General features: G+C 35.7%; 39 protein-coding genes and 1 tRNA gene. 28 read left to right on the top strand and 12 right to left on the bottom strand.

The genetic code is table 11. The features are described 5' to 3' along the window. Positions 1–175: 175 nt before the first annotated feature. Positions 176–248: transfer RNA gene (locus ACFFU9_RS09575), tRNA-Phe, on the bottom strand. A gap of 238 nt (positions 249–486) precedes the next feature. Between ACFFU9_RS09575 and ACFFU9_RS09570 the strand changes: the two genes are divergently transcribed. From ACFFU9_RS09570 to ACFFU9_RS09540, 7 genes are all read left to right on the top strand, one after another. After that, the gene (locus ACFFU9_RS09570) at positions 487–1218 is read left to right on the top strand and encodes a type III pantothenate kinase (RefSeq protein WP_379861205.1); all 732 of its coding nucleotides are present in this window, start codon (positions 487–489) and stop codon (positions 1216–1218) included. After that, entirely contained in the window at positions 1215–2525 is a 1311-nt protein-coding gene (gene bamG / locus ACFFU9_RS09565; RefSeq protein WP_379861204.1) for a BamG family beta-barrel-assembly machinery protein, read from the top strand. The genes ACFFU9_RS09570 and bamG overlap by 4 nt, the downstream gene beginning before the upstream one ends. A 21-nt stretch (positions 2526–2546) precedes the next feature. Continuing rightward, complete coding sequence (locus ACFFU9_RS09560) at positions 2547–3923, top strand: hypothetical protein (RefSeq protein ID WP_379861203.1); 1377 nt, start codon at positions 2547–2549, stop codon at positions 3921–3923. Continuing rightward, a complete protein-coding gene (lptC, locus tag ACFFU9_RS09555; RefSeq protein ID WP_379861202.1) occupies positions 3924–4478 on the top strand; it encodes an LPS export ABC transporter periplasmic protein LptC in 555 nt (184 codons plus the stop codon). Between the two features lie 80 nt (positions 4479–4558). Further along, a complete protein-coding gene (locus ACFFU9_RS09550) occupies positions 4559–4753 on the top strand; it encodes a hypothetical protein (protein WP_379861201.1) in 195 nt (64 codons plus the stop codon). After that, positions 4754–6043 carry a hemolysin family protein gene (locus tag ACFFU9_RS09545; RefSeq protein ID WP_379861200.1) on the top strand — a complete coding sequence of 430 codons (1290 nt, stop codon included), beginning with the start codon at positions 4754–4756 and terminating at the stop codon, positions 6041–6043. Positions 6044–6330: 287 nt separating this feature from the next. Beyond that, a complete protein-coding gene (locus ACFFU9_RS09540) occupies positions 6331–8460 on the top strand; it encodes a peptidylprolyl isomerase (protein ID WP_379861199.1) in 2130 nt (709 codons plus the stop codon). A 126-nt stretch (positions 8461–8586) separates the two neighbouring features. Here ACFFU9_RS09540 and ACFFU9_RS09535 read toward each other — a convergent pair whose 3' ends face one another. Together ACFFU9_RS09535 and ACFFU9_RS09530 are read right to left on the bottom strand one after the other, a co-directional pair. Then, a complete protein-coding gene (locus ACFFU9_RS09535; protein ID WP_379861198.1) occupies positions 8587–9513 on the bottom strand; it encodes a GYDIA family GHMP kinase in 927 nt (308 codons plus the stop codon). An 82-nt stretch (positions 9514–9595) separates the two neighbouring features. Next, entirely contained in the window at positions 9596–10930 is a 1335-nt protein-coding gene (locus ACFFU9_RS09530) for a hydroxymethylglutaryl-CoA reductase, degradative (protein WP_379861208.1), read from the bottom strand. 174 nt (positions 10931–11104) lie between these two features. On the opposite strand from ACFFU9_RS09530, the gene ACFFU9_RS09525 reads away from it, so the two are divergent. The 4 genes from ACFFU9_RS09525 to ACFFU9_RS09510 all read left to right on the top strand — a co-directional run bounded on the left by ACFFU9_RS09525 (position 11105) and on the right by ACFFU9_RS09510 (position 17362). Further along, on the top strand, positions 11105–13279 hold the full coding sequence (locus ACFFU9_RS09525; RefSeq protein WP_379861197.1) for a S9 family peptidase: 2175 nt from the start codon (positions 11105–11107) through the stop codon (positions 13277–13279). A 13-nt stretch (positions 13280–13292) separates the two neighbouring features. Further along, positions 13293–14879 carry a peptide MFS transporter gene (locus ACFFU9_RS09520; RefSeq protein WP_379861196.1) on the top strand — a complete coding sequence of 529 codons (1587 nt, stop codon included), beginning with the start codon at positions 13293–13295 and terminating at the stop codon, positions 14877–14879. A 38-nt stretch (positions 14880–14917) separates the two neighbouring features. Beyond that, positions 14918–16705 (top strand): peptide MFS transporter, encoded by a 1788-nt coding sequence (locus ACFFU9_RS09515; protein WP_379861195.1) that lies wholly within the window; start codon positions 14918–14920, stop codon positions 16703–16705. Positions 16706–16813: 108 nt separating this feature from the next. Beyond that, positions 16814–17362: a thioredoxin family protein gene (locus tag ACFFU9_RS09510; protein WP_379861194.1), complete on the top strand. Its 549-nt coding sequence runs from the start codon at positions 16814–16816 to the stop codon at positions 17360–17362. 79 nt (positions 17363–17441) lie between these two features. Here the strand turns inward: ACFFU9_RS09510 and ACFFU9_RS09505 are convergent, their stop codons facing one another. The 5 genes from ACFFU9_RS09505 to surE all read right to left on the bottom strand — a co-directional run bounded on the left by ACFFU9_RS09505 (position 17442) and on the right by surE (position 22372). Further along, on the bottom strand, positions 17442–19481 hold the full coding sequence (locus tag ACFFU9_RS09505; RefSeq protein ID WP_379861193.1) for a ComEC/Rec2 family competence protein: 2040 nt from the start codon (positions 19479–19481) through the stop codon (positions 17442–17444). A gap of 24 nt (positions 19482–19505) precedes the next feature. After that, a complete protein-coding gene (locus tag ACFFU9_RS09500; RefSeq protein WP_379861192.1) occupies positions 19506–20093 on the bottom strand; it encodes a C40 family peptidase in 588 nt (195 codons plus the stop codon). A gap of 7 nt (positions 20094–20100) precedes the next feature. After that, positions 20101–21213: a lipid-A-disaccharide synthase gene (lpxB, locus tag ACFFU9_RS09495; RefSeq protein ID WP_379861191.1), complete on the bottom strand. Its 1113-nt coding sequence runs from the start codon at positions 21211–21213 to the stop codon at positions 20101–20103. A gap of 105 nt (positions 21214–21318) precedes the next feature. After that, positions 21319–21603, bottom strand: coding sequence for a hypothetical protein (locus tag ACFFU9_RS09490; protein ID WP_379861190.1), 285 nt, complete (start codon positions 21601–21603; stop codon positions 21319–21321). Then, positions 21596–22372, bottom strand: coding sequence for a 5'/3'-nucleotidase SurE (surE, locus tag ACFFU9_RS09485; protein ID WP_379861189.1), 777 nt, complete (start codon positions 22370–22372; stop codon positions 21596–21598). Before surE ends, ACFFU9_RS09490 begins: the two co-directional genes overlap by 8 nt. Before the next feature lie 195 nt (positions 22373–22567). On the opposite strand from surE, the gene ACFFU9_RS09480 reads away from it, so the two are divergent. Both ACFFU9_RS09480 and ACFFU9_RS09475 read left to right on the top strand, forming a co-directional pair. Continuing rightward, positions 22568–24703, top strand: a complete 2136-nt coding sequence (locus ACFFU9_RS09480) for a carboxy terminal-processing peptidase (protein WP_379861207.1) — start codon at positions 22568–22570, stop codon at positions 24701–24703. Positions 24704–24711: 8 nt separating this feature from the next. Then, positions 24712–25806: an ABC transporter permease gene (locus tag ACFFU9_RS09475; RefSeq protein ID WP_379861188.1), complete on the top strand. Its 1095-nt coding sequence runs from the start codon at positions 24712–24714 to the stop codon at positions 25804–25806. A 140-nt stretch (positions 25807–25946) separates the two neighbouring features. On the opposite strand, the gene ACFFU9_RS09470 is transcribed toward ACFFU9_RS09475, so the two are convergent. The 3 genes from ACFFU9_RS09470 to ACFFU9_RS09460 form a co-directional block, all read right to left on the bottom strand. Continuing rightward, positions 25947–27062 (bottom strand): DUF2914 domain-containing protein, encoded by a 1116-nt coding sequence (locus tag ACFFU9_RS09470; RefSeq protein WP_379861187.1) that lies wholly within the window; start codon positions 27060–27062, stop codon positions 25947–25949. A gap of 175 nt (positions 27063–27237) precedes the next feature. Then, positions 27238–27849 carry a ribosome biogenesis GTP-binding protein YihA/YsxC gene (yihA, locus tag ACFFU9_RS09465; RefSeq protein ID WP_379861185.1) on the bottom strand — a complete coding sequence of 204 codons (612 nt, stop codon included), beginning with the start codon at positions 27847–27849 and terminating at the stop codon, positions 27238–27240. 119 nt (positions 27850–27968) lie between these two features. Then, positions 27969–28733: an alpha/beta fold hydrolase gene (locus ACFFU9_RS09460; protein ID WP_379861184.1), complete on the bottom strand. Its 765-nt coding sequence runs from the start codon at positions 28731–28733 to the stop codon at positions 27969–27971. A 296-nt stretch (positions 28734–29029) separates the two neighbouring features. Between ACFFU9_RS09460 and mraZ the strand changes: the two genes are divergently transcribed. The 13 genes from mraZ (at position 29030) to ftsZ (ending at position 44936) form a co-directional block, all read left to right on the top strand. Beyond that, complete coding sequence (gene mraZ, locus ACFFU9_RS09455; RefSeq protein ID WP_379861182.1) at positions 29030–29500, top strand: division/cell wall cluster transcriptional repressor MraZ; 471 nt, start codon at positions 29030–29032, stop codon at positions 29498–29500. Beyond that, positions 29487–30383, top strand: a complete 897-nt coding sequence (gene rsmH, locus ACFFU9_RS09450) for a 16S rRNA (cytosine(1402)-N(4))-methyltransferase RsmH (protein WP_379861181.1) — start codon at positions 29487–29489, stop codon at positions 30381–30383. Before mraZ ends, rsmH begins: the two co-directional genes overlap by 14 nt. Positions 30384–30480: 97 nt before the next feature. Then, positions 30481–30795: an FtsL-like putative cell division protein gene (locus ACFFU9_RS09445; protein WP_379861179.1), complete on the top strand. Its 315-nt coding sequence runs from the start codon at positions 30481–30483 to the stop codon at positions 30793–30795. Positions 30796–30858: 63 nt separating this feature from the next. Beyond that, entirely contained in the window at positions 30859–32805 is a 1947-nt protein-coding gene (locus tag ACFFU9_RS09440; RefSeq protein ID WP_379861206.1) for a PASTA domain-containing penicillin-binding protein, read from the top strand. Next, the gene (locus tag ACFFU9_RS09435) at positions 32802–34265 is read left to right on the top strand and encodes a UDP-N-acetylmuramoyl-L-alanyl-D-glutamate--2,6-diaminopimelate ligase (RefSeq protein ID WP_379861178.1); all 1464 of its coding nucleotides are present in this window, start codon (positions 32802–32804) and stop codon (positions 34263–34265) included. The genes ACFFU9_RS09440 and ACFFU9_RS09435 overlap by 4 nt, the downstream gene beginning before the upstream one ends. Positions 34266–34373: 108 nt before the next feature. Continuing rightward, positions 34374–35615 (top strand): phospho-N-acetylmuramoyl-pentapeptide-transferase, encoded by a 1242-nt coding sequence (mraY, locus tag ACFFU9_RS09430; RefSeq protein WP_379861177.1) that lies wholly within the window; start codon positions 34374–34376, stop codon positions 35613–35615. Positions 35616–35715: 100 nt separating this feature from the next. Next, positions 35716–37044: a UDP-N-acetylmuramoyl-L-alanine--D-glutamate ligase gene (gene murD, locus ACFFU9_RS09425; RefSeq protein ID WP_379861176.1), complete on the top strand. Its 1329-nt coding sequence runs from the start codon at positions 35716–35718 to the stop codon at positions 37042–37044. A gap of 43 nt (positions 37045–37087) precedes the next feature. Next, positions 37088–38281 carry an FtsW/RodA/SpoVE family cell cycle protein gene (locus ACFFU9_RS09420; RefSeq protein WP_379861175.1) on the top strand — a complete coding sequence of 398 codons (1194 nt, stop codon included), beginning with the start codon at positions 37088–37090 and terminating at the stop codon, positions 38279–38281. A gap of 24 nt (positions 38282–38305) precedes the next feature. Further along, on the top strand, positions 38306–39391 hold the full coding sequence (murG, locus tag ACFFU9_RS09415) for an undecaprenyldiphospho-muramoylpentapeptide beta-N-acetylglucosaminyltransferase (protein WP_379861174.1): 1086 nt from the start codon (positions 38306–38308) through the stop codon (positions 39389–39391). 90 nt (positions 39392–39481) lie between these two features. Then, positions 39482–40834: a UDP-N-acetylmuramate--L-alanine ligase gene (gene murC / locus ACFFU9_RS09410; RefSeq protein WP_379861173.1), complete on the top strand. Its 1353-nt coding sequence runs from the start codon at positions 39482–39484 to the stop codon at positions 40832–40834. 16 nt (positions 40835–40850) lie between these two features. Further along, a complete protein-coding gene (locus ACFFU9_RS09405) occupies positions 40851–41543 on the top strand; it encodes a cell division protein FtsQ/DivIB (RefSeq protein ID WP_379861172.1) in 693 nt (230 codons plus the stop codon). Between the two features lie 3 nt (positions 41544–41546). Then, positions 41547–42866 carry a cell division protein FtsA gene (gene ftsA, locus ACFFU9_RS09400; protein WP_379861171.1) on the top strand — a complete coding sequence of 440 codons (1320 nt, stop codon included), beginning with the start codon at positions 41547–41549 and terminating at the stop codon, positions 42864–42866. 81 nt (positions 42867–42947) lie between these two features. Further along, entirely contained in the window at positions 42948–44936 is a 1989-nt protein-coding gene (ftsZ, locus tag ACFFU9_RS09395; RefSeq protein WP_379861170.1) for a cell division protein FtsZ, read from the top strand. A 247-nt stretch (positions 44937–45183) separates the two neighbouring features. On the opposite strand, the gene ACFFU9_RS09390 is transcribed toward ftsZ, so the two are convergent. After that, complete coding sequence (locus tag ACFFU9_RS09390) at positions 45184–45603, bottom strand: CBS domain-containing protein (RefSeq protein WP_379861169.1); 420 nt, start codon at positions 45601–45603, stop codon at positions 45184–45186. A 367-nt stretch (positions 45604–45970) separates the two neighbouring features. Between ACFFU9_RS09390 and ACFFU9_RS09385 the strand changes: the two genes are divergently transcribed. Both ACFFU9_RS09385 and ACFFU9_RS09380 read left to right on the top strand, forming a co-directional pair. After that, positions 45971–47017 (top strand): DUF6340 family protein, encoded by a 1047-nt coding sequence (locus ACFFU9_RS09385; RefSeq protein WP_379861168.1) that lies wholly within the window; start codon positions 45971–45973, stop codon positions 47015–47017. 330 nt (positions 47018–47347) lie between these two features. After that, complete coding sequence (locus ACFFU9_RS09380) at positions 47348–47815, top strand: hypothetical protein (RefSeq protein ID WP_379861167.1); 468 nt, start codon at positions 47348–47350, stop codon at positions 47813–47815. Positions 47816–48101: the final 286 nt, after the last annotated feature.

Here is a 48101-nt window from a genome sequence, read left to right as displayed (position 1 = left end):
TTTAGAGCGCAGTTCAGAGGGGTTAGAAACGTAGAGTTCTTCCTATATAGACTTACAACAATTTATGCATAATCTTAAAATCCCACAACTTTATGACTTGATCCGATCCCCCTTCTATTTCTAATTTAAATTATAAAAAAAATCCCGTAAACTATTAAGTTTCGGGATTTTTTCGTGGTACCTCCAGGAATCGAACCAGGGACACAAGGATTTTCAGTCCTTTGCTCTACCAACTGAGCTAAGGTACCTGCTAAATGACAATTTTAATATTTACTTGTTTTTCTAATAACAATCAGAGTAAGCGAATATACCTTGCCAAAGCGATTGCAAAGATATTCATTTTTCTCTTTTGTCAAAATAAAAAATGAAAAATATTTACATTTATTTTTTGCCTTTTTGTTAGTTAGCTTATTATGTTAGCATTATGATAAAAATAAAGATGAATATATCTGATGTTTTTGTAGTTTTACCGCTTTTAATACTTGAATGAACTTAGTAATAGATATTGGGAATTCCTTCGTGAAACTTGCTGTTTTTAGTCAAAATAAGCTTAAGCACAAGGAAATCACTGAATTAGAATATTTTTCAGAAGAAGTGGATGTGTTGTTGCAAACCTATCCGCTAATTAAAAAAGCCATTATAGCATCGGTAGCTAAAATGGACGAAAACACTATTTCCGACTTAGAGAAAAAAGTGCAGGTTTTGGTGTTAAATAGAGAAACTCCTTTGCCCTTTATTAATAAATATAGCACGCCCCATACCTTAGGTATGGATAGGATAGCGCTGGTAAGTGCATCCGTATACCAGTTTCCTCATACCAATAGCCTTGTTATCGATGCTGGAACATGTGTCACCTATGATTTTGTTACGAATACTAACGAATATCTAGGCGGCGCTATTTCCCCAGGAATACAATTGCGCTACAAAGCATTGCATAATTTTACAGCAAATTTGCCGTTACTAGAACAGGAAATACCGAATTCCATTATAGGAAACTCTACAGATTCTGCTATTCATGCGGGAGTGGTTATTGGTATTTTAAAAGAAATAGACGGCGTGATCGAGACCTATAAACAAAAATATTCGGATTTAACAGTTATTTTAACAGGAGGAGATGCTAATTTCTTGTCTAAACAATTAAAAAGTAGCATATTTGCGAACTCTAATTTTCTTTTAGAGGGATTGAACACTATTTTACAATTTAATTCTCACGAATGATAAAAAAAATCGTATTGGTTTTTATTGCACTTTTTGCAATTCAAGGATATGCCCAAGAAGGCACTGCTTCACCTTATTCCTTTTATGGACTTGGAAGTTCTAAGTTTAGAGGTACTGTGGAAAACAGGAGTATGGGTGGGTTAAGTATCTATACAGATAGTATCCATGTCAATTTACGAAACCCGGCATCATACGCCACTCCTAATTTAGCTTATTTTAACAATGAAAGCCGACCGGTGAAATTTTCTGTAGGGGGTAGTTATTCTAGTTCAGATCTGAAAACAGATAATGCCAGCAGCAACGCTTCAACAACCACTTTTGATTATGTGGCGCTTTCAATTCCTATGGGGAAATTTGGATTTGGCTTTGGCATTATGCCCTATACTTCTGTTGGGTATAAGTTGGAAGGAGCCGATAGTGCTGGAAATGCTGCAAATAGATATAGTGGAGAGGGCGGTTTAAATAAGGTTTTTCTAGGATTAGGATATCAAATCTCTGAAGGCTTGAGTGTGGGGATCGATGCGCAATATAATTTTGGAAGTATAAAAAGCAGTTTTAGTGAAACGCTTTACGACGACGACGGGATACCGCTGCAATACCAAACCAGAGAAAAGAACCGTACAGATTTAAGCGGTTTGAATTTTAACTTAGGCCTCTCATATAAAAGAATGATTACTGATAAGTTAGAACTGGTTTCTGGACTTACCTATTCTATAGAAAGTAGATTGTCTGCTGAAAACACTCGATCATTATCTACCATCATTCGAAACTCAAGTACAGGTCAAGAGTCTGTTATAGGGAATATCGATACAGATTTAGAGGCACTAGGTTTAAAAGATACCAATCTTATTCTACCATCCAAAGTTTCTTTTGGTGCGGGTATAGGGCAGCCAAGAAAATGGTTTATAGGAACCGAATATCTCTTTCAAAATACGAGTAATTTAGAAAATGCGATATTGAGCTATAGTAATGGTGCTACTTTTAAAGACGCCTCTACCATCTCTTTAGGAGGGTTTTATATCCCACAATACAATTCTTTTAATAGCTACTTAAAGCGTGTGGTTTATAGGGCTGGGATGTATTTTGAAGATACAGGGTTAAATATAAATAGTGAGCCTATAAAAGAGTTTGGCATATCTTTTGGAGTAGGCTTACCAGTAGGCGATATGTTTTCCAATGCAAACCTTGGTTTTGAAATAGGAAAACGCGGTACTACAAACAGTAATTTAATACAAGAGAATTTTATTAATTTGCAATTAAGTTTGTCATTGAATGACAAATGGTTTGGTAAAAGGAAATATGACTAACAACAGACTAAAATGATTATCATGAAAACAAGAATCACCTTATTAACTTTATTTTTTCTGGCAATAAACGTCAGTTTTGCTCAACAAGAAGAGTGTATGACAAAACTTTCCATATTTCATGAGTATGTAAAGGGGAAAAATTTTGAGGCAGCTTTCGAGCCGTGGAGTGAAGTACGACGCGACTGTCCTAATTTTAATATTGCCATTTATTCCGATGGAGAAAAAATATTAAATGATAAAATTGAAAAAGCAACAGGTGCAGATAAAGCGGCAGCAATAAAAGATTTAATAACATTGTGGGATGAAAGAGCTACTCACTTTCCCGACAAAACCGCAAAAGGCGAATATTTGGCAAAAGGATGTCAATTGATGTATGACAATAAAGCGGAAATGAACATGACCAATGAAGAATTGTTCAAATGTTTTGATGATGCGTTTAAGGCCGATAGAGCTACTTTTACGAATCCAAAAAGCTTATATACCTATTTTTCTTTAATGGTAGATTTGTTTGATGCTGGTAAAAAAACAGATGCAGAATTGTTTGATAAGTATGATGACGTTGTTGAGAAGGTAGAAGAAGAAGTAGAAAATTATTCTGAAAACTTGAATGTTATTATAGAAAAAGAAGCCGCAGGAACCGCTTTAACAAAAACAGAGGATAAGTATAAGCCTTATTACGAAAGCTATTTGAAGGCTTACGACCAAATTTCCAGTGGTATCGACCAAAAACTAGGAGACCGCGCTAATTGTACGAACTTAATACCATTGTACGTTAAAGACTTTGAAAACAATAAAACCAATGCCGTTTGGTTACAACGTGCAGCGGCTAAAATGTCTGAAAAAGAATGTACAGACGATCCTTTATTCTTTAAATTAGTTAATGCTTATCACGATTTAAGCCCGTCTGCAAATTCGGCTTACTATTTAGGAATTTTAAAGGATAAGGAAGGAAAATCAAGAGAAGCTATTGCCTTTTACAAACAAGCAATTGACTTAGAAACAGATGATTTCAAAAAATCGAAACTTACAAATAGAATTGGTTTGAAATTAAAATCTGCGGGGAACTTCTCTGCAGCAAGAAACTACTTTAGAGAGGCTTTAAAATATAACCCTTCAAATGGACGTCCTCATTTATCTATTGCGGGTATGTATGCTTCAAGTGCAAATAGCTGTGGTGATGATGCTTTTAATAAGCGTGCCGTATTCTGGTTAGCTGCAGAAGAAGCTAGAAAAGCGTCGAGAGTAGATCCTACCTTAAGTAGGGATGCCGCTAATACAGCAGAAAACTATTCATCTAAAGCACCTTCTAAAGCCGATATTTTTAGTAAAGGAAATAGTGGTGAAGTTATAAAAATAGGATGTTGGATTGGTGCGAGTGTTACAGTGCCTAGTATCTAAATGAATATTATTTTAAAACATAAAACAGTTTACATAGTCACCCTAATTGCGGTGACTATGTTTTTTTCATGCGATAACAGGCTTAGTGATGTCCAAAAAATGGGGATTTCAGAAAATGAACCTATAGGAGTGGCCGAAAATTTAAACCTTAAACAAATAGATTCAGGTAGGGTAGAAGCCATTCTTATTAGTCCGAAAATGCTGGACTATTCGAATAGGGCTTTTGCTTTTAATGAATTTCCCGAAGGGATCAATCTAGAATTGTTTGAAAAAGGAAAAAAAACAGCCACAATTATTGCCGATTATGCAATGATATATAATAAAACAAACCTTATAGATTTACAAGGTCACGTGATTTTGGCTACAGACACAAAAGACACGTTGTTTGCAGAACAGCTTTTTTTTGATCAAAGCAAACAATGGGTATTTACCAATAGACCAGTAACTTTTAGAACGGGTCTCGATAAAATCAACGGAAACGGTTTTGATTCTGATGCGAAATTTGAAAAAGCTGAAGTGTTAGAAATCAATGGCATTATTACGCTTGATGAATAACAATTGCCTTTCTTATTAAGATAAAGAGAGATAAGCAATCATCGTAATTTTAATTATCTTTGTAGATTAAAGATTATCCTATGAAATTCCAAAAATATTTTCAATACGCGTATTTGATTTTTGCAGTCTTGTTCTTCTATGATGCCATTTCAAAATGGGCACAAACAGGAATAATACCTTACCCATCTTTGTTATTAGGGGCTACGGCTATTTTTATGTTCTTTTTTAGGGGGAAATTCAATAAGAAATTTGACAATAAAGAAGGCTCTAAATAAATGAGTTTTTATGTTATTATTATAGTCGTTTCATTACTGCTTTCAGCCTTTTTCTCGGGTATGGAGATTGCTTATGTGTCTTCTAATAAAATCCATATCGAGATTGAGAAAATGCAAGAAGGGGTTTTGGCAAAAGTACTTTCAAAATTAACAACACGACCCTCAAAGTTTATTGCTACTATGCTTATTGGCAACAATATAGCATTAGTGGTTTACGGGTTTTTTATGGGCGACTTATTGGTAGATGCGTTCCAGAATGTGTTGCCAACATCTTCATCGGTTATCAATTATATGCTAACCGATCTAAGTCTGTTAACCCAAACGATTATTTCAACACTAGTAATTCTTATTACTGCAGAGTTTCTGCCAAAAGTGTTTTTTCAAATTTATTCCAATCGATTACTTAAACTATTGGCCATTCCTGCCTATGTGTTTTACGTGCTGTTTTCTTTTGTTTCAGATTTTATAATATGGATTTCAGATACGGTTTTAAGACGATTTTTTAAAACCGAAGGAGATCAAATACAAATGGCATTTACTAAGGTGGAACTTGGGCACTATATTAGTGAACAAATGGAATCTGTAGAAGCAGACGACGATGTAGATACAGAAATCCAGATTTTCCAGAATGCGCTAGAGTTTTCAGAGGTAAAAGCACGTGATGTTATGGTGCCCAGAACGGAAATTATTGCGGTTGAAAAGCATGATAGCATCAAAAACTTAAATGCACTTTTTACAGAGTCTGGTTGCACTAAAATTCTAGTTTATAAAGATACCATTGACGATATTTTAGGGTATGTGCACTCCTTTGAACTTTTTAAGAAGCCTAAAAATATCGAATCTATAATCTTGCCAGTGGAATACGTTCCAGAAACAGTACTTATTAATGATGTGCTTAGTGTGCTTATAAAAAAACGAAAAAGTATTGCAGTGGTATTAGATGAATATGGCGGTACATCGGGTATTATGACTGTGGAAGATATCGTGGAGGAACTCTTTGGAGAAATTGAAGACGAACACGATACGGTTGTGCTGGTGGAAGAGCAATTAGATGAAAATTTATTTAAATTTTCTGGACGATTGGATGTCGATTATATTAATGAAACCTATAAGCTTAACTTGCCAGAAAGTGAAAATTATGGAACGCTTGGGGGCTTAATTGTAAATACAACAGAGCAGATCCCTTCTCCAGACGAAGTGGTTCTTATTAATAATTTCCAGTTTACCATTTTAGAAGCTACAAACACCAAAATTAATTTAGTGGAATTAAAAATTTTAGATGAGGATTAATCTATAAACTTACAATACGAGTTAAAACACCGTATTTAGTCCTATTGGAGTATTACGATTTTTGATAGCTAAAGTAATAACACAATAATTATCAATATTTTAGTAAGAATACCCGACTGTTAAACACTTCTGCACTTTACTGGACAACAACATATAAGATTCCTTCAAACAAATACAAAATAACCCTTTTATTATTAAATTGAAAATGGTATTTTCGCGGACATTATTTTCACATCGTGAATAGACCAACAAACAGATATTAAAGTTTTAAAAAATTAAAATAACAGATGGCAGTTTTAAATAAAATTAGGCAACGTTCACTTTTTTTGATCTTAATCATAGCATTAGCGTTATTCTCTTTTGTTTTGGCAGATTTATTCAGAAATGGAGATGCCTTAACAGCAAAATCACAAAATATTGTTGCCACGATAAACGGTAAGGATATTACACGTGACGATTTTTTGCAAAAAGTAGAAATAGCACAAAAACAATCTGGACAAAATGCTACCTCTACACAAGTGATGAATCGAGTGTGGGATCAAGAAGTACGTCAAGCTATTATGGAAACTCAATTTGAAAAACTGGGTATTACTGTTGAAAAAGACCAAATGCGCGACCTTTTAAAAACAGCATTGGCTTCTAGTCCTGAGTTTATGAATGAAGCTGGTCTGTTTGATGAAAATAAATTGAATGAATACATCATCAATTTAAAAGAAACATCTCCTGCCGCATATGCTAGTTGGATTGACTATGAAAAATCATTGGCAGCGAATGCCTTACAGCAAAACTATTATAATATGGTTAAAGCTGGACTAACAGGAACCTTGGCAGAAGGTACTTTAGAATATAATTTGGAAAGCAATAAGGTAGACCTTGAATATGTTCAAATTCCTTACACTTCTATAGCAGACAGTACTGTAAAAGTGTCTAATGCAGATGTTAAAAAATATGTTTCTGAAAATAAGAAACAATATAAAGTAGATGCCTCTAGAGATATTAGATATGTGGAATTTAATGAAACGGTGACTGTTGAAGATGAAGCAGCTATAAAAAAATCACTTACCACATTATTGAACGATAGAGAAGAGTACAATAAAGCGCTTAATGCTAATGAAGAGATTGTTGGCTTTAGAAACACCAAAGATGCTGGTGCTTTTGTAAATTCAAACTCAGATCTTAAATTTGATGATAGATTTGTGTTTAAGTCAAACTTACCAAGTGTTGCTGCCGATAGTATTTTTAATTTGAATGTAGGTGGTATGTATGGGCCTTATAAAGATAATGATTATTTTAAAATATCGAAAGTGATTGCCGTTACAACACAGCCAGACTCTGTAAAAGCAAGACATATCTTAATTCCTTTTATTGGATCTCGATCTGCTACAGAGGGAACAACCATGACTAAAGACGCTGCTAAACATGTGGCGGATAGTCTTGTTACATTGTTTAGGTCTAATAAAAGTAAATTTGCAGAGGCCGCTAAAGATCTTTCTGCAGATACAGGAAGTGCAGCAAATGGTGGTGATTTAGGCTATTTTACGGCCGGACAAATGGTTCCTGAATTCAATGACTTTACATTTCAAGGGAAAACTGGAGATGTAGGTGTGGTAGAAACTATTTTCGGATATCACGTTATCGATATCCAAGAACAAAAAAATGCACAAAGGGCTATTAAGGTTGCAACACTGGCTAGAAAAGCAGAGCCTTCAGAAGAAACCATTTCAAAAGTATTTAGAGATGCTTCTAATTTTGAAATCAATATCCATAAGAAAGATTTTGATGAGGTTCTAAAAGAAAGCAACCAGACGGCACGCCCTGTTAATGGGATAAAAATTTTAGATGAAAATATACCTGGCATAGGTAACCAAAGACCTGTAGTACGTTGGGCTTTTGAAGATGGTACTAAAGTAGGTGATGTAAAACGTTTTAATGTATCTGGAGGGTATGCTATTGTTCAATTAGTAGCAAAGCATGAAGCTGGATTAATGGCTGTGGAAGAGGCTAAGGCCACTGCCATACCAGCTATAAGAAAAGCTAAGAAAGCAAAAATTATTAGAGACCGAGTATCTGCTACTACGCTTGAAGATTTAGCAAAAGCTGAAAATACTTCTGTAAAATCGGCTTCTGCTGTAAATATGAAAAACCCTACGCTTTCTGGAGCGGGTAGAGAACCTATGGTTATAGGAACGGCCTTTGCTTTAAAAGCAGGTGAAACCTCAAAACTGGTTGAGGGTAACAATGGTGTTTACATGGTAAAAGTAACAAAAGTAGTGCCAGCTCCTACTTTAGATAATTATCAAGCCTTTGCAAATAGAGTGGAATCACAAAAAGTAAATGTGGTTAATTCTAAACTTTATAACGCTTTAAAAGAAGCTGCAGAGATTGAGGACAATAGAGCTAGATCACAAGTTCAATAGTGTTATATTAAATAGTAGTGTATTAAAAAGCTCCGTTTATTCGGGGCTTTTTTGTTTAATATGGTCTGGTTTTTAAAAAAAGAGGATGTGGGATAGGGGTAAGAAAAGCGCTTAAGTTTTATATGCTTATAAAATCATATCACTATAAGGAAGTACAGTATGAAACCCTCTTTCTTTAAAGTAGGGGATAGGGTTTTCTTCTGATGCGGCTAAAATGAAATCACCGCCCCAAGCTCCAAGACTCTTTATACTGCCATTAAAATCTGGAAACAATAAGGATTTAACCGGGTTTTGTTTCGTCACCTTAGCAATAATGGTTTCATGGGCACTAATAAGAGTTCCAAAGGTTTTTAGGGTTTTGCACGCTATTATTTTAGAGGTAATATCATTAATTTCAGAAATCTCAGATGTTAATGAGCCCTTTTGTTCTTTATAATGAGCAATGCCATCACGGCTATTTTGTTTTTTATCTAAATAAATAAAATACAACTGTGATTGGAATGTTGGATTAAAAGCAACTTCTTTTATATGGGGTTTCCCTTTGTGTAGGGCGTACAAAATAGGGTGGTTTGTTTGTGCGCAGGCAATGTCGTACCCACTGCCTCCAAAAGTTGTTTTTAAAAGCGTAAAAGCATCTGTATTTGTCCATTGGGCCACATTGTTTATTAAAGTTGAAGAAGTGCCTAAGCCCCAGTGTCTGGGAAAATCCAATTGCGTGGTTATCTTAAATCCTTTATCAGAATTTAATATATCAGGATTCAACTTATGTACGGCATGGAGAATTTGAACAAGTCTTTTAGAGATATCCTGGTTCCCATGTTGTTGGGAAGGATTAGAGGCCTGTAACAGCGTCTTTAAATCAAGACCAAATATATTTTCAAACCAAACCAGCCCCTTTTCATCTAAGCTTTTCCATATCAGTTTGGATTCTGGAATACTCTCAATGGTTAAAGATTGTCCGAACGTAGTGGGAAGCGCTAAAGCCTTAGCCCCATCCAGAACAACATATTCGCCTGTAATCAGTAATTTTCCGTTGCTATAGAAATGTTTCAATGCTTGTGTTTATGGGATTCTAATTCCGTTTTTGTTTTTTAAATTTGATGAGGGGGCTATTTTAAGATTAGGGTTAAACCCCTTAATCGTTACCGTTACTCATGACTCGTAATTTTTTAATAGCATCTCCTACCGCATTGTGTGAAACCGTATGGGTTTTAAAGTGTGCAGTTAAGAGCTGTTTTTCTTCATTAGTTGCTTCAAATTGATTTAAGATATTCATTAAATGCATTTTCATGTGCCCTTCTTGAATGCCTGTAGTAGTAAGGGAACGCAATGCCGCAAAGTTTTGAGCCAAACCAGCAACAGCAACAATTTGCATTAATTCTTTGGCTGTAGGCTGCTGTAGTAGTTTTAAAGCCAGTTTCACTAAAGGATGTAAACCTGTTAATCCACCAACAGTACCAAGGGCTAATGGGATTTCCATCCAAAATGTAAAAACACCGTCTTCTACTTTGGCATGCGATAAGCTGCTGTATCGGCCTTCTTTAGAAGCAAAAGCATGAACACCCGCTTCAATAGCTCTAAAATCATTTCCGGTAGCTAAAACAACCGCATCAATACCATTCATAATGCCTTTGTTATGGGTTACGGCACGGTATGGTTCTACCTCGGCAATGTTTACGGCTTGTATAAATTTCGCGGCAAACTCTTCTCCAGAGATGTTTTTATTGTCATTTAAGTCTTCTACTTTACAGCTTACTTCGGCCCGTACCAAACAATCTGGAACGTAATTGGAAAGAATGCTCATAACAATTTGAATGTTTTTTTCCGCTTCAGAAAAATCACTAAAATGCTGTGCTTCTTTTTGGAATGTTTTGGCAAACTGCTCTAAACAAGAATTTATAAAATTGGCGCCCATAGCATCTAAGGTTTCAAAGGCCGCATGGAGTTGGTAGTATCCAGCGATATCTGCTGTTTTGTCTCGTAGTTCGATACTCGTAATACCACCGCCACGTTGCTCCATGTTTTTGGTAATGGGCTTAGCATCTTGAAGTAACTGTGGTTTCACAACATCAAAAAACTTTTGCAATGTTTTTCTTGATCCATGATACATAAAATGAACTTGTCCGATTTTAGTTGTAGATAAGACTTGGGTTTTAAAACCGCCCCTTTTTAACCAAAATTTGGCAGCATTACTGGCTGCTGCTACTACCGAGCTTTCCTCAATAGCCATGGGAATGGTGTGAATCTTTCCGTTTATTAAAAAGTTTGGGGCCACACCAAAAGGGAGATAGAAATTTGAAATGGTGTTTTCTATAAATTCATCATGTAATTGCTGGAGTTTATCATCTTGGTTCCAATACTGCCTTAAGACCCGTAAGGCCTTTTTCGAATTTGAAAAATAAGTTTTGGTTAACCAGTCCATTTTTTCAGACTTTGATAACTTGGAAAAACCAGAAATGGAAACACTCATAAATTTGGATTTTAAAATGGCAAAGATACTATTCTTGTCACGAATATGTAGTTTCTTGTTGTTTTCAACGTCTTTAAATGTTAATAATATTGATTTTTGCATAATTTTTATTAAACTTAGCTTCATTTCGATAAATAAACATTTTTTTTGTAGTAGCGTTTAAAATTTCCTTTAATGAATCGTTTAAAATACTCTTTTTGCATTTGTTTTTTGTTAACAGCAATTGGTACTGCTCAAACTAAAACGATAACTCTTGAAGCTATTTGGGATGGTGTTTTTAGAACAGAAGGTATAGATGTGCTCCATTCTATGGCTAATGGCGAGCAGTATTCTGTTTTAAATTTTGATAGAATTTCTAGAAGTACATCCATAGATATTTATGATTACAAAACCCTGCAGAAAACCGAGACACTTGTAAGTTCTAGAAATCTTAAGAATATGTCTTATTTTTCAGATTATACTTTTAGCGATGATGAGCAAAAGCTAATTTTGGCCACCAATGTAAAGTCTATTTACAGGCATTCTAAAAAGGGTGAATATTACCTTTATAAGGTTAAAGAAAAATCGTTATCCTTAATTTTTGAACGTGATATCCAGGAACCCACATTTTCTCCAGATGGAAATAAAGTGGCTTTTGTATTTGAAAATAACCTGTATATAAAAGATTTAAATACAGCTATAATTACCCAGGTAACATATGATGGTGAGAAAAACAAAATCATCAATGGAGTGACGGACTGGGTTTATGAGGAGGAGTTTTCTTTTGTACGGGCTTTTGATTGGAATACCGAGAGTAATAAAATAGCCTTTATAAAATTTGATGAAACTCTCGTGCCAGAGTTTTCTATGGATGTTTTTGGAGAAACACTTTATCCAACCCAGGAAGTTTTTAAATACCCGAAAGCTGGTGAGGCGAATGCTTTGGTCTCTCTTCATGTCTATGATTTAGAAACCGAAAACACTACAGAAGTTGAAGTAGGCAAAAAATATCAGGATCACTATATACCACGGATTAAATGGACGCATGACCCCCATATTTTGAGTGCGCAGTATATAAATAGGCACCAAAACATATTGGACTTGTGGTTGGTTAATACAGAAACAAATGTATCGCATGTTGCGCTTGTTGAAACGGATAAAGCTTATGTGGAGGTGACAGATAATTTAACGTTTTTAAAGGATAATAGTTTTATATGGACGAGTGAAAAAGATGGATATAACCACATTTACCATTATGATAAGCAAGGTAAACTAATCCGTCAAGTAACAAAAGGAAAGTGGGAGGTCACCGATTTTTATGGATATGATGAAAAAAATCAAACTATTTTTTATCAATCTGTTGAAAACGGTTCCATAAATAGGGATGTGTATGCCATAAAAATAAATGGACGTCATAAAACGAGATTAACAAAACAAGACGGAACGAATCAAGCCGAGTTTAGTTCTAATTTTGCATATTTTATAAATACTTTTTCTAACGCAACAACCCCACCAGAGTACACCTTGAACAATGCTGCCACAGGAAGTGTTCTTAAAAGAATTAGTGGTAATGACGCCCTGTTAAGAAGGCTATCGGAATACCAAATATCTGAAAAAGAATTCGGAACCCTTCATGTAAATGGACACGATTTAAATATGTGGATAATGAAACCAGCAGATTTCGACCCATCAAAGAAATATCCATTATTTATGACACAATATTCGGGACCCGGATCACAATCGGTTTCCAATAGTTGGAACAATACAAATGATTATTGGTATCAGCATCTTGCACAGCAAGGTTATATTGTGGCCTGTGTGGATGGTAGGGGTACAGGCTATAAAGGTGCTGAGTTTAAAAAAGCGACCTATTTGAACCTGGTTAAATATGAAACCATTGATCAAATTGCTGCTGCCAAAGCTTTGGGGGAAAGATCTTATGTAAATGCAGATGCTATTGGCATTTGGGGCTGGAGTTTTGGGGGGCACATGGCGACCAATTGCTTATTAAAAGGCAATGATGTTTTTAAAATGGCAATTGCAGTAGCGCCGGTAACCAGCTGGCGTTTTTACGATACCATTTACACAGAGCGCTACATGCGTACACCTCAAGAAAACCCAAAAGGGTATGATGATAACTCGCCTCTTGAATATCCAGAATTATTAAAAGGAAACTACTTGTTGCTTCATGGCTCTGCTGATGATAATGTGCATGTACAGCATACTATGCGTATGGTTGAAGCATTGATCCAAGCTGATAAACAATTTGATTGGGGCATATATCCAGATAAAAATCACGGTATTTATGGAGGGAACACAAGACTTCATCTTTATAAAAAAATGACAAATTTTATTAAAAAAAATCTATAATAAAAATAAAATTATGAGCCAAGCAAGTGATCCAGAGTTAATTGCGCATCTTGAAAAACAAGGGATTGATAATAGAATGGTAATGGGGCATCCAGCAGGCTTGTTCGTATTGTTTTTTACAGAAATGTGGGAACGTTTCAGCTATTATGGAATGCGCGCCCTATTAACCGTGTTTTTAATCACAGAAATAGGTAAAGGAGGTTGGGAATGGACCAATGCCGATGCGATGCAACTGTATGCTTGGTATACGGGTTTGGTTTATTTAACGCCACTTATTGGAGGCATGATAGCTGATAAATTTACAGGATTTAGAAAAGCTATTTTATTGGGAGCTTTAATCATGACCATAGGCCATGCTTCTATGGCATTCGAAATGATTAGCCCTACTTTCTTTTATGTTGGTTTGGTGTTTATGATTTTAGGGAACGGATTGTTTAAACCCAATATATCTTCTATGGTAGGAAATTTATACCCCGATTCAAGCTCGAAAAAAGATGCGGGATATACGATATTTTATATGGGCATTAATGCCGGGGCATTTTTAGGGATGCTACTGTGCGGTTATATAGGTGAAAAAGTAGGATGGCATTATGGATTCGGATTGGCGGGTGTGTTTATGTTGTTCGGAATGTTACAATTCTATTTCGGACGTAATATTTTTGGAGTAATAGGAGAGAAGCCTAAGAAACAAATCGTAACCGATATAGACGAAATCGCACATGTAACAGAAGAGGTAGAAACTCCTGCCCATATTGTGCGAGATAGATTAATAGTTGTTGGCGTGCTAATGGTGGCGAGTATATTCTTCTTTTTTGCTTTTGAGCAAGCAGGAGGCTCTATGACTGTTTTTGCTAAAAATTATACCCAAAGAGTTTTAGAAGGAAATGCAGGGATAATTTTTAAATGGGTAGATGCTATTTTAACTATTTTCCCAATTGTAATCGTTTCTTGGGTCCTTTACGGTTTAGGAAAGAAAATTTATAAGGACTATCCCTTAACAATTGTCTTTACGGCAGCTTCCTTTGTTATCATTTGGATTTTAGGAGGCTGGAAAGTATATCGAGAATTTAGTCTGGAGCAAACGGAGGTTACGGTCTCTTGGTTTCAAATTCTAAACTCATTTTTTATTATCACACTAGCTTCATCGTTTAGTAAAATGTGGGAGAAGGTATGGAATCCTTCTGGTCCTGTTAAATTTGCCATGGGCTTAGCTTTAGTTGGTGTTGGATTCTTGGTATTATCACTGGGTTCAAGCAGTATACCACAAGGCGCTAAAGAGGCTTCTGTTAGTATGATTTGGTTAATATTGGCTTACTTTTTCCATACTACCGGAGAATTGTGCTTATCTCCAGTCGGGTTGTCGTATGTGTCTAAACTATCGCCTAAGCGATTAGCGGGACTATTGTTTGGACTTTGGTTTACAGCTTCGGCCATAGCGAATTTTATAGCAGGTATGACAGGGTCGTATATTGATCAAATTTCTCAAACGTACTCCATGTCTATCTTTTTCTTGATCATTGCGGCAATACCTATGATTGCAGCCGTAATCTTGTTGATATTGAATCCGAAACTAAAGAAAATGATGCACGGCATTAATTAATGCTTACTAGTAACTAACCAAAATAAATACCAATAAAAATGAATACTGATATTGAAAACCTATTTAAAGATACCGTTCTTGGGCACCCTGTAGGATTGTTTATCCTTTTTTTTACAGAAATGTGGGAGCGTTTTTCTTTCTATGGCATGCGGATCCTTCTTATTTTATTTTTAACCGCACCTTTAGTGAGTGACAACCCTGGCTGGGATTGGCCTCGTGAACACGCACTATCATTAATTGGTACATATGCCTCACTGTTATATTTAACGCCAATTATTGGAGGTTGGATTGCCGATAAATGGACCGGCTACCGTATTGCTGTAGTTATTGGCTGTGTTATTATGACGCTTGGTCACGCAGCTATGGCTCTCGAAACCACAACATCCTTTTATTTAGGTTTAGCATTATTGGTTATTGGTACGGGGTTTTTTAAACCTAATATCACTTCTATCATTTCAGAAATGTATAAAACAAGGGAGTCTAAAAAAGATGGTGCATATACTATTTTCTATATGGGTGTTAATGCAGGAGCCTTTTTTGGAATGATGCTTTGTGGCTATTTAGCAGAAAATTACGGATGGGTATATGGTTTCGGTCTTGCTGGAATTTTTATGTTTTTAGGAATGCTTCAATTTTTATTAGCACATAAGATTTTTGGAAAGGTAGGTGCAGCGCCGTCAAAGAAAATTGATGTGGTTTTGCACGATGGCGAAGATGTTACGGATTCCGATGTTATAAAAGAAGAAGTGGAAGCAGCGTCAAAACTGAATCCTTTTACAGCATTTGATAAAATACTTATAGCGTTATCTTCTGTTGGTGGGCTTTTATACCTATTCAATGACCCCTTAGAGAAGATTGGAGGGAGCAGTATGCTACCTTTTGAAATAATGGGAATGAGTGGGTCGAATGCTGTGGTTCTTACTGCCTTGGCGCTTTTCTTAATTTTGCTAATCATGCGAATTTCTCGCTATATTCCTATTGTTAGGGATCGTTTGGTGGCCGTGTCTGTCTTTGCTTTGTTTACCGTTTTCTTTTTTGCCTTTTTTGAGCAGTCTCTGGGGTCTATGACGCTGTTTGCGAGCGATTATACCAACAGGGATTTAGTGGGAGGTACAGCAACCATTTTTAAGATTGTAGATGGCTTGTTAACTACTATTCCCTTAATAATTATTACCTATGTTATTTTCTTGATTTTCAAAAAAACGTTTGGAAAAATAGGCCTTTCCAATATCATGTTGGCTCTCGCTTTTATTGGGGTATGGGCGTTGGTGATTTATCGTATTTATGACAAATCATTCTCGGATGAATTAAAAGTTGATGCCACTTGGTTCGGAATATTAAACTCTTTCTTTATTATCACACTTGCTCCTCTTTTTTCAAAATGGTGGGAAAGTAAATATAACCCAAGTGCTGCAATGAAATATGCTATTGGATTGGTTTTGCTTGGTTTAGGTTTTGGGATTTTGGCTTATGGTGCATCCGACATACCTTCAGGTGCCAAAACAGCATCGGTAAGCATGATTTTTTTAATACTGGCTTATTTATTTCATACTATGGGCGAGCTTTGTTTATCGCCATTAGGGTTGTCTTACTTAAGTAAGCTCGTGCCAGCGAGAATGATCGGTTTTATGTTTGGAGTATGGTATTTGGCCATTGCTGTTGGTCAAAAAGTAGCAAATACGATGGGGGGCATGATTGATAAAATTTCTGAACAGTACTCCATGGGCACCTTCTTTTTAATATTCACACTAATCCCTATTGCTGTAGGTGTTATATCTATGATTTTAAATCCGGTTCTTAAAAAGCTCATGCACGGCGTAAGATAAGTAGACTTTAAAATGTTAAAAAAGGCTTAAAGATTTTGAATTTGTCCACTTCTTTGTAAGTTCGGAACGAATTTTGGAACTAAACTATTTGATTTTAAAAAAAAACAAATGAAGAAATTTATATTTGTAGCAGCATTTGCGCTAATCTCAACATTTAATGGTATCGCACAAGAGATAAATTGGGTAACTCTTGATGAAGCCATAGCGCTTCAGAAAAAAGCTCCCAAAAAAATCATGATGGACGTTTATACCAATTGGTGTGGTCCTTGTAAAATGTTAGATAGGAACACCTTTCAAAATAAAGATGTGGCGGAGTATGTGAATAAACATTATTATGCTGTAAAGTTTGATGGTGAAGGCAATGAAGTTGTAACTTATCAAGGAAAGACATTTAAAAATCCTAATTATAATCCCGCTAATGCCAATAGACGTAATAGTGCACATCAATTGGCAAGTTATCTACAGGTAAATGCTTATCCAACAATTGTGTTTTTTGATGAAAAAGCAGAAGTGATTACACCGCTTAAAGGATATCAAACTCCAACACAATTAGAATTGTATTTAAAAATGTTTAGAAACGGCGATTATAAAAACATTACAAGTCAGGAGCAGTTTAATGCTTATTACACTAATTTTAAGCCTGAGTTTAAAAGCTAAAAGTACAGATTTAGTTTACAAGGATTAAGTTTAGACATCTTCTTATAAAGCACTTGTCGCTCATTTTAGTTGTCTTTTCTTAGTATTCAATTATAAAAGCACCCTTTTCTCCAGTAGCGTGAAAAGGGTGTTTTCTTTTTTCGCAAATAGTTTTCCAATTTTCGATATAGGACTTGTAATTGCTTCCATCGGCAATAATTTGTTTAGGTTTTAAAGAATCTAATAACCGGTTTAAATTTATTTTTGGAGCGTGTCTTAAAAGAACATAATCTGGCTGGAAGGTGCTTATGTTGTAAACACCTAGACTGTCTACAACCAAAATTTTCTTGTCTTTTAAAATATAGAACGACTGCAAGGGGTCTTCCTTAACGCAATTTATAAAATTCGCAATCGCATAATCTGTAATGGGACTGTTTTTTAGTGCAGAGGTAGCATGCATGTCGGTAGCAACGTTTATGCTTTGATTTGAAACATCAGCTAAAAGACTATATCTGTTTTTGTGAAACACAATAAAGGTATTGTTCGGTGTTTTGAGTTTTGTGAAAATCATGCTAGCCTGGGAAAATAACACAGCAATTAAAAACCATTTTAAGTTTTTGTAATGCGGTTTTTGGATATAACGGACTAAAGCAATACTGAACAAGTAGAACATTAATACGTATAGAAAATTAAAAGGGATGTCTTTAATTAAAAAGCTCTCGTGTTGTGATATCCATCCCACAAAAGTGTTCATGATACTTATAACTTGTCCATATAGGATTACTATTATATCAGGTAAAAGTCCTATAAGTGCTAGAAAAATAACGCCAAGACCACAAGCCAAAACAAGGCCTAAAAAAGGAACAACGACAAGGTTGGAAATAAAGAATAAGCTTGGAAATTGGTGAAAATAATACAAACTAATAGGAAGGATTCCAAATTGAGCCGCCATGGTAACCGCAAAAGTGTCCCAATAGAGTTTAACCAATTTGTTTTTAGGACGCCATAAACGATTAAAATAAGGCACTATACCTACGATGGCGAAAACGGCAGCATAGCTAAGCTGAAATCCCACATCAAATAAAAATAGGGGTTTAAAAAGAAGTAAAATAAAAATAGAAATAGCTAGCGTGTTGTAAATATTGGTAGGACGTTTTAAATTCATGGCAATGGCCACAATACTAAACATGGTAACGGCTCGAGTAATAGAAGGGGATAAGCCTGCTATAATGGCAAAACTCCATAATAAACTTACCAGTACTAAGGTTTTTATAAGATAGCCTTGTTTAAAACGGTCTAGAGGTTTCAATAATAGAGTTAACAACCATAAGATAATACCGATGTGCAATCCTGAGAGCGCCAAGATATGTAATACCCCTGCATTTTTGTAGTTGGTATATATTTGGTCGCTAATATCCTCTCGTTGCCCCAATAAAAGGGCGTTGATAATAGCTAATTCATCGGGTTGAAAGGGATAGGCATTTAGTTTCGTCTGGATGTGAGTGCGAATATTATTTGCTATGCCTTGTAAGGTGTTTGTTTTGTTTTCTAATTTAAATAAGGCATGCTGCTCTAAGCTTAATTGATGGTATATGTAGAGATGTTTTAAGTAGTTCTTATAATCAAATTGATTTGGGTTTAAAGTGGGATGTATAGCATCAAATGTGGTTTTACACTTAAAATAATCATCCACTTTCAATACGTTTTGTATCGTGTCGTTTTTAAGATTCAAGAGTAGTTTTCCTGTGGTTTTAACCCCGTCCACTTGCAAAACCTCTATGATATATTTGTCGAAATAGCGGTTGGATTTTAAAACTTCACGAACTCTAAAACTGATGGTTTTTAAGGAGGCTTCTTTAATATTGGTTTGATGGGTGTAATGGTTTGGATTGTTTTTATTGTTGTGTAGTGTAACCGTTAGAATCCCTATACTTACCATGCAAATAAAGGCGACAAAGCCAAACCAAATTGTTTTATTAAATTGGTTTTTGGCTATGTAAAAAAACAGCAATAGAAGACTTAAAGCCCCAAGGGAAATCCCTATAGCTACTGGTACTGTGGTATCTAAAAGATACCCAGCAAGGATGCCTACTATCAGAAAAAAAGTAAGCTTTACAATGGTAAACTGGAGTAACCGCATACCATGGAAAGATATAAAAAAATCTTATAAGATTCTACGTACTTCTGTGAAAGCATTTTTCCAGTATTCTTCATTTAAAGAAGAAATAATAACCCCACTTTGGGTAGTGGAATGGATGAATTTTATAGCGTTGTCTTCAATTGCAACCACTAAGCCTACATGGTTAATATCGTTTCTTCTATTTTGGGTTTTAAAAAACAACAAATCCCCTTTAAGCGTTTCTTTTAAAAGTATCTTTTCGCCTCGTTTAGCCATGTCTCTAGATATTCGGGGAAGAAAAATATCATGCGCTCTAAACGATTCAAAAACTAGACCAGAGCAGTCCATGCCCTCGGGTGTCGTACCGCCCCACTTATATTTTACACCCTCAAATTGTTTGGCATAATTAATAATATCGTACTTAGCATCGCTCATTTTAGGGATACTATTGGGATTTAAAGTTGTGTTTCTAAGCTCATTTCTCTTGGTCCCATGCTCTATGGAAGGTACGTGGATGTCCCGATGTGTTCTTTTGTCTATGATCACTTTTGAATATGTGGTTTTTTTAGAAGTACTACAACTGGCTAATATTAGTGATATAGAAAGAAAAAAAATGACAAGAAATTTTTGCATAAGTATATTATTTTTGAATGGACTGATAGATTAATTTTGCGGTTTTTTCACTAGCGCCTCTTCCGCCTAGGGCTTTTTCTAAATCATAATAATCCAAAAACATTTTTTCACGTCTTTTTGGGCTTAAGATGGCTTCTAACTCTTTTTTTAATGTTCTTTTGTTAAAATTATTTTGGATAAGTTCTGTAACGACTTCTTTATCCATTATAAGATTTACTAACGATATAAACTTTAAAGTTATTATACGTTTTGCAATTTGATATGAAATAGTACTTCCTTTATAACAAACCACCTGCGGGACTTTAAATAGGGCTGTTTCTAAAGTAGCTGTGCCAGAAGTAACTAAAGCAGCTGTGGAAACACTAAGTAAATCGTAAGTTTTATTAGGAATAAATGCAACGTTATGTTGTTTTATAAAAGACTCGTAAAAACTGTAATCTTGACTAGGGGCCCCTGCAATAACAAATTGGTATTCGGGAAAGTTATCAACCACATCCAACATGACAGATAGCATGGTTTTAATTTCCTGTTTTCTGCTACCGGGTAACAAGGCAATAATAGGAGTGTTGTTTAAAAAATATTTTTTTCGAAATACTTCAGGAATCACCTGTTTTCTGTTAGCAATGGCATCAATAAGCGGATGTCCCACGAAATGCACTTTGTAATGGTGTTTTTTGTAAAATGACTCTACAAAAGGCAGAATTACATACATGGCATCAATATCACGCTTTATGGCTTTTACTCGACTGGCTCTAGAGGCCCAGACTTGTGGTGAAATGTAATACTGGGTTCTAAAATGATGTTGCCTTGCCCATTTTGCTATACGAAGGTTAAACCCAGAATTATCAATAAAAATAATAACATCAGGCTTAAAGGTTTGGATATCGGTTTTACAAAAAGTAATATCCTTAAAAATAGAAGAGAGGTTCATGATCACTTCAATAAACCCCATAAAAGCCCGTTCCTTATAATGTTTTACTAGGGTACCACCAACTGCTTGCATCAAATCGCCGCCCCAAAACCTAAACTCGGCATGTGCATCCTGTACCTGCAATGCTTTCATAAGATTAGAGCCATGTAGGTCTCCTGAGGCTTCGCCAGATATGATGTAGTATTTCATAGGCTTTATTGTTTTAGGGGTGACGTTTTTTTATCGATTTGTCATTTAGTGATACTCTTACTGTTTTATCTAAAAAAATACCTGTCTTTTGTTTGGCATGTTTAGTTAGAACATTTTAAAAACAAAAGTAAAAAGAGCTACCAATATAGTAATTAGTAACACACCTCTAGCGCGATAATCCTGTCTTTTTTTAATAAAAACAAAAAAGGCGATTAAATTTAAAACAGCACCTAAACTAATTAATTTCCCTAAAAACCCTTCGTTAGAAGCCGCTTTAATTACGGTAACAAAATCATCGCCGTTCCCCAGTAAGCTTGCCGTAAGAAATAAACCGATACTGTTGGCTATAAGGCCAATAAGCATTCCTGTTAAAATATCTTTTTTAATCATTTAAATTCCAAGTGTTTAGATTTTGGATGCTATGATGTGCCGTTAAATCGAACTGAACAGGTACTACGGCTACGTAATTATGTGCTAAAGCCCATTCATCTGTATCTTCACCATGATCCAAATTTACAAATTTTCCCGATAACCAATAATAATCACGTCCCTGTGGGCTTACGCGTTTGTCGAATTTTTCCTCCCAATTGGCTTTAGCCTGACGGCAAACTTTAATGCCTTTAATCTCTTTTTCAGAAACATTCGGGATGTTTACATTTAACACCACACCATCTGCTAACCCGTGTTTTAAAACATTTTCGGTTATTAGCTTCACATACTTCTTTGAAGCTTCAAAGTTAGCGTTCCAAGAATAATCCAGTAATGAAAAACCAATAGAGGGAATTCCTTCAATACCCGCTTCTAATGCGGCACTCATGGTGCCAGAATATATCACGTTTATAGAAGAGTTGGAGCCGTGGTTAATACCAGAAACACAAATATCCGGTCGTCTATCCAGTACTTCCTTAATGCCTAATTTAACGCAATCTGCTGGTGTGCCAGAACAACTATACTCATTCGTCTTGACTCCATTTTTCGTTAAGCGTTCCACGTAAAGTGTAGCATCTAAAGTAATAGCGTGGCCCATGCCGCTTTGTGGGCTATCGGGAGCTACCACTACCACATCTCCTATGGTATCCATCACGGCTATTAAGGTTCTAATCCCAGGGGCATTTATGCCATCATCGTTGGTCACTAGTATTAGTGGTCTCTTTGTCATAACATTTCTTTATTAAAACCCCGCTAAATTACATAATTTCGTAATGAAACGTTCAATTTGTTTGCTTTAACAAAAATTTAGCCCTGATAGATATGTAATGGCATGGTTTTTTCTCTATTTTAGTAGAAAATTATGCGTTAAATTTTAATTGATACTCATTTTAATAGCCATAATAGATTTAATATGAAAAGAATGATGAAAAGAAATCATATTGTATTACTAATGGTGCTATTGCTAGCATTTGCATCCTGTAGTTTTACGACTAAAACATTTAATGATCCCGATAAAGATAAGCTATTGGTACAAGTAGTCACGTATGTGCTACAACAAGGGCATTTTGATCCTATTACTATGGATGATGCTTTTTCAGAGCAGCTTTTTTCTAATTACTTAGGAAAATTAGACCCTGTAAAACGGTATTTTTATAAATCAGATATCAAAGACTTTGAAAAACATAAAACCGCATTGGACGATCAGCTCAAGTCTTTTGATATTACGTTTTTTAATGTAACTCAAGAGCGGATGCTTCAGCGTATTTCTGAAGCTAAAGCTATTTATAAGGAGGTCTTGGCAACCCCTTTTGATTACTCTAAAGATGAGACTTTTGATACAAACTATGAAAACATAGGTTATGTAAATAATAAAAAGGAAATGAAAGAACGTTGGAGACAACAACTTAAGTTTTCAACCCTAACCAATTACGATGATATTTTTTCTGAAGAAGAAAACAAGAAAAAAAAGGATGCTTCTTATGTTATGAAAACGGAAGCTGTAATTGAAAAAGAAGCCCGGGCGGCCACTTTAAAATCCATTGATATTTATTTTAATGATAGTATCGATGACCTTTCACGTGAAGATTGGTTTGGAGAATTTGTAAACACTATTGTAGAGGCTTATGATCCTCATACTTATTATTTGCCCCCACGTGGTAAAGAGGCTTTTGATATGCGTATGTCTGGAAAGATGGAGGGTATTGGTGCTAGATTACAAAAGCGTATGGATTATATTAAGATAGTGGAGTTGATTTCTGGTGGACCTGCTTGGAGAGGCAAAGAATTGGAAGTGGAAGATGTTATTTTAAAAGTGAAACAAGAACATGAGGAACATCCCGTAAGCATTGTAGGCATGCGTATAGATGATGCTATAAAATATATTAAAGGGCCTAAAGGAACTAAAGTAACCTTAACCGTTAGAAAAGTAGACGGTACAATTCGGGATATTATGATAGTACGTGATATCGTGGAGTTGGAAGAAACCTACGCTAAAGCTTCCATTGTCGAAAAAAACAACACGAAATTTGGAATTATTAATTTACCAGCTTTTTATGTGGACTTTAAAGATTATAAAAATTTGAATGCTGCAGTAGATGTAAAACGGGAGATTGAAAATTTAAAATCAGAAGGCATGGAAGGCCTGGTATTGGATTTACGTAACAATGGTGGTGGTTCGTTACCTGCAGTTGTCGATATGGCAGGTTTATTTATTAAAGAAGGGCCTATTGTACAAGTGCGTTCAACAGGCGAGCCTAAAGAAATATTAAAAGATAGAGATAAGTCTATTACCTGGGAGGGGCCTTTGGTTATTTTAGTAAATGAACTATCAGCTTCTGCTTCAGAAATTATGGCGGCTGCCATGCAAGATTATAAACGTGCCATCGTGATTGGAAGTGAACAGACCTATGGTAAAGGAACGGTTCAAAACGTATTGAACCTGAACAACTTAGTAAGGAATAATACCAATGGCGATTTAGGTGCCTTAGCTTTAACCACTCAAAAATATTACAGAATTAATGGTGGATCTGTACAGCTGGAAGGTGTTAAAAGCGATGTTACTGTACCAGGTAAATTCAGTTTTATAAATGTAGGTGAAAAAGATAAAGACAATCCATTGCCTTGGGATGAGATTACGCCTGCTATTTATGAAACTTGGGGAGATTATTTCGATTATACTAGCACAGTAAACAAGAGTAAGGCGCGTATGCAAAATAATGCTCAATTAAAGTTGATAGAGGAAAACGCAAAATGGGTAAAAGCCAAAATCGATGAAACTATTGTAAGTTTAAATTACAATACTTATAAAACGGAAATGGCTTTAAGTGAAGAGGAGTCTAAGCAATTTGACCTTATTTCAGATTATAAAACAAACTTAACTTTTAACTCTTTAAATTATGAGAAGAGTAAGTTTGCTCAGGATACCACAGATTTAAAAGAAAAACGAGCGTATTGGCATGAAAGCTTAAGTAAAGATGTTTATGTGGAAGAGGCATTAAACGTACTTGCTGATATGAAAGTGTCTTACAACGTAAAAAAGTTGGCAACCATTAAAAATTAGATATATAAATGGGTAATTTAACAGGCTCATTAAAACAATTAGCGCTTCAAAAGTTTAAAAAAAACTTTTGGGGCGTTTTTAGTTTATGCTTTATTGTATTTATAGGATTTGTTTCTGTGTTTGCCTATGTTTTTGCACCCGACAACTCGCAATTTGCCAATCAGATGCATTTGACTATTCATTCTAAGGCTCCAGGTTTTACGGTAAATATGCTTACTGTTCCTTCTGGTTTTAAAATACAGCAAAATCGTTTTGATAAATTGTTTTTTGGAGATAAAAATAGCGATTCCGAAATTCCTATAACAGATTATCACATAAAGAACAATCAGTTAATTTATAAAGAATATGCCTCAGATGGGTTGGAGGGAGTTGTGAAAACTATAGATTTAACACAGTTTCACAATGTGCCCATTGCAAACTATATAAAAGAAAAGACATTTCTTTTTGGTACAGATAAATATGGCCGCGATTTATTGAGCCGGGTGTTGGTTGGGGCCCGAATTTCTTTCTTTATTGGTTTTGTGGCGGTTTTTATTTCTTTGGTTATCGGAATTTTTATGGGTAGTATGGCAGGGTATTTTGGAGGTAAAATTGATGTTGCTATTATGTGGATTATTAATGTTACTTGGTCTATTCCTACCTTATTGTTAGTTATTGCTATTACTTTGGCCTTGGGTAAGGGTTTTTGGCAAGTGTTTCTTGCTGTGGGGCTTACCATGTGGGTTGAGGTAGCAAGAGTGGTGCGCGGGCAAATAATAAGTGCAAAGGAAATGCAATACGTAACCGCTGCCCGAGCTTTGGGCTATACTCATTATAGAATTATTGTTAACCATATTTTGCCTAATATCATGGCGCCAGTTATCGTTATCTCGGCAGCTAATTTTGCCGCCGCTATTTTAGTGGAAAGTGGTTTGAGTTTTTTGGGTATTGGTGCGCAACCCCCCATGGCCAGCTGGGGTGCTATGATTAAGGACCATTACAATTACATTATTTTAGGAAAACCCTATTTAGCCCTTATACCTGGATTTTGTATTATGAGTCTGGTTATGGCCTTTATGTTGATTGGTAATGCACTTCGGGATGCCTTGGATGTAAAAGGATAAATGATTTAGTAAGTGCTTTTAAACTGGGTTCCATTATATCCAAGGTCTCTTTATCATGATTGATGGGGCTAAGTGGTTTTTAATTTATGTTCCTGGGTATGAGCTTTGTTATGAAGGATACTTTTTTAAAGACTCCTTTTCTAAAATGTTTTTTCTACAAGTTCTATCGGTTCAAAAGTAGCATTGGTTATAATTTCAAAATCGATAACACCAATAACCAGTTCTTCTTCGGTAATGACTTCAACTTTCCATAAGCCTTCTTTTATATTTTGTTTGAAGGTGTAACCACGGTATCCATGATCTCTTCCTCCGGTAATGTGATACCCTATGTCTTCAACAATTTCCCACTCGTCGGTATGGTGGTTATACCATTTCCAACGATGAAATATGGCTTTTTTTATATCCGTTGGTGCAAATATGGATGTAAAAATATAAACACTTTCATTAGGATTATAAATAAACTCCAGCTTGTGTTCGCGCCAAAATATATGGCGCTTATCTTTTTGATAAGTAACCGTATAGGTGTTGTTCTCTACTTTAATATCATGTGCAGCAATACCGGTCTCTAGTGCAAAAGGAACTGGTGGAATAAGATTGAAATAATAGAACAAATTAATTACTGTATATATGGTAAGGATTATTCCAATTATTTTTCCAATATGTACTTCTGCCCGTGTACTAGGGCTTATATTATAGATTACAATAATTAACAATAAGGTTAAGCACAAACTAATTAAACCTGAAAAAATAAAAACATTTGTATTCATCGTTTTGATGAGTACCGGAATGATAAAAGTGAAAAAAGTAAAGCTTATAAAAAAGTAGACACTAAATTGTAGGTACTTATTGGAGATTCTTTTTTTAAGAAATTCATTAGCAAAAAGGAGGGTAACAAGAATGATAAAAAATGATATCGTTTTAGAAAGCGATACGCTTCTGGAAAAGTAAATTACAAATGCACTGGAGAGTCCGCCAAAAAAAAACTGAATAGCAAGAGGGAAATAGGCCTCAAATCTTTCTAAAAACGTGTTTTTCCATTGGCCATCGTCGGCTAAATTGTAAAGATAAAGAGTGAGCGTTAATAAGGACATGTGGGAGCACAGAACGATAGTGTCGTATAGCCTATCAATACGTCCAAGTGTTAATGTGTCAAAAATAAATCCACCGATAAAGAATACAAGAGGGGCGTGCTTTTTATGCTTTTGTATATGCTTTTGAAAAGGGCTTTTTTTTAATTTGACCAGTATTTTTTTCATATAAATTAAGAAGCATTATCCGTATTAAGAATAAAGACGAAACATGTTACCCCTTTGTCAAACAGCGTTGTTGGTAATCCTAAGTTAATGTAGCTTAAGTTATGTAACCGATACAAAATTAATCGTGAACGTGTTCAAAAGGTTTTTTTAAATTAAAAGAAGGGTTTTGTGACCCTCAATGAGAGTCCAAATCCATATTTTCTGTTAAGGTGTCAATATATGTTAAAACCTCTTCTTGTCCGATGCCATTGGAGGAAGATGTAATAAAATAATTGGGCATATCTTCCCAGCTTTCCAATAGAATGGTTTTGTAGTCGGCCACGTGGCGCTCAATAGCTTTAGGTTTAAGCTTGTCTGCTTTCGTAAAAATGATAGAAAAAGGAATTCCATTTTCGCCTAGCCATTGCATAAATTCTAAATCTATGGGCTGCGGATCATGCCTAATATCTACTAAAACAAAGGCGGTAACCAATTGTTCTCGCGACTTAAAATATTGAGTAATAAAGCTTTGAAATGTTTTTTTTGAGCTTTTAGAAACTCTTGCATACCCATAGCCAGGTAAGTCGACAAGGTGCCAGTTTTTATTGATTAAAAAGTGATTAATCAATTGGGTTTTTCCGGGACGTCCAGAGGTTTTTGCTAAACTTTTACGATCCGTTAGCATATTGATGAGTGATGATTTACCTACGTTACTTCTGCCAATAAACGCATATTCGGGCAACCTGCTTTTTGGACATTTTTCAACGTCAGAATTACTCATTACAAATTCGGCGGATTTAATCTTCATATGTTGTTATTTCTGAGTAGTGAGAATCTCACAACCTTAACAGGTGTATTTAGACCTGTAATTGGCCAAGGTTTAAGAGTGTAACTTGTTTTAAATACCTCTTAGTATATGTGAAAAAACTATAATTTCTTTTTTTCTAACCAAGAAGCCATAATCTTATTGAATTCGGAGGGGTGCTCCATCATAGCTGCGTGTCCACATTTGTCAATCCAATAGAGTTCAGAGTCTGGAATTAAACTATGAAATTCCTCGGCAACCTCTGGTGGGGTTACTTTATCGTTTTTGCCCCAAATAATAAGGGTAGGGATTTCCATTTTAGGTAAATCTTTTGCCATATTGTGTCTAATGGCACTTTTGGCAATGGCAAGTGTTTTTATTAGCTTATTGCGATCATTAACAGTTTCGTAAACCTCATCTACAATGTCTTTGGTTGCTACGGCTGGGTCGTAAAAAACATCTTGTGCTTTCTTTTTAATCACTTCATAATCACTACGTTTAGTGTACCCGCTACCCATGGCGCTCTCGTAAAGGCCAGAGCTGCCAGTAATAATGATGGCTTTAACATGCTCGGGATATAATTTAGTGTGATAAAGTCCTATGTGGCCGCCAAGTGAATTTCCTAATAATATAACGTCTTTAAATCCTTTATATGTTATAAAGTCATTTAAGTATTTAGCAAAACTTTTAACATTGGTTTTAAGTAACGACATGGTGTAGATAGGAAGCTCAGGAATGATAACTTGATAGCCTTTTTTGCTAAAGAACTCTATTACAGCGTCAAAATTACTTAATCCGCCCATAAGTCCATGTAATACCACAATTGGCGTGCCTTCTCCCGCTTCAATATAGCTGTAGTTTTCTTCTTTTTTTAATCGATGCGCCATTAATTAGTTCGTGAGTTCATTGAAAACAAATATAGGTATTTCATTCATATTTCTTCTATTTTAATTAAGTGATGGTGAAAAATGTTTTCAAGTTTTTAGTAATAAGCTGTGGATTTATGAGGGAATTGTTTTTAACGTATTGTTTGTCAGTATGTAAAAGGGATAAGAGGTTTTAATAACGGAATAAAATAGGTTTTAATCGAAAAATTATTAACAAAGTGTAGTAAAGTGGTAAAATGTGGTAAATTTTTCGATATCTTTGAAACTTAATGACTAAATATGTTAAGTAGCCGATTTTGAACACGTTAATAGGGACATATGATTGTAAAGTTGATGCCAAAGGTAGGCTTATGCTTCCTTCTGGGATAAAAAAACAAATGGACCCTATTTTGGATGCAGGATTTGTTTTACGCCGATCTGTATTTCAGCCCTGTTTGGAATTGTACCCTATGCAAGAGTGGACGCTTTTGATGGAGAAGATGAACAAGTTAAACCGATTCAAGAAAAAAAACAACGATTTTATACGTCGTTTTAGTGCGGGTGCTCGCATTGTAGATGTAGATAAAAATGGCCGTTTGTTGATACCGAAAGACTTGATTGTTTTTGCAGATATATCAAAAGATATTGTGATTTCTCCGGCTATTAATATTATTGAAATCTGGGATAAAACGAAATATGAACAGGCTATTGATGATGCAACTGGTGATTTTGCAGAGTTAGCTGAAGAAGTAATGGGACAAAATGACGACGAGGATGGAATATCATAACCCTGTATTGCTGAAAGAAAGTGTAGACGGACTCAATATCAAAGAAGATGGTGTGTACGTAGATGTGACTTTTGGTGGTGGCGGACATAGTAAAGAGATATTGAAGCACCTTGGTGCGAATGGAAAGTTGTTTGCTTTCGATCAAGATCAAGATGCTTTGGCAAATAGTATTGATGATTCACGTTTTACATTGATTCATGAAAATTTCAGATTTGTAAAGCGGTTTTTAAGATTTTATGGCGTTAAGCAAGTAGACGGTATTCTGGCTGATTTTGGCGTGTCTTCACATCAATTTGATGTGGCAGAAAGAGGCTTTTCTACACGTTTTGAGGCTGATTTGGATATGCGGATGAATCAAAAAAGCCGATTGTCTGCTTATCATGTGGTGAATGATTATGAGGAAGAGCAATTAAAAATGGTGTTTTTACAATATGGTGAGCTAAGAGCGGCACCAGCCATGGCAAAGTTGATTGTAGAGTCTCGAAAAGAGACGCCAATAAAAACGAGCAATCAATTAAAAAAGGTGTTATCTAAATTTTTGCCTCCAAGACATGAAAATAAAGTATTGGCACAAATATATCAAGCCATTCGGATAGAGGTAAATCAAGAGTTGGAGGCTTTGAAGGAGTTTTTGGTGCAAACACCAGAGCTGTTGAGTGTGGGTGGGCGATTAAGCTTTATTTCTTATCATTCACTGGAGGATCGATTGGTAAAGCGTTTTGTAAGAAACGGGTTGTTTGAAGGCGAGCCCGAGCGTGATATGTTTGGGAATTTTGAAGTACCGCTAAAAAAAGTGAATGGATTGATTGTGCCAACTAAAGAAGAAATAAGATTAAACAATAGGGCGAGGAGTGCAAAACTTAGGTTGGCAGAAAAGGTTTAGGTGCAGGGGGTAGCCCATCACGTTTAAAGATTTTTTTTTGATACAGTAATTAGGTAATTAACGCTTCCGTTAGACCGGAAGGTGTTTTGAATGACAGATGGGGAATGTTTATAACATATTAAAAGGAACGTTTTTGGTTAGCGATGATGCTTTCAAAAACTGGCGAGGAATTATTTTTATATCAGTATTGGCCATAATAATGATTGCAAGCTCGCATAGTGCCGATAAAAAAGTGTATCAAATTGCACGAATGGATAATGAAGTTAAGGAGATGCGTTCGGCATTTGTAGAAGGCCGTTCGAAATTGATGCGGTTAAAAATGGAATCGGTGGTTGTTGATAAGATGAAAGAAAAAGGATTGGCGCCCTCGGTAATTCCGCCAAAAAAAATTAAAGTTAAATCCCAAAATTAAAGTTCGATATTGGCTATTAGTGAAAAGAACATATTAAATCGATTGTATTTCGTAGCAGGATGTATGTTCCTCTTCGGGCTTCTGGTATTGGTTAAACTCTTAAATATCCAGTTTGTTCAAGGTGAAAAATACAGGGCTATGGCAAGCGAACGCGTGGTTAAAGATGTTACTATTCCTGCAAACAGGGGTAATGTGTACTCGGTTAATGGAAATTTATTGGCAACCTCTGTACCTAAATACGATATCCGAATTGATGCACTAACGCCTTCTGCAAAAACTTTCGAGGCCAACCTCAAACCATTATGCGATTCACTGTCTAGATATTCGGGTAAATCGTCTGCTTATTATCAAAGAGAACTTAGAAAAGCTAGGGCAAATAAAAACCGATATTATTTACTTGCGAGAAACATTGGATATTCAGATTATATTAGGCTTCGAGATTTTCCATTATTAAACCTAGGGGCGTTTAAAGGTGGTTTAATTGTAAAACAAACTACAAAAAGAGAGCATCCTATGGGTGGTATCGCTCAACGAACTATTGGTTATGAGCGTATTGACGAAGCTGGTAATGTAACTCGTCCAGGATTAGATGGTGCTTATGGGATTCCGTATTTGCGCGGTACAGATGGTAAGCGAAAGAAACAACAGATTGGTAAAGGGCAGTGGAAACCTTTAAACGACGCCAATGAGATTGAACCTAAAGATGGTTTGGATATTTACACGACAATAGATGTTAATATACAAGACATTGCGCACCATGCTTTATTGGAACAGCTGGAGTATTATAAGGCAGACCATGGTTGTGTGGTGGTTATGGAAACTAAAACAGGTGAAGTTAGAGCTATTTCCAATTTAGGAAGAAATAGTAACGGCTATTATTATGAACGCTTGAATTATGCTGTTGGAGAAAGCCATGAGCCAGGGTCTACATTCAAATTAATGACGATGGTGGCAGCGCTTGAAGATAAAGTGATAGATACGAGCGATGTGGTAGATACTGAAAACGGGATTTTAAGTTTTTATGGGAAAAAAGTTAGAGACTCAAAACACGGTGGTTATGGTAAGATTACGCTTGCAAAAGCATTCGAAGTGTCTTCTAATACGGCTATTGTGAAGGCTATCGATCAGGCGTACTCTAAAAACCCGAGAAAATTTGTGGACAGATTGCATGCCATGAATTTAAATCAAAAACTGGATTTACCAATCATAGGAGAGCCTAGTCCCATAATTCCGCATCCCGATAACAAACAACGTTGGAGCGGGATTGCTTTGCAATGGATGGCATATGGTTATGGGGTGTCTTTTACACCCTTACAAACGCTCGCTTTTTATAATGCTATTGCCAATGATGGTGAAATGGTAAAACCTCAATTTTTAAGAGAGGTGAAAGCGTTTGATAAAGTGATTGTGCCTTTTGAGAAAGAGGTTATAAATAAGCAAATATGCTCGAAAGAAACGGTTGCAAAAGTCCAGAAGCTCCTTAAGAATGTTGTGGAGCATGGTACTGGGCGTCGTTTGTATTCCGAGAATTTTTCCATGGCAGGAAAAACGGGAACCACTCAAAAAGATTACTCGCAAAAAGATAAACTGAGTTATATTTCTTCATTTGCTGGCTATTTTCCAGCAGATAATCCTAAATACTCGTGTATAGTGGTTATTCACGAGCCGGATAAAAGTGTGGGGTATTATGGTGCAGATGTGTCGGGGCCTGTGTTTAAAAAAATTGCCCAAAAAATATTCACAGATACACCTATTATTGATGAGGTGAAAAGTCTTGAAGTTAGAAATGCTTCTGTTGAACAAGAGTACGAGGCGTATTATGACATGGCTCAAAATTATAAAACCATTATGCCTAACGTGGTGGGATTGCCTGTAATGGATGCTATGGCTTTATTGGAAAATATGGGACTTAACGTAAAGATAGAAGGTGTGGGGGTTGTTAGAAAGCAATCCATAGCTAAAGGAGAAAAGATAAAGCGAAGTGAAATAGTTGTTTTAAAGAATTCATGAATATATTAAAAGACATACTATATAAGGTTTCGATAACTGCCGTTATTGGAGATACCGGTATGGCTATAAATGCCATTCATTTTGATTCTCGCCACATTGTAGAAAATGATGTGTTTGTTGCTATTAAAGGACATGTGGTAGATGGGCATGATTATATAGAATTGGCTTTGGATAATGGAGCAAAAACTATTGTTTGTGAAACGCTTCCTGTAAATTTAAAATTTGGTGTGACCTATGTAGAGGTGGCGTGTGCGAGCAAGGCTTTAGCATTTATGGCTGCAAATTATTATGGTGTGCCTTCAGAAAATTTAAAACTTGTAGGTGTTACAGGTACGAATGGAAAAACCACTGTTGCCACGCTTTTATATCAATTGTTTAAAAAAGCTGGATTTAAAGTTGGTTTGCTTTCTACCGTAAAAATAATGGTGAATGATGTAGAGCACAAAGCGACGCATACCACTCCAGATTCTATTGCGATAAATAAGTACTTAAGGGCTATGAGCGATGAAGGTGTAGCATTTTGCTTTATGGAAGTAAGCTCGCATGGTATTCATCAAGACAGAATCGAGGGCTTGCATTTTAAGGGTGGTATTTTTACAAATCTGTCCCATGATCATTTGGATTACCACAAAACGTTTGCAGAATATAGAGATGTTAAAAAGCGCTTTTTTGATAAGCTGCCAAAAGATGCTTTCGCATTGGTGAACGTTGACGATAAGAATGGTGCAATTATGCTTCAGAATACTAAGGCTAAGCACTATACCTATGCTTTAAAAAGTTATGCAGACTATAAGGCCCAGATTTTAGAAAATCAATTTGGAGGCTTGTTGTTAAAAGTGAACAATAATGAGGTTTGGACGCGTTTAGTGGGCCACTTCAATGCCTATAATGTTTTGGCTATTTATGCGACTGCAGAATTGTTGGGATTGGAGCAAATAGAGATTCTCCGATTGATTAGCGTGTTGGAAAGTGTGAGTGGCCGATTTCAATATTTTATTTCAGAAAAAAAAATAACAGCTATAGTAGATTATGCACATACGCCTGATGCTTTGCAAAATGTGTTGGAGACCATTAATAGCATACGTACGAAAAATGAATCATTAATAACTGTTGTGGGGTGTGGCGGTGATCGCGATAAAACGAAACGTCCAAAAATGGGGCATATCGCTTCTGTATTAAGTACTCAGGTTATTTTTACGAGTGACAACCCTAGAAGTGAAGTGCCAGAAACCATCATAGAAGCAATAGAGCAAGGGGTTGAGCCTCAAAACTTTAAAAAAACACTTTCTATTGTCGATAGGAGGCAGGCAATTCGTACGGCTTGCCAGTTGGCACAACCTCATGATATTATCCTTATCGCGGGAAAGGGGCATGAAACTTATCAAGAAATTAAAGGAGAACGCTTTGATTTTGATGATTATGCTATCGTGCAAGAGACCTTAAAACAATTGGGAAAATAGATTTGAGTAATGAAAAGTTTAAATAAAAAATAAGAATAAACACCTCCTAAACAAACGCTTCTTTTTGAAGCTCTGGTAATTGTCGGAAAGGAGAACTAATATCAATATATGTTAACTTACTTTTTTGAATATATAGAAAAATTCATTCATGTTCCAGGAGCATCACTTTTTGGGTTTTTAACCTTTAGGGCTGCATTGGCCATGATATTGTCGTTGCTTATTTCTACTATATATGGAAAGCGTATCATCCGTTTTTTACAAAAAAAACAAGTAGGAGAAACCATTAGGGATTTAGGCCTTGAAGGGCAGCAAGAAAAATCGGGAACGCCTACTATGGGTGGGATTATTATCATTTTAGCAACACTTATACCTGTGTTGCTCTTGGCGAAATTGCATAACATATATATTATTTTGTTAATTGTTACAACCCTTTGGATGGGGACAATTGGTTTTTTAGATGATTATATTAAAAAATTCAGAAATGATAAAGAAGGTTTAAAAGGACGCTTCAAAGTGTTGGGGCAGGTAGGACTGGGAATCATAGTGGGTACTACCTTGTTTTTTCATAAAGATGTTACTGTAAAAGAAAAACTGCCCTTAGCACAACAACAAGAACTGTTAGCAGAAAATCCAAAAACAGAAGCGACAAAGTTATTTAAGGACGAGGCTAAATCTACAAAAACCACTATCCCTTTTGTAAAGCAGAATGAATTTGAATATGATAAACTCATTACATGGATTAGTCCAGATTTAGAAAAGTATGCGTGGATCGTTTTTATACTGGCCACTATTTTTATCATTACGGCAGTGTCTAATGGTGCTAATCTTACCGATGGCATAGATGGTTTAGCTGCAGGAACCTCGGCGATTATAGTATTAACCTTAGGTATTTTTGCTTGGGTCTCTGGGAATATTATTTTTTCAGATTACCTCAATATTATGTATATCCCACGGGTGGAAGAAATTACCATTTATATTTCTGCTTTTGTTGGGGCGCTCGTCGGTTTTCTCTGGTATAATACGTATCCGGCCCAAGTATTTATGGGAGATACGGGAAGTTTAACCATTGGGGGCATTATAGCTGTAATTGCTATTGCGGTTCGAAAGGAGTGGTTAATTCCGTTGCTTTGTGGTATTTTTCTAGCAGAAAACTTATCTGTGGTTATGCAAGTGAGTTGGTTTAAATACACAAAAAAAAGATATGGAGAAGGGCGGCGTGTTTTTAAAATGGCGCCTTTGCATCATCATTATCAGAAATCAGGATATCATGAAAGTAAAATCGTAACCCGTTTTTGGATTATAGGAATTTTATTAGCGATTTTAACGATTGTAACTTTAAAAATAAGGTAGGTCGGTTTCTGGATTAGTGTAGTTAAAAGAAGTATTTAAAAAGAAATAAAAGATTTTGGATTAATAAAAAGCCATAATCGTAACCCTAAAATCGTAATTCATGAGGTTAGTCATATTGGGAGGAGGAGAAAGTGGTGTAGGAGCCGCGCTTTTAGGTAAAAATAATGGATACGACGTATTTGTATCCGATAAAGGAAAGATTAAAAAAAAGTATAAAGACGTTCTTATACATAATGGCATTGAATGGGAAGAGGAACAGCATACCGTGTCTAAAATCCTTAATGCAGACCTCGTCATGAAAAGTCCTGGAATTCCAGACAAAACAGTATTAGTAAAGGATATTCGTGAAAAAGGAATTTTAGTGGTGTCTGAAATTGAATTTGCAAGCCAGTTTACCGATGCTCTAATTGTTGGTGTTACAGGAAGTAATGGGAAAACCACTACGGCCAGCTTAACACATCATATTTTAAAACAGGAGTTAGAAGTTGGATTGGCAGGTAATATTGGCGATAGTTTTGCAAAGCAGATTTTAGAGAAAAACTACCCGAATTATGTGCTTGAGATCAGTAGTTTTCAATTAGATGATATTGTAGCGTTTAAGCCTCATATCGCCATAATTACGAATATTACACCGGATCATTTGGATCGCTATGATTATCAATTTCAAAATTATATCGCATCAAAATTTCGAATTGCAGAAAATCAAACACAAGACGATTATTTAATTTATGATGCAGATGATGATGTTATTGCCAATCATCTAAAAAAACACCCCGTTCAATCTACATTATTGCCTTTCTCATTAACAAAAACCATTGAGAATGGCGCGTATATAGATCAACAAAATATAAATATAACAATAGATAATAATAAAATAATTATGCCAACAGCAAACTTAGCATTAGAGGGAAAACACAACGTTAAAAACGCTATGGCGGCCTCTACCGTAGCGCATTTGTTAAAAATAAGAAAACAAACAATTAGAGAGAGTCTTGAGAACTTTCAAGGCGTAGAGCACCGGCTTGAGCATGTTGTGAAAATTAATAAAGTACAGTATATTAATGATTCTAAAGCAACGAATGTAAATGCGACTTATTATGCCTTGGAAAGTATGGACTCACCTACGGTTTGGATAGTTGGCGGACAAGATAAAGGCAATAATTATGAAGAGTTGTTCTCTTTTGTAAATCAAAAAGTGAAAGCTGTGATTTGTTTAGGTGTAGATAATGAGAAGCTTATAAGCACTTTTGGAAATATGGTGGATACGGTTGTAGAAACTGAGTCTATGAGTGAAGCGGTTAAAATAGCTTACAAAATTGCTGAGCCTGGTGATAATGTATTACTGTCTCCAGCGTGTGCGAGTTTTGATTTGTTTGAAAGTTATGAAGATAGAGGACGTCAATTTAAAAACGCTGTTAGAAACCTATAATTGATGAGGGTTTTATAAGATTAAAAAAATAAAATTTAGAGTTGTGCAAATAATATTTAAGAACATAAAAGGGGATCGGTTAATATGGGCCATTGTGGCGCTGTTAGCGATTCTGTCGTTTCTTCCTGTGTACAGTGCTGCAAGTAATTTAGCGTACAAAGGTAGTGATGGGAGTACTTTTGGTTTTTTTATTAAGCATTTTGTGCATTTATTTTTAGGCTTATCTATTATGTATGGCGTACATAAATTGCCATATAGGTACTTTAAGGGGCTTTCATTGGTTATGTTTCCTGTGGTTTTGGTATTGTTGGGCGTGACGATGTTGCAGGGCACTACTATTGATGGTGCAAATGCAAGCAGGTGGATACAAATACCAATTGTGGGGATGTCTTTTCAAACTTCAACTCTGGCATCGGTAGTATTAATGGTGTATATCGCACGGTATATGTCTAAGATGGAAGATAAGGTAATCACTTTTAAAGGGTCTATCTTGCCACTTTGGTTGCCTGTGTTTTTTGTGCTAGCATTAATTTTACCTGCTAATTTTTCAACGGCGGCTATTATGTTTTTAATGGTGTTAATGTTGGTCTTTTTAGGGGGGTATCCATTTAAATATTTAATGGTTATTATAGGTTCTGGTGTTTTGGTGCTGGTGTTGTTTGTGTTAGCGGCTAAAGCTTTTCCAGATGCTATGCCTAACCGTGTAGATACATGGATGAGTAGGGTGGAGAGCTTTTCTGATAATGAGGTAACCGAAGCCGATTACCAGATTGAAAAGGCAAAAATAGCTATAGCCTCAGGAGGGATTCAAGGTATGGGGCCTGGGAAGAGCATGCAAAAGAATTTTTTGCCCCAATCGTCTTCAGATTTTATTTTTGCCATAATAATAGAAGAATATGGATTGATTGGAGGTTTTGTGTTAATGGCCCTGTATATGTGGTTATTATTTAGAATTGTTATTGTAGCCCAAAAATCGGACACAGTATTTGGCAAGCTTTTAGTGTTGGGCGTTGGTTTGCCAATCGTATTTCAGGCGTTAATAAATATGGCCGTAGCGGTCGAGTTATTTCCTGTAACAGGACAAACCTTACCGCTAATTAGTAGTGGTGGTACATCTATTTGGATGACGTGTATGGCATTTGGTATCATATTAAGTGTGAGTGCTAGAAGAGAGGAGATTAAAGAACAAGAAGATATGGAAGATAATCCTTTGGAGATTCTTTCTGAAACTATATAAATCGTGAATCATAAATCTAAAATATTGAAAATTATTCTATCCGGTGGCGGTACTGGCGGGCATATTTATCCTGCAATTGCTATTGCCAACGAATTGAAATTACGTTTTCCAAATGCTGAGTTTTTATTTGTGGGCGCGAAAGATCGTATGGAGATGGAAAAAGTGCCCGAAGCAGGCTATGCTATTAAAGGCTTATGGATTTCCGGGATTCAACGTAAACTATCAACAAGAAACCTATTGTTTCCTTTTAAAGTATTGAGTAGCTTGTGGAATGCTAGGAGAATTATAAAAGCTTTTAAACCAGATATTGCCATTGGAACAGGTGGTTTTGCAAGCGGTCCGTTGCTGCATGTGGCAGCATCAAAAGGAATCCCTAGTTTGATACAGGAGCAAAATTCGTTTGCTGGTATCACTAACAAGTTATTGGCAAAGAAAGTGCAGAAAATATGCGTGGCCTATGATGGTTTAGAGCGTTTTTTTCCGAAGGATAAAATAGTAAAAACAGGAAATCCGGTACGTCAGGATTTATTGAATATTGATACAAAAACCGAAGAAGCTAAAAGGTTTTTCAAATTAAAAAAAGCAAAACCCACGCTTTTGGTTTTAGGAGGAAGCTTAGGGTCTAGACGAATAAACCAACTGATTGAAAAAAAACTTGATTTCTTCGATACCCAAAATGTTCAAATCATTTGGCAATGTGGTAAGCTCTATTATGAGCAATATAAAATTTATAGCAACACAAAAAACGTACAGGTATATGAGTTTTTAAATCACATGGATTTTGCTTATGCTTCCGCCGATATTGTGATATCTAGAGCGGGGGCAGGGTCTGTTTCAGAGCTCTGTATTGTTGGGAAGCCTGTTATCTTTATACCGTCGCCTAATGTGGCAGAAGATCATCAAACTAAAAATGCCATGGCTATTGTAAATAAAGATGCCGCAATGATTATTAAAGAGGAAGATTTGGATGCTGATTTTGAGAACAAGTTTTCGCAATTGATTGCTTCAGCAGAAAAACAAAAACAATTAGGGAACAATATTAAGACTTTAGCTTTGGTGGATGCAACTAAAGATATCGTGGATGAAGTGGAAAAACTTATTAAAAAATAAAGCTGAATTTGTTTATGATTAAAGCGAAGCCAAAAATCATAACGCTAAACAATAAAACGAATAGATTCCTGTGTAAGCGGGAATGGTAAAATGAATTTAAACAACATACATAACGTCTATTTTCTAGGTATCGGAGGCATCGGTATGAGTGCGCTTGCCCGATATTTCCATGCCAATAAAAAGCAGGTGGCAGGTTATGATAGAACACCAACAGAGATTACAGATGGTTTGGAGGCACTGGGTATTGATATCCATTTTGAGGATAAGGTTGAAGCTATTGATGCCACTTTTTTAAATCTAGAAAACACATTAGTCGTATATACGCCTGCTATTCCTAAAGATCATAAGGAGTATCATTATTTTGTCGATCATGGGTTTGCGGTTGTAAAACGCTCCAAAATATTAGGGTTAATTACAGAACATACGTTTTGTTTAGCTGTTGCAGGAACGCATGGTAAAACGACAACAACAAGTATTTTAGGGCATTTAATGTATGAGTGTAATGTGCCCTTAACTGCTTTTTTGGGAGGAGTTTCAGAAAATTATAACTCTAATTTTATTGAAAATGGTACAGAGGTTTCGGTAGTAGAAGCAGATGAGTTCGACCGGTCTTTTTTAACACTTGCTCCAGATATTGCGTGTATAACCTCTATGGATGCCGATCATTTGGATATTTATGGCGATGCATCCGAAGTTGAGAAGTCTTTTGAAGATTTTTCAAAAAAAGTAAAAACAAACGGAACATTATTTGTTAGAAACGGATTGCCTATAAAGGGCACTACATATGGTATAGAAGATAACTCCGATTATGCTGTTCAAAATATAAAAATAGAGCGCGGGGCATATGTGTTTGATGTGAAGACGCCTAAAACCGTGTTGAAAAATTTAAAATTTAATTTGCCAGGAAGGCATAATTTGTCGAATGCATTAGTGGCTTTCGCAATGGCTTTAGAGTATGGGTGTTCTTCTGAACTGCTTGTAAAAGCATTAGCTTCTTACAAAGGGGTGAAAAGGCGCTTTACCTATCATGTTAAAACAGATGCTTTTGTTTTTATTGATGATTATGCACATCATCCTGAAGAAATTAATGCTGTACATCAGGCGGTTAGAGAAATGTATCCTGATAAAGAGGTCTTGGTTATTTTTCAGCCACATCTATTCAGTAGAACGCGTGATTTTATAGATGAATTTGCCAAAAGTTTGTCTCAGTTTAACGAAGTGTTGTTGCTGGATATTTATCCTGCACGGGAATTGCCCATTGCTGGAGTTACATCGCAGTGGCTTTTGGATAAAATCCAAAACAAAAATAAACACGTAGTTAGTAAAAACGATTTACTAACAGCGATACACAATAGTAATGCCCAAATCGTGTTAACTTTGGGGGCGGGTGATATTGGAGAAGAAGTAAAACGAATTAAAAAAGAATTTAGCGGTGCGAATTAACTGGGCATACATAAAAATGATGATCCTACTAGTAGTAGTGGTCTTTCTGTTTGCATTTGCTTCGGGAAAAAATGCCTCTAGAAAAGTAAGTGAAGTTGTTATAAATTTTAAAGGCGACCAGAACCTTTTTATTACCTATGGGACTGTTAGTAAATTGTTAATACAAAATCAAGGTGAGATTAAAAATATGCCTAAAGAAACTTTAGCTTTGAATACATTAGAAAATGCCCTAAAATCTAATCCATTGGTAAAAACAGCGGAGGTATATGTTTCTGTAAATGGGACACTTATAGCCGATGTTGAACAAAAAAGACCTATTGCCAGAATTAGCACAAATGCGTCCTATTATGTAGATGACGAAGGTTATGATATGCCTTTATCGACCAATTATTCCGCTAGAGTGCCATTAGTTACCGGTTACATTGAAAAAAACAATTTAAAAAACGTGTTTACCATAGCTCAAAAAGTAGAGAATGATCCGTTTTTAAAAAAAAATGTAATAGAAATACATCAAAATATAGATAATGTATTGTTTTTAAAATTAAGACAATGTCAATTTTTAGTACAAATTGGAAGTATTGAATCTTTAGACAAGAAAATAAATAACCTAAAAGCGTTCTATCAAAAGAACCTTGAAGATAAAAGATTAAATGATTATAGTAAAGTTAATTTGCAGTTTGATAATCAAGTAGTATGTACCAAAAGATAAACCATGGAGCATAACATAGCAGTAGGATTAGACATAGGAACCACAAAAATTGTGGCTATGATTGGTCGTAAAAACGAATACGGGAAACTTGAGATTTTAGGTATTGGAAAATCTAAAAGTTTAGGTGTTCACCGTGGTGTTGTTAACAATATCACACAAACGATTCAGTCGATACAGCAAGCCATTCAAGAAGCAGAAGCGGCGGCTGATTTAAAAATTGAAGGTGTAACGGTTGGAATAGCCGGACAACATATTCGCAGTTTACAACATAGCGATTATATTACCAGGTCCAATTCGGAGGTGGTCATAGATGATGATGATATTGATAGATTAATTAATCAAGTCCATAAGTTGGTCATGTTGCCTGGTGAGGAAATCATCCATGTGTTACCTCAAGAATATAAAGTAGATGGACAAGCCGAAATAAAAGAGCCTATTGGTATGTATGGTGGCAGGCTTGAAGCTAATTTCCACGTGGTAGTTGGGCAAGTGTCTTCTATTAGGAATGTTGGGCGGTGTATACAAAGTGCTGGTTTAAACTTAGAAGGCATCACTTTAGAGCCTTTGGCCTCTGCCAATGCGGTTTTGAGCCAGGAGGAAAAAGAAGCAGGTGTAGCTTTAATTGATATAGGAGGTGGTACTACAGACTTGGCTATTTTTAGAGATGGTATCATTCGCCATACAGCAGTGATTCCTTTTGGAGGAAACGTAATTACCGAAGATATAAAAGAAGGTTGCTCTATCATTGAAAAGCAAGCCGAGCTACTTAAAATAAAATTTGGCTCTGCATGGCCTGGAGAAAATAAAGACAATGAGATTGTTTCTATTCCCGGGTTGCGTGGTCGTGAACCTAAAGAGATTACCCTCAAAAATCTTTCAAAAATCATACATGCACGTGTGGTAGAGATTGTGGAACAATTGTATGCCGAAATTAAAAATTATGGGCATGAGGAACAAAAGAAAAAACTTATTGCAGGCATTGTTTTAACTGGTGGTGGAGCACAATTAAAGCATTTAAAGCAGTTAGTAGAGTACATAACGGGTATGGATACGCGAATAGGTTTTCCTAACGAACATTTGGCAGGCGATAGTGATGAGGACATAACAAGCCCCTTATATGCAACGGCTGTTGGTTTGGTTTTAGAAGGTTTAAAACGCCAAGAAAGAAAAAAAATCGAACTGCGCCAAGAGGAAGCTATCAAAGAAGCAGAGGAAAAAGAAATCCCGTTAGAAGAAATAAAAGAAAAACCAATAAAAGAAAGACGTTCTTTCTTAGATAAATTAACCGATAGAGTCAAAGATTTTTTAGACAATGCAGAATAAATAGCAGCGTTTAAAGTTTAATATTAACCAACCATTGAATAAACATAAAAGAAAGTACAAAATCCCTGAAAAAAAGAATTTATGAGCAGCAAAAAAGAATTCGAAAGCATCGCATTTGATTTACCTAAAAACCAATCAAATGTTATAAAGGTTGTTGGTGTTGGAGGTGGTGGTAGCAATGCTATCAATCACATGTTCCAACAAGGCATCAAAGGTGTGGATTTTTATATCTGTAACACAGACGCCCAAGCCCTACAAAACAGTGGTGTTCCCAACAAAATTCAGTTAGGCATCGGCCTAACAGAAGGATTGGGCGCTGGAGCAAATCCAGATATAGGAGAGCAATCAGCATTGGAAAGCGGAGAAGATATTTCGCGCATGTTGGATTCAAACACTAAAATGGTTTTTATTACCGCCGGAATGGGCGGTGGTACCGGTACCGGTGCAGCACCTATTATAGGTAAAATGGCTAAAGATTTAGGTATTTTAACAGTAGGTATTGTAACCATGCCGTTCCAGTTTGAAGGCAAAACACGTGTGGAGCAAGCACAACAAGGTATAGATAAGTTAAGAAACGTTGTGGATTCTCTTATCGTTATTAATAACAATAAACTTCGTGAAGTCTACGGAAATTTAGGCTTTAAAGCCGGGTTTTCTAAAGCGGATGAGGTGTTGTCTACCGCCGCGCGTGGTATTGCAGAAGTTATAACACACCACTATACACAGAATATTGATTTACGAGATGCCAAAACGGTATTGAGTAGTAGTGGCACCGCTATTATGGGGTCTGCCATTGCTTCGGGCCAAAACCGTGCACAAGAGGCCATTCGTAAGGCATTGGATTCGCCATTACTTAATGATAATAAAATTACAGGAGCCAAAAACGTATTGCTGCTTATCGTTTCTGGATCGCATGAAATTACCATTGATGAAATTGGGGAAATCAATGATCATATTCAAAACGAAGCGGGACATGGCGCTAACATTATTATGGGTGTTGGTGAAGATGAAACGCTAGAAGAGTCTATTGCTGTAACCATTATAGCAACGGGGTTTAATGTAGAGCAACAAGACGAAATATCGAATACTGAGACTAAAAAAGTAGTACATTCTTTGGAAGAAGATCATGACGTTAAGGTAAAGAAAAAAGACCCAGTGATTATTTCTCCTGCTATTGAATTGGAAAAGAAAAAGGAAGCACCGGTGGTTAAGCATACTTTAGATTTTGATACTGACAACGATACACTCAGTGATTTTGAAAGTAACTTAATCCAGAAACAAACATTTCGAGCTCCGGCAGAGGAAGACTCTGGTTTTGTATCTACCTCAAGAGCTATCAAAAATATAGATGTCGTTTATGAAGATGTAAGCTCAGAATTGGAAGATGAAGACGAAGATTTTATTATAAAACCAGTAACACGGACTTCTACAATTGAAGATGCACCTAATGTAATAGGGGAAGATGAACAAATCACTTTAACTTTTGATTTTCCTATTTCAAATACAACAAGAGAAACGAAGCATAATAACGAAGAAGATGAAAAGCCTAAATCGCACCATCTTGATGCCGATATAAGAAATATTTCGGTTAAGGATCCAGTAGAACTTATAACTGTTACAGAATCGAATGAAAAAGGGGATGTACGTTATGTTCTAGATGATTATGCTGAAGTGGAATCTTCTATTAATAAGAAGCAAGCCCTTGGAAAAAAGGCTTCGTTTGAGCACGTAGAAGAGGATATTGTTTTTGAGAAGAAAACCCTTAGGAAAGAAGAAAAGGATGAGGTCGCTTTTGATGATGTCGATCCTTTACATACGCCTATTTCAGAATTGTTGAAAGAGCGTGCTGCAGAACGCAGGCGTAAAATGAAGGACTTTAATTATAAGTTTAATAATGCTAAAATTGATGATATAGAAAAAGTACCAGCCTATAAACGTCAAGGTGTTAATTTAAATGAAGCCCGGCATTCTTCTGAGAATGATATGTCTAGAACCAGTGTGGGCCTAGATGATAATGACGATGTACAGGTGAGACGTAATAATTCGTTTTTACATGATAATGTAGATTAGGTACTATGTTTTGTATTACATATAAAACTAACCTCATACTGTTTTTTGTACAGTGTCTAAAATGACAAGAGAAGGCTTCTAGTTTTTAAACCTATAAAAATATTAAAAGGATATCACTGAAATTTCAGCGGTATCCTTTTTTTTTATAATATTCACAAGCTATATATTTATGGCTTCCTGTGTTCTCTACATGTATTGTGTCAATTATTATAGTGTTTTAAAAACATAGATTATATTTAAAAGGCCATCAAAATTGTTTTAATAAATATTTAATTAAATCTGTGGTGGTTACAATGCCTACCAATTTATTCTGATGCACAACAGGTAAAGCATGAAACTCTTTTTCTGCTAAGATTTTAGCAACTTTTTTAATAGAGTTTGAAGGCGATACCCAAACCAAGCTGCTTTTCATTACCTGTTCTATGGTAAACATGTTGTACACCATAGCTTCTACATCGTGGTCGTCTATACCAACAGCATCGGCAAAACTTATGCGTAATAAATCCGTATAGCTAAGCATGCCTATAATCGTATCGTTTTCCACAACAGGAATATGTCTTATACGGTGCTGTTTAAATAACTGTTCTGCTTGCGTAAGGCTGTCACCCTTTTTAAGAGTGACAACATTTGCTGTCATTATCGTTGAAATGGGCGCTTTTTCTATCATGGCGTTTGTGGTTTAATTTAGCTGCCCTTAAAATTAGAATTCTAAACCCTTATAAACCATGATAAAAATCATAGAAAAACTTTCTGTCTAGGGCTTGGCCTGTGGTGTATATGTTTTCTGGATTTTGTTAACATACATATCTTGTAGCTTATGATTTGGGTTTGAGCCCTTAAAATACAATCTATTTCGAATCTAGAAAGATCGAAAAATGGAGGGTTATTAGAAAATGATCTAAAATGATGGCTGTTGGTAAAAATAGCTCAAGATAATATTTATATGGATGTAATATATATCTTATATTTGATGGCTCTCGTGTAGGCATTCTATATCATTATATAGCTCTTGAGCCAAATAAAATAAAAGTATCATGAAAAACGTAACCCGTATAGTCTTTTCTTTAGGAATATGTATCGTTTTAAGCGCTTGTAGTGCTACCAGTCAATTGACTATGGGGGTAAAGGAGCCTGCAAAAATCCCGATTTCCTCCCATGTTTCTCGAATAGGTATTATTAACCGCAGTATTCCGGAAGAGGCTAATAAATCACTTGATAAAATTGATAAAATCCTGTCTTTAGAAGGGCTTATGTTGGATCAACTTGGGGCAAATGCCGCTTTAAACGGGCTTAAAGCAGAATTACAACGTAATGGTCGTTTTGCGTCTGTAACACATATTGATAGTTTAGAATCTATTGGAAAAGGATTAGGTGTGTTTCCTGCACAATTGAGTTGGGATGAAATCGATAATATTTGTAAGGCAAACCAAGTGGATGTTATTTTTTCTTTAGAATATTATGATACAAATGCGACAATCCAATATGAACAAAAAATGGTTCCTATTCCAAATCCTTTAGGGATTAAGGCAAATGTTCCTGGCCATAAAATTACAATCCGAACGGCTTTGGTTAATGGTTGGAGGGTATATGACCCTTATACAAAGTATATTTTGGATGAAGCCTCGTATAACGATTATATCGTTTCTGTGGGGGAGGGGATCAATCCCTTTAAGGCTGTGGAGACTATAGCTGGAAGAAAGGAAGCTGTTATTCAGTCTAGCCATAAACTTGGTGCTACATATGGACTTAACGTTAGCGCTTTAACACGACAGGTTACTCGTAAATACTACGTAAAGGGTGGTTCTAATTTTGAAGTCGCTCAACGTAGAGCTCAGACAGGAGATTGGGATGGTGCTTCAGAACTTTGGGCGAAGGAGTTAAATAACCCTAACCCCAAAATCGCTGGCCGAGCGTGTTATAATATGGCCATCATTAACGAAATTAATGGTGATTTAGATACCGCTATGGTGTTTGCAGCAAAATCGTATACAGATTATAAAAATAAAGAGGCTCTGCTGTATATGGATATTTTAAAATATAGGAAAAATCAAGTGCTTCAACTAGACGAAGAGAAATATTAAATCAAACTCATCCATACTGATGTGTTATAATGAAAAGTAGATGTTTTTATACTAGTAACAATGGTGTTGCATTTGTAAATTCAATACTATGTTTTCTGGTTGTGCAGGGGTTACAGAAAGATTAGATTTAATTATTATTTTCTTTATTTAAAACTATAAGAAAGCGTATTATTCATGTAACTGTCCAATAGAACCTGTTTTGTTCTTATCATAATAAAAAGCTATATGTTTATTATTATGAAATAATATAATTTAACATACTATCCAATCGAAAAAAATAACAATTGATAATCCTTTTTGTATATTTCGATTTTTAAAACAAATACGACTATGAAATACTTTAAAATTTTTTCAATACTACTTTTTAGCGCCCTAATTGGCCTATATTCTTGTAAAGAAAAAACCAGTACATCTAAAAAAGAAGCTCAAAAGGAAGTTCAAAAATCACCTGTGCCTACTCTTACTGAGGCTTCACAAAATGCAGAAGGTATTTGGCATTACACCTGTATAAAAGGTTGTGCTGGAGGTGCTGGTTCGGCAAACGTAAGCTGTGTGACTTGTGGGGGCATTATGGTTCATAACCAAGCTTATCATGGTACAGTTAATAACACGCAATCTAATGCTCCTTTTGCTTTTCCTCCCGCCGCTCCTCCTAATGCGTCTGCAGAACCAAGTCAGAATGCCGCTGGAGAATGGCATTATACCTGTGGAAAAGGATGTTCTGGAGGATCAGGAACTGCTGGTAGCTGTGGAACTTGTGGCAATGCTTTGGCGCATAATGTAGCCTACCATCAATAAGGTCTAATGGAGCCAGATGATCATGTTAAGATGTTTTTAGCTTCTGCTAACAGTATGATGTTTTATTTAGTAGGTGTAAAATAACACCTTTGGTAAACCATTATTTCGTAAAAAGCTAATCCATTAGTGTGTAGGTAATGCACAGGTTTAATGGGACTACTGTTTTATAAAGGCACTTTCATAAGTAAGGCTTAATGGATTAATAACAATAAAAAAAAGCAAAGAATTAGGTGGGTTCTTTGCTTTTTTTGATAGTCTTTAAGTTTTTTTTAAAACTCACTCATAA

Source organism: Mariniflexile ostreae, from assembly GCF_042427585.1.
GTDB lineage: Bacteria > Bacteroidota > Bacteroidia > Flavobacteriales > Flavobacteriaceae > Pseudalgibacter > Pseudalgibacter ostreae.
This window is presented reverse-complemented; position numbering and strand designations above follow the sequence as displayed.

Bases quoted from the DNA above. Each gene is read 5' to 3' on its own strand.
- ACFFU9_RS09480 (WP_379861207.1), top strand. From the start codon at position 22,568: ATGAAAAGAAATCATATTGTATTACTAATGGTGCTATTGCTAGCATTT.
- ftsZ (WP_379861170.1), top strand. From the start codon at position 42,948: ATGAGCAGCAAAAAAGAATTCGAAAGCATCGCATTTGATTTACCTAAA.
- ACFFU9_RS09445 (WP_379861179.1), top strand. From the start codon at position 30,481: ATGGGGAATGTTTATAACATATTAAAAGGAACGTTTTTGGTTAGCGAT.
- ACFFU9_RS09515 (WP_379861195.1), top strand. From the start codon at position 14,918: ATGAATACTGATATTGAAAACCTATTTAAAGATACCGTTCTTGGGCAC.
- ACFFU9_RS09440 (WP_379861206.1), top strand. From the start codon at position 30,859: ATGTTCCTCTTCGGGCTTCTGGTATTGGTTAAACTCTTAAATATCCAG.
- bamG (WP_379861204.1), top strand. From the start codon at position 1,215: ATGATAAAAAAAATCGTATTGGTTTTTATTGCACTTTTTGCAATTCAA.
- yihA (WP_379861185.1), bottom strand. From the start codon at position 27,849: ATGAAGATTAAATCCGCCGAATTTGTAATGAGTAATTCTGACGTTGAA.
- ftsA (WP_379861171.1), top strand. From the start codon at position 41,547: ATGGAGCATAACATAGCAGTAGGATTAGACATAGGAACCACAAAAATT.
- ACFFU9_RS09405 (WP_379861172.1), top strand. From the start codon at position 40,851: ATGATGATCCTACTAGTAGTAGTGGTCTTTCTGTTTGCATTTGCTTCG.
- ACFFU9_RS09475 (WP_379861188.1), top strand. From the start codon at position 24,712: ATGGGTAATTTAACAGGCTCATTAAAACAATTAGCGCTTCAAAAGTTT.
- ACFFU9_RS09560 (WP_379861203.1), top strand. From the start codon at position 2,547: ATGAAAACAAGAATCACCTTATTAACTTTATTTTTTCTGGCAATAAAC.
- ACFFU9_RS09435 (WP_379861178.1), top strand. From the start codon at position 32,802: ATGAATATATTAAAAGACATACTATATAAGGTTTCGATAACTGCCGTT.
- rsmH (WP_379861181.1), top strand. From the start codon at position 29,487: ATGGAATATCATAACCCTGTATTGCTGAAAGAAAGTGTAGACGGACTC.
- mraY (WP_379861177.1), top strand. From the start codon at position 34,374: ATGTTAACTTACTTTTTTGAATATATAGAAAAATTCATTCATGTTCCA.
- ACFFU9_RS09460 (WP_379861184.1), bottom strand. From the start codon at position 28,733: ATGGCGCATCGATTAAAAAAAGAAGAAAACTACAGCTATATTGAAGCG.
- ACFFU9_RS09550 (WP_379861201.1), top strand. From the start codon at position 4,559: ATGAAATTCCAAAAATATTTTCAATACGCGTATTTGATTTTTGCAGTC.
- ACFFU9_RS09520 (WP_379861196.1), top strand. From the start codon at position 13,293: ATGAGCCAAGCAAGTGATCCAGAGTTAATTGCGCATCTTGAAAAACAA.
- ACFFU9_RS09525 (WP_379861197.1), top strand. From the start codon at position 11,105: ATGAATCGTTTAAAATACTCTTTTTGCATTTGTTTTTTGTTAACAGCA.
- ACFFU9_RS09545 (WP_379861200.1), top strand. From the start codon at position 4,754: ATGAGTTTTTATGTTATTATTATAGTCGTTTCATTACTGCTTTCAGCC.
- ACFFU9_RS09510 (WP_379861194.1), top strand. From the start codon at position 16,814: ATGAAGAAATTTATATTTGTAGCAGCATTTGCGCTAATCTCAACATTT.
- lptC (WP_379861202.1), top strand. From the start codon at position 3,924: ATGAATATTATTTTAAAACATAAAACAGTTTACATAGTCACCCTAATT.
- ACFFU9_RS09390 (WP_379861169.1), bottom strand. From the start codon at position 45,603: ATGATAGAAAAAGCGCCCATTTCAACGATAATGACAGCAAATGTTGTC.
- ACFFU9_RS09570 (WP_379861205.1), top strand. From the start codon at position 487: ATGAACTTAGTAATAGATATTGGGAATTCCTTCGTGAAACTTGCTGTT.
- murD (WP_379861176.1), top strand. From the start codon at position 35,716: ATGAGGTTAGTCATATTGGGAGGAGGAGAAAGTGGTGTAGGAGCCGCG.
- ACFFU9_RS09470 (WP_379861187.1), bottom strand. From the start codon at position 27,062: ATGAAAAAAATACTGGTCAAATTAAAAAAAAGCCCTTTTCAAAAGCAT.
- ACFFU9_RS09385 (WP_379861168.1), top strand. From the start codon at position 45,971: ATGAAAAACGTAACCCGTATAGTCTTTTCTTTAGGAATATGTATCGTT.
- lpxB (WP_379861191.1), bottom strand. From the start codon at position 21,213: ATGAAATACTACATCATATCTGGCGAAGCCTCAGGAGACCTACATGGC.
- ACFFU9_RS09540 (WP_379861199.1), top strand. From the start codon at position 6,331: ATGGCAGTTTTAAATAAAATTAGGCAACGTTCACTTTTTTTGATCTTA.
- ACFFU9_RS09380 (WP_379861167.1), top strand. From the start codon at position 47,348: ATGAAATACTTTAAAATTTTTTCAATACTACTTTTTAGCGCCCTAATT.
- murC (WP_379861173.1), top strand. From the start codon at position 39,482: ATGAATTTAAACAACATACATAACGTCTATTTTCTAGGTATCGGAGGC.
- ACFFU9_RS09500 (WP_379861192.1), bottom strand. From the start codon at position 20,093: ATGCAAAAATTTCTTGTCATTTTTTTTCTTTCTATATCACTAATATTA.
- surE (WP_379861189.1), bottom strand. From the start codon at position 22,372: ATGACAAAGAGACCACTAATACTAGTGACCAACGATGATGGCATAAAT.
- ACFFU9_RS09530 (WP_379861208.1), bottom strand. From the start codon at position 10,930: ATGAGTGTTTCCATTTCTGGTTTTTCCAAGTTATCAAAGTCTGAAAAA.
- ACFFU9_RS09490 (WP_379861190.1), bottom strand. From the start codon at position 21,603: ATGATTAAAAAAGATATTTTAACAGGAATGCTTATTGGCCTTATAGCC.
- ACFFU9_RS09505 (WP_379861193.1), bottom strand. From the start codon at position 19,481: ATGCGGTTACTCCAGTTTACCATTGTAAAGCTTACTTTTTTTCTGATA.